Origin of the sequence: Micromonospora sp. NPDC007220 (genome assembly GCF_040634035.1) — a bacterium.
Classification (GTDB): Bacteria; Actinomycetota; Actinomycetes; order Mycobacteriales; family Micromonosporaceae; genus Micromonospora; species Micromonospora reichwaldensis.
The window spans coordinates 57672-115342 of record NZ_JBEYEU010000013.1 but is presented as its reverse complement, the minus strand read 5'-3'; the positions used below and the strand labels follow the sequence as shown (position 1 = coordinate 115342).

Annotated in this window: 49 protein-coding genes (2 of these 49 cut by a window edge); 35 read left to right on the top strand and 14 right to left on the bottom strand. The window is 73.2% G+C overall.

Going from position 1 to position 57671, the window contains the following annotated elements; all coding sequences use genetic code 11:
• The 12 genes from ABZ573_RS21890 to ABZ573_RS21835 form a co-directional block, all read left to right on the top strand.
• Positions 1–797, top strand: partial view of a transglutaminase domain-containing protein gene (locus tag ABZ573_RS21890; protein ID WP_358120455.1) — the 3' portion only. The gene continues 115 nt to the left of window position 1, outside the view; the window shows 797 of its 912 coding nt (coding positions 116–912); its start codon lies off the left edge, out of view; its stop codon occupies positions 795–797.
• A 1-nt stretch (position 798) separates the two neighbouring features.
• Complete coding sequence (locus ABZ573_RS21885) at positions 799–1041, top strand: phosphopantetheine-binding protein (protein WP_101409372.1); 243 nt, start codon at positions 799–801, stop codon at positions 1039–1041.
• Positions 1038–1949: a diiron oxygenase gene (locus ABZ573_RS21880; protein ID WP_327027956.1), complete on the top strand. Its 912-nt coding sequence runs from the start codon at positions 1038–1040 to the stop codon at positions 1947–1949. The genes ABZ573_RS21885 and ABZ573_RS21880 overlap by 4 nt, the downstream gene beginning before the upstream one ends.
• Positions 1946–3448: an AMP-binding protein gene (locus ABZ573_RS21875; protein WP_358120451.1), complete on the top strand. Its 1503-nt coding sequence runs from the start codon at positions 1946–1948 to the stop codon at positions 3446–3448. The genes ABZ573_RS21880 and ABZ573_RS21875 overlap by 4 nt, the downstream gene beginning before the upstream one ends.
• Entirely contained in the window at positions 3441–4349 is a 909-nt protein-coding gene (locus tag ABZ573_RS21870; protein ID WP_358120448.1) for a thiamine pyrophosphate-dependent dehydrogenase E1 component subunit alpha, read from the top strand. Before ABZ573_RS21875 ends, ABZ573_RS21870 begins: the two co-directional genes overlap by 8 nt.
• A complete protein-coding gene (locus ABZ573_RS21865) occupies positions 4342–5364 on the top strand; it encodes a transketolase C-terminal domain-containing protein (protein WP_327027960.1) in 1023 nt (340 codons plus the stop codon). The genes ABZ573_RS21870 and ABZ573_RS21865 overlap by 8 nt, the downstream gene beginning before the upstream one ends.
• Positions 5357–6430 carry a 2-oxo acid dehydrogenase subunit E2 gene (locus tag ABZ573_RS21860; RefSeq protein WP_358120444.1) on the top strand — a complete coding sequence of 358 codons (1074 nt, stop codon included), beginning with the start codon at positions 5357–5359 and terminating at the stop codon, positions 6428–6430. Before ABZ573_RS21865 ends, ABZ573_RS21860 begins: the two co-directional genes overlap by 8 nt.
• A 755-nt stretch (positions 6431–7185) precedes the next feature.
• Complete coding sequence (locus tag ABZ573_RS21855) at positions 7186–7842, top strand: CmcI family methyltransferase (RefSeq protein WP_358120441.1); 657 nt, start codon at positions 7186–7188, stop codon at positions 7840–7842.
• Between the two features lie 151 nt (positions 7843–7993).
• On the top strand, positions 7994–9115 hold the full coding sequence (locus tag ABZ573_RS21850) for a DUF6461 domain-containing protein (protein WP_358120438.1): 1122 nt from the start codon (positions 7994–7996) through the stop codon (positions 9113–9115).
• A 107-nt stretch (positions 9116–9222) separates the two neighbouring features.
• Positions 9223–11256 (top strand): hypothetical protein, encoded by a 2034-nt coding sequence (locus ABZ573_RS21845; protein ID WP_358120435.1) that lies wholly within the window; start codon positions 9223–9225, stop codon positions 11254–11256.
• A gap of 162 nt (positions 11257–11418) precedes the next feature.
• A complete protein-coding gene (locus ABZ573_RS21840; protein WP_358120432.1) occupies positions 11419–12456 on the top strand; it encodes a hypothetical protein in 1038 nt (345 codons plus the stop codon).
• Between the two features lie 170 nt (positions 12457–12626).
• Positions 12627–13535, top strand: a complete 909-nt coding sequence (locus ABZ573_RS21835; RefSeq protein WP_358120429.1) for a hypothetical protein — start codon at positions 12627–12629, stop codon at positions 13533–13535.
• A gap of 136 nt (positions 13536–13671) precedes the next feature.
• Here the strand turns inward: ABZ573_RS21835 and ABZ573_RS21830 are convergent, their stop codons facing one another.
• The gene (locus ABZ573_RS21830) at positions 13672–13869 is read right to left on the bottom strand and encodes a hypothetical protein (RefSeq protein WP_151452679.1); all 198 of its coding nucleotides are present in this window, start codon (positions 13867–13869) and stop codon (positions 13672–13674) included.
• Between the two features lie 143 nt (positions 13870–14012).
• Here ABZ573_RS21830 and ABZ573_RS21825 point away from each other — a divergent pair, with 143 nt between their 5' ends.
• Positions 14013–14333 (top strand): hypothetical protein, encoded by a 321-nt coding sequence (locus ABZ573_RS21825; protein WP_327027968.1) that lies wholly within the window; start codon positions 14013–14015, stop codon positions 14331–14333.
• A gap of 113 nt (positions 14334–14446) precedes the next feature.
• Here ABZ573_RS21825 and ABZ573_RS21820 read toward each other — a convergent pair whose 3' ends face one another.
• Positions 14447–14665 (bottom strand): hypothetical protein, encoded by a 219-nt coding sequence (locus tag ABZ573_RS21820; protein ID WP_358120425.1) that lies wholly within the window; start codon positions 14663–14665, stop codon positions 14447–14449.
• A 62-nt stretch (positions 14666–14727) separates the two neighbouring features.
• Positions 14728–16047 carry a M23 family metallopeptidase gene (locus ABZ573_RS21815; protein ID WP_327027970.1) on the bottom strand — a complete coding sequence of 440 codons (1320 nt, stop codon included), beginning with the start codon at positions 16045–16047 and terminating at the stop codon, positions 14728–14730.
• 202 nt (positions 16048–16249) lie between these two features.
• Here ABZ573_RS21815 and ABZ573_RS21810 point away from each other — a divergent pair, with 202 nt between their 5' ends.
• The gene (locus tag ABZ573_RS21810) at positions 16250–16555 is read left to right on the top strand and encodes a hypothetical protein (protein ID WP_358120421.1); all 306 of its coding nucleotides are present in this window, start codon (positions 16250–16252) and stop codon (positions 16553–16555) included.
• Between the two features lie 94 nt (positions 16556–16649).
• Positions 16650–17804 (top strand): hypothetical protein, encoded by a 1155-nt coding sequence (locus ABZ573_RS21805; protein WP_358120418.1) that lies wholly within the window; start codon positions 16650–16652, stop codon positions 17802–17804.
• Between the two features lie 90 nt (positions 17805–17894).
• Here the strand turns inward: ABZ573_RS21805 and ABZ573_RS21800 are convergent, their stop codons facing one another.
• The 7 genes from ABZ573_RS21800 to ABZ573_RS21770 all read right to left on the bottom strand — a co-directional run bounded on the left by ABZ573_RS21800 (position 17895) and on the right by ABZ573_RS21770 (position 24645).
• Positions 17895–19121 carry a MalY/PatB family protein gene (locus ABZ573_RS21800; protein ID WP_151452675.1) on the bottom strand — a complete coding sequence of 409 codons (1227 nt, stop codon included), beginning with the start codon at positions 19119–19121 and terminating at the stop codon, positions 17895–17897.
• 66 nt (positions 19122–19187) lie between these two features.
• Entirely contained in the window at positions 19188–20168 is a 981-nt protein-coding gene (locus tag ABZ573_RS21795) for a DUF2804 domain-containing protein (protein WP_358120414.1), read from the bottom strand.
• Positions 20169–20259: 91 nt separating this feature from the next.
• Positions 20260–21024 (bottom strand): HD domain-containing protein, encoded by a 765-nt coding sequence (locus tag ABZ573_RS21790; RefSeq protein ID WP_327027977.1) that lies wholly within the window; start codon positions 21022–21024, stop codon positions 20260–20262.
• Positions 21025–21031: 7 nt separating this feature from the next.
• The gene (locus tag ABZ573_RS21785; protein ID WP_358120410.1) at positions 21032–22000 is read right to left on the bottom strand and encodes a helix-turn-helix domain-containing protein; all 969 of its coding nucleotides are present in this window, start codon (positions 21998–22000) and stop codon (positions 21032–21034) included.
• Positions 22001–22160: 160 nt separating this feature from the next.
• The gene (locus ABZ573_RS21780) at positions 22161–23165 is read right to left on the bottom strand and encodes a MerR family transcriptional regulator (RefSeq protein WP_358120407.1); all 1005 of its coding nucleotides are present in this window, start codon (positions 23163–23165) and stop codon (positions 22161–22163) included.
• Positions 23166–23171: 6 nt separating this feature from the next.
• Positions 23172–23810, bottom strand: coding sequence for a HEAT repeat domain-containing protein (locus ABZ573_RS21775; protein ID WP_358120535.1), 639 nt, complete (start codon positions 23808–23810; stop codon positions 23172–23174).
• A gap of 238 nt (positions 23811–24048) precedes the next feature.
• The gene (locus ABZ573_RS21770; protein ID WP_358120404.1) at positions 24049–24645 is read right to left on the bottom strand and encodes a TetR family transcriptional regulator; all 597 of its coding nucleotides are present in this window, start codon (positions 24643–24645) and stop codon (positions 24049–24051) included.
• A gap of 109 nt (positions 24646–24754) precedes the next feature.
• Between ABZ573_RS21770 and ABZ573_RS21765 the strand changes: the two genes are divergently transcribed.
• The 12 genes from ABZ573_RS21765 to ABZ573_RS21710 all read left to right on the top strand — a co-directional run bounded on the left by ABZ573_RS21765 (position 24755) and on the right by ABZ573_RS21710 (position 42059).
• Positions 24755–25222: a MarR family transcriptional regulator gene (locus tag ABZ573_RS21765; protein ID WP_225851923.1), complete on the top strand. Its 468-nt coding sequence runs from the start codon at positions 24755–24757 to the stop codon at positions 25220–25222.
• On the top strand, positions 25219–26859 hold the full coding sequence (locus ABZ573_RS21760; protein ID WP_151452668.1) for an MDR family MFS transporter: 1641 nt from the start codon (positions 25219–25221) through the stop codon (positions 26857–26859). The genes ABZ573_RS21765 and ABZ573_RS21760 overlap by 4 nt, the downstream gene beginning before the upstream one ends.
• Before the next feature lie 63 nt (positions 26860–26922).
• Positions 26923–29874, top strand: coding sequence for a BTAD domain-containing putative transcriptional regulator (locus ABZ573_RS21755; protein ID WP_358120399.1), 2952 nt, complete (start codon positions 26923–26925; stop codon positions 29872–29874).
• Between the two features lie 413 nt (positions 29875–30287).
• A complete protein-coding gene (locus tag ABZ573_RS21750) occupies positions 30288–31283 on the top strand; it encodes a ParB/RepB/Spo0J family partition protein (protein ID WP_327027990.1) in 996 nt (331 codons plus the stop codon).
• Positions 31273–32196 carry a thiopeptide-type bacteriocin biosynthesis protein gene (locus ABZ573_RS21745; RefSeq protein WP_327027991.1) on the top strand — a complete coding sequence of 308 codons (924 nt, stop codon included), beginning with the start codon at positions 31273–31275 and terminating at the stop codon, positions 32194–32196. Before ABZ573_RS21750 ends, ABZ573_RS21745 begins: the two co-directional genes overlap by 11 nt.
• Positions 32193–33281 carry a thiopeptide maturation pyridine synthase gene (locus ABZ573_RS21740; protein WP_327027993.1) on the top strand — a complete coding sequence of 363 codons (1089 nt, stop codon included), beginning with the start codon at positions 32193–32195 and terminating at the stop codon, positions 33279–33281. Before ABZ573_RS21745 ends, ABZ573_RS21740 begins: the two co-directional genes overlap by 4 nt.
• Positions 33278–34615 (top strand): SagB family peptide dehydrogenase, encoded by a 1338-nt coding sequence (locus ABZ573_RS21735; RefSeq protein ID WP_358120394.1) that lies wholly within the window; start codon positions 33278–33280, stop codon positions 34613–34615. Before ABZ573_RS21740 ends, ABZ573_RS21735 begins: the two co-directional genes overlap by 4 nt.
• An 8-nt stretch (positions 34616–34623) precedes the next feature.
• Positions 34624–36549, top strand: a complete 1926-nt coding sequence (locus tag ABZ573_RS21730; protein ID WP_358120391.1) for a hypothetical protein — start codon at positions 34624–34626, stop codon at positions 36547–36549.
• A complete protein-coding gene (locus ABZ573_RS21725) occupies positions 36542–38479 on the top strand; it encodes a TOMM precursor leader peptide-binding protein (protein ID WP_358120388.1) in 1938 nt (645 codons plus the stop codon). Before ABZ573_RS21730 ends, ABZ573_RS21725 begins: the two co-directional genes overlap by 8 nt.
• Before the next feature lie 173 nt (positions 38480–38652).
• Entirely contained in the window at positions 38653–38865 is a 213-nt protein-coding gene (locus tag ABZ573_RS21720) for a thiomuracin/GE37468 family thiazolyl RiPP peptide (RefSeq protein ID WP_192581497.1), read from the top strand.
• Positions 38866–39079: 214 nt separating this feature from the next.
• Positions 39080–39274 carry a thiomuracin/GE37468 family thiazolyl RiPP peptide gene (locus ABZ573_RS21715; RefSeq protein ID WP_151456127.1) on the top strand — a complete coding sequence of 65 codons (195 nt, stop codon included), beginning with the start codon at positions 39080–39082 and terminating at the stop codon, positions 39272–39274.
• Positions 39275–39344: 70 nt separating this feature from the next.
• Positions 39345–42059 carry a hypothetical protein gene (locus ABZ573_RS21710; protein ID WP_358120383.1) on the top strand — a complete coding sequence of 905 codons (2715 nt, stop codon included), beginning with the start codon at positions 39345–39347 and terminating at the stop codon, positions 42057–42059.
• Positions 42060–42135: 76 nt separating this feature from the next.
• Here the strand turns inward: ABZ573_RS21710 and ABZ573_RS21705 are convergent, their stop codons facing one another.
• Both ABZ573_RS21705 and ABZ573_RS21700 read right to left on the bottom strand, forming a co-directional pair.
• Positions 42136–43002 (bottom strand): hypothetical protein, encoded by an 867-nt coding sequence (locus ABZ573_RS21705; RefSeq protein WP_151456125.1) that lies wholly within the window; start codon positions 43000–43002, stop codon positions 42136–42138.
• A 408-nt stretch (positions 43003–43410) separates the two neighbouring features.
• On the bottom strand, positions 43411–44487 hold the full coding sequence (locus ABZ573_RS21700) for a cellulose binding domain-containing protein (RefSeq protein ID WP_358120380.1): 1077 nt from the start codon (positions 44485–44487) through the stop codon (positions 43411–43413).
• A gap of 269 nt (positions 44488–44756) precedes the next feature.
• Here ABZ573_RS21700 and ABZ573_RS21695 point away from each other — a divergent pair, with 269 nt between their 5' ends.
• Together ABZ573_RS21695 and ABZ573_RS21690 are read left to right on the top strand one after the other, a co-directional pair.
• Positions 44757–45992, top strand: a complete 1236-nt coding sequence (locus ABZ573_RS21695) for a S8 family peptidase (protein ID WP_358120377.1) — start codon at positions 44757–44759, stop codon at positions 45990–45992.
• Between the two features lie 288 nt (positions 45993–46280).
• A complete protein-coding gene (locus ABZ573_RS21690; protein WP_358120374.1) occupies positions 46281–47723 on the top strand; it encodes a cellulase family glycosylhydrolase in 1443 nt (480 codons plus the stop codon).
• A gap of 361 nt (positions 47724–48084) precedes the next feature.
• On the opposite strand, the gene ABZ573_RS21685 is transcribed toward ABZ573_RS21690, so the two are convergent.
• Together ABZ573_RS21685 and ABZ573_RS21680 are read right to left on the bottom strand one after the other, a co-directional pair.
• Positions 48085–48645, bottom strand: a complete 561-nt coding sequence (locus tag ABZ573_RS21685; protein ID WP_358120371.1) for a GNAT family N-acetyltransferase — start codon at positions 48643–48645, stop codon at positions 48085–48087.
• On the bottom strand, positions 48642–50711 hold the full coding sequence (locus ABZ573_RS21680) for a penicillin acylase family protein (RefSeq protein WP_358120368.1): 2070 nt from the start codon (positions 50709–50711) through the stop codon (positions 48642–48644). The genes ABZ573_RS21685 and ABZ573_RS21680 overlap by 4 nt, the downstream gene beginning before the upstream one ends.
• Before the next feature lie 98 nt (positions 50712–50809).
• Between ABZ573_RS21680 and ABZ573_RS21675 the strand changes: the two genes are divergently transcribed.
• The 6 genes from ABZ573_RS21675 to ABZ573_RS21650 all read left to right on the top strand — a co-directional run.
• Entirely contained in the window at positions 50810–51520 is a 711-nt protein-coding gene (locus ABZ573_RS21675) for a siderophore-interacting protein (RefSeq protein WP_151455075.1), read from the top strand.
• Positions 51517–52758: an MFS transporter gene (locus ABZ573_RS21670; protein ID WP_358120365.1), complete on the top strand. Its 1242-nt coding sequence runs from the start codon at positions 51517–51519 to the stop codon at positions 52756–52758. Before ABZ573_RS21675 ends, ABZ573_RS21670 begins: the two co-directional genes overlap by 4 nt.
• Before the next feature lie 141 nt (positions 52759–52899).
• Positions 52900–54456, top strand: a complete 1557-nt coding sequence (locus tag ABZ573_RS21665) for an aspartate aminotransferase family protein (RefSeq protein WP_151455073.1) — start codon at positions 52900–52902, stop codon at positions 54454–54456.
• Positions 54457–54484: 28 nt separating this feature from the next.
• Positions 54485–55783 (top strand): SidA/IucD/PvdA family monooxygenase, encoded by a 1299-nt coding sequence (locus tag ABZ573_RS21660; protein ID WP_358120362.1) that lies wholly within the window; start codon positions 54485–54487, stop codon positions 55781–55783.
• Positions 55780–56355 (top strand): GNAT family N-acetyltransferase, encoded by a 576-nt coding sequence (locus tag ABZ573_RS21655; RefSeq protein WP_151455071.1) that lies wholly within the window; start codon positions 55780–55782, stop codon positions 56353–56355. Before ABZ573_RS21660 ends, ABZ573_RS21655 begins: the two co-directional genes overlap by 4 nt.
• Positions 56352–57671, top strand: partial view of an IucA/IucC family siderophore biosynthesis protein gene (locus tag ABZ573_RS21650; RefSeq protein WP_358120358.1) — the 5' portion only. 495 nt of this gene lie beyond the right edge of the window; 1320 of the gene's 1815 nt are visible here — the first part of the coding sequence; the start codon lies at positions 56352–56354; its stop codon lies beyond the right edge, outside the window. The genes ABZ573_RS21655 and ABZ573_RS21650 overlap by 4 nt, the downstream gene beginning before the upstream one ends.

The following is a 57671-nucleotide window of genomic DNA, read 5'->3' as shown; positions in this document are numbered from 1 at the left end:
AGTACCAGATCGACGGGCCGGGCCTCGACGTCCTCGTCGCCGCCGGTCTGCCCTCGGCGGCCGGCGCGGACGGCCTCCTGTTCGACGCCACCGACCTGCGCAACGTCTCGGTGCACCTGGACCCGCGCTCGCGCGGGCGCAAGGTCCTCTCCTGGTGGATCCGCGAGCTGGGGCGCCCCACCGCCCACGCCCGCTACCGGATGGACTACGTGGCGCAGTGCCCGGAGCCCGGGCACGACGAGCCGTGCCGGTGGCGCCTCGCGGTGCCGGACGACGCCTGGCACGGGACGACGTCGGCACAGGACCGGGGCGGCGTGCTGCACTCGGTGACGTTCGACCGGCCGCGGACCTGGCCGGAACTGCCGACCGCGGTGCTCGACCTGCTGGCGGAGACCCGGCACATCCGGTTCCTCTGGCTGCCGGAGACGTTGCGCGCCGACAGCGCCTTCGTCCGTGACACCGGGATCGGCGACTGCGTCGGCGTGGCCCACCTGCTGGTCGAGGAGGCCCGCAGGCGGGGACTGACCGCCCGGTTCTCCTTCGGCAGGTCGCTGACCCCACCGATCTCCGCATCGCACTCGTGGGCGGAGTTCCAGGTCGACGGGGTCTGGGTCCCGGTCGACCCGGTGCTCCTGGACGCCCTGGGGCAGTGGGGCATGGCCGGGCCAGAGTGGCAGCGCGACCGCTCGCTCGGTGCCATTCTCGGCCGCGTCGGACCCAGCTGGCGCGACCTGGTGACGCATGCCGGTCAGCCGGTTTTCGCGAGATTCCCAACCTACCGCGACACGGGAGGGTGACATGGTGGATTGGCCACCCGCCTTTGAACCACTCATTCGGGAGCGCAGTCGGCTGCTCAGTGCCGACTCGCCCCTGGAGCCTGACCAGAGCCTGACCGAGCTCGGTGTCGACTCGCTGGAAGTGGTCGAGTTGATCGTCAACCTGGAGACCGAGTTCGACATCGAGATCCCACCCGAGCTGTTGCAGCCGGAGGTCTTCGCGACTCCGGGCACCATCTGGAACGCGGTCAGGAGCCTGATGTGACCGGCCCCGTCGAGGAGAGACACGCGGACATGCACCAGTCGTGGGAGCGGCTCACCACGGTCGCCGCCAGGTTGAGTGACCAGGCGCGAGACCAGCGCTACCACGTCTTCGACATCTTCGACTGGCCGGCGGAACTGCCGACGGACCAGTTCTGGATGAGCCCGGAGTTGACGACGTGCTACGGCACCGCGGTGTGGGACCGCCTGTCGGATGCCGAACGGGTGCGCCTGACCCAGGCCGAGGCGGTGAACTTCTTCAGTCTCAACGTCCACCTCATCCGCGAGCTGATCGGCGAGGTGGCCGGGCGGATCTACGACACGCGGTACCCGGGCCTGTCGGAGTTCTTCCACGACTTCATCCACGAAGAGAACGAACACATGTGGTTCTTCGCCCAGTTCTGCCAGCGGTACGGGGGGAAGGTCTACAAGACCAAGCGCGTCGCCGGCACCGCGATCGAGGGTGGCCCCGCCATCCGTGACCTCGTCATCTTCGGTCGCATCCTCATCGCGGAGGAGCTGTGCGACTACTACAACGCGAAGATGGCGACCGACGGCCGGCTGCCGCACATCGCGCAGCAGATCAACGCCGTCCACCACCAGGACGAGTCGCGACACATCGCCTTCGGTCGGCAGATGATGCGGGCGCTGTACGAGGAGGCGAAGCAGAGCGCGACGCCGGAGGAGATGGCGGGAGCCGGGACGTACCTGTCCCGCTACGTCAGCTCGTGCCTGCGGGCGTTCTACCACCCCGAGGTGTACGCGGACGCCGCCCTTCCCGAGGCCAGGCGGATCCGCGCCGAGGTGCTCGGCGACCAGTACCGTCAGGAGTTCCATCGGACCGTGATGCACAAGACCACCCGCTTCTTCGACCGGTTGGGGCTCTTCACGGAAGACACGGTGGCCTGGTGACCGGTCAGCTGCCACGACGTCTGCTGCACGAGTGGTTCATCGCCGGCCTGGCGACGGCGCCGGACCGGGTCGCGCTGCGGATCGGTCGCCAGGAGTGGACGTACACGGAGCTGGACCAGGTGGCCCGGCGCTGGGCCGGCGGGCTGGTCGCGTGCGGGGCGCGGAGCGTCGGCATCCTCGCGGTGCGCAGCATCGAGTCGTACGCCGGGCTCCTCGCCACGCTCTACGCCGGCGCGACGGCGGTGCCGCTCAGCCCGGGCTTCCCCGCCGCGCGTACCTGCCGGATGGCGGCGCAGGCCGGCGTCGACACGCTGATCGTCGACCGGTTGGGGGCGGCGGCGCTTGCGCACCTCACGGCGGCCCTGCCCGGCCTCACCGTGGCGGCGCAGGCCGCGACGCCGCTGGACACCCTGCCCCGGGCCGGCTACGACGACGTGGCGTACGTGCTGTTCACCTCTGGCTCCACCGGCCGGCCCAAGGGCGCGGCGATCACGCACGCCAACATGGACAGCTTCCTGCGGTACAACCTCGACCGTTACGACCTCGGCCCGGGCGACGTGTGCTCGCAGACCTTCGACCAGACCTTCGACCTGGCGATGTTCGACCTCTTCGTGGCCTGGGGCGCGGGTGCCACCGTGGTGTCCACACCGCCGCAGGTGTTCACCGCGCTGCCGGAGTTCCTGGCCGCCGAGCGGGTGACGTTCTGGTTCTCCGTTCCCAGCGCCATCGCTCTGGTGCGGCGCCGGGGCGGGCTGACTCCCGGCTCGATGCCGACGCTGCGGTGGAGCCTCTTCTGCGGTGAGGCGCTGCGCATGACGGATGCCGAGGACTGGCAGCGGGCGGCGGCCGGATCGGTGGTGGAGAACCTGTACGGCCCGACCGAGCTGACCATCGCCTGCTCCGCGCACCGGTTGTCCGAGGACTCCGCCGACCTCGCCGTGCACGGCGTCGTCCCCATCGGCGCGCCGTACCCGCATCTCAGATACCGCATCGTCGAGGACGGCGTCGATGGCACCGAGGGCGAGCTGTGCGTGACCGGGCAGCAGATGTTCCCCGGGTATCTCGATCCGGCCGACGACGAGGGCCGCTTCCACGACGGCGACTCGGTGCGCTGGTACCGCACCGGCGACCGGGTCCGGGAGTGCGCCGGCGGTGAACTCGTCTATCTCGGTCGGGTCGACCGGCAGGTGAAGGTCCGCGGCTACCGGGTCGAGCTGGACGAGCTGGAGTGGCACGTCGGGCAGTTGCCGGGGGTGGAACGGGCCGTCGCGGTGGCGTTCGAGGCGTCCGGGCGGACGGAGCTGGCGGTGTTCTACGTCGGCACCCCGGGCGTGGACATCCGTCGCCCGATGTCCTCGATCCTGCCGGGATACATGGTTCCGCTGCTGTGCCGCGACATCGACGCGTTCCCGCACACGGCGAACGGCAAGATCGACCGTGGGGTGCTCGCCGCACGGGCCCGGGACCTCGTGGCCGGCGGACAGGTCACCCATGCGTGAGAGCCGGCTGCGCCCGCTGGCCGACTCCACCCTCGGGGCGATGCTGTCCATCCGACGCTTCGAGTACGCGGTCCTCGACCTGCTCGGCCGGGGACTGATCCCGGGCACCAGCCACACCTGCCTCGGCCAGGAGTACGTCCCGGTCGTGGTCGAGTCCCTGCTGCGCCCCGACGACGAGGTGTTCAGCAACCACCGGGGACACGGCCACTTCCTGGCGCGGTACGACGATCCGGCGGGGCTGCTCGCCGAGCTCGCCGGCCGTGAGGGCGCGTTGTGCGGCGGGATGGGCGGTTCGCAGCACATCCGCCGCCCGGGCTTCATGTCCACCGGCATCCAGGGGCAACTGGTGCCGGTCGCGGTGGGCACCGCCTTCGACATGCGGCGCACCGGAACGAACTCGATCTCCGTGGTGTACGTCGGTGACGGCACCTGGGGCGAGGGGGTGGTGTACGAGGCGCTCAACCTCGCCGCGCTCTGGCGGGTGCCGATGGTCGTCGTCGTCGAACACAACGGGATCGCCCAGTCCACCCCGACCTCGGCACAGATGGCCGGTAGCGTCGCCGACCGCTGTGCCGCCTTCGGCATCCGCCACGTCGAGGTGACCGGCATCGACGTCGACGCCATCCGGGCCAGCCTGGCGCCGCTCGTCGCCGCCGTACGTCACGACGGGTCTCCGTTGGTGGTCGAGTTCGACACGGTGCGGCTCGGCCCGCACAGCAAGGGCGACGACACCCGCACGCCGGCGGAGCTCGAGGCCCTCGCCGGGCGTGACTGGTACCCGCACTACCGTGCGGCATTCCCGGAGCAGGTCGACCGCCTGGACACGGCGGCGACCGGGAAGATCCGCGACGTGGTCGAGTCGGTACTCGCCCGACCGCTGATCGGCGCCGGTCATGGCTGAGCCGGGGACCGAGCGGGTCGGGGAGGGCCTCAACCGTGCCCTGGCGACCCTGCTCGCGGAGAGGCCGGATCTCCATCTGATCGGCGAGGACATGGCCGACCCGTACGGCGGCGCCTTCGGCGTCACCCGCGGACTGTCCACCGGGTATCCCGAACGGGTCCTCAGCACTCCGATCAGCGAGCAGGCGATCGTGGGCTTCGCGGTCGGCCTGGCCCTGCGGGGCCGGGAGGCGGTGGTCGAGGTGATGTTCTCCGACTTCGCCACCCTGTGCTTCGACCAGATCGTCAACCTGGCCAGCAAGGCCGTCACGATGTACGGCGAACCGGTGCGGATGCCGCTGGTGGTCCGGTGCCCGACGGGGGGCAACCGCGGATACGGGCCCACCCACAGCCAGAGCCTGCAGAAGCACTTCGTGGGCGTGCCCAACCTCGCCGTGCACGAGCTGAGCCCGGTGCACGACGCGCACGCCACACTGGCCCGCATCCTCGACTCGGGGGCTCCCGCGATGTACTTCGAGGACAAGGTGCTCTACGGCCGTCGACGGTTCGGCGCGGCGGCCGGAGACGAGCTGTTCCACTGCGAGCGGATCGGTGGCGCCTGCGACTTCGCCGTGTTGGGCGTGCGCGGGGTCGACCGGGCCGACGTCGTGGTCATCGCACCGGGCGGCCTCACCGACAGGGTGCTCGGCGGAATGCGGGGTGCATATCTGAGTGACGAGATCGCGGTGCGTGCGGTGGTGCCGTCGCGGCTCTATCCGTTCGACCCCGCGCCGCTGGCTGCTCTGGTCGCCGGGGCCGGACGGGTGGTGGTCGTCGAGGACGCGACGGCCGGCGGCACGTGGGGGGCCGAGGTGGCTCACACCATCCACCAGCAGATGTGGGACCTGCTGTCCCAGCCCGTCCGGCTGCTCCACGCGCCGCCGAGCACCATCCCCGCCGCACCCCACCTCGAGCGTGCGGTACTGGTCCAGGCGGACGACATCCGCGCCGTGGTGACGGCGGTCGCCGGTGGGTGACATCCGGCTGCCGCGGCTCAACGCGACCGACGAGGAGTACACGCTCATCGAGTGGCTGGTCGGCGACGGGGCGCCGGTCGAGGCGGGCACCGCGGTAGCTCTGGTGGAGACCTCCAAGGCGGCGCACGAACTCGTCGCGGACGACGCCGGCATCCTGTGGCAGCGGACGTCCGCACCGTCGACCTGCCGCCCCGGGGAGGTGGTGGCGACCGTCGGCGGGGACGACCGCCCGCCACCGGTGCGGCAGGCTTCCGATGCGGATCCGATCACCATCACCGAGCCGGCCCGGCGGCTGATGGCCGAACACGGTGTGGCGGAGGCGGACGTACGGTCGATCGGCAAGCCGGTCATCGCGCGGTCGGACATCGAACAGCTGGTTGCCGGGCAGGCGCCGCCGGCCACGGCCGAGCGGGTGACCGTGTCCGCGGCCCAACGACGGGTCGCCCGTACGGTGTCCACCTCGCACCGCGAGATCCCCGCCGCGTACACGGTCGTCAAGGTGGTCGCCGATCGACTGAAACAACGCCTACGTACCGAGGCGGCGACCATCGGCTTCGTCGGCATCCCGGAGCTGGTGGTCGAGGCGATCGCGGCGCGGCGGGCGGAGTTCCCGCTGTGCTTCGCGCGAGCGGAGGGCGATCAGGCGGCGACGGTTCGGCCGGGAGCGCACGTCGGTGTCACCATCGACGTCGGGAGGGGCCTCTACCTGCCGGTCGTCGCCGACGCCGACACCCGGCCGCTGCGGGACGTCGCCGCCGACCTGTTGCGGTTCCGTCGCGCCGCCGTGCGCGGGGAATTCGCCGAGGCTGATCTGGCCGGGTCGAACATCGCGCTCACGATACATACGGACGCGGACGTCGTGCATGCGCAGCCGCTCATCTTCCCGGAACACACATGCGCGGTCTCGCTCGCCTCGATGCAGCGCGAGTTGGTGCTTCAGAATGATGGTTCGGTCACCACCAGTGACTATTTCCATCTGGGTTTGGCATACGACCATCGTTTTGTCAACGGTCGGTCGGCGGTGGCGTTCCTGCGCGCGGTCAAGGCCGATCTGGAGGCGGGTTGATAGCCCTCTTGACAGTTGTCAGTTGAACGCGACCAACGCGACATCGCCTGTGGACATGACGGAGGTATCCTATGGCTCCCAGCCCGCTATGGAAGGGCTGTCGGTCCGTGTGGAACCTGTGGACTTGAGTCCGCCGCCACGGCTTCCGGATCGAACCTTCGGGTGGAGAAGGACTGATGAGCGGAAAGGGGTGAACCAGCATGACCGAGGTGACTTTCGAGGCTGTCGACATCCGTGAGATGGCCGACGAGGAGCTGGACGATGTGGTGGGCGCGGCCCGTTGCATGTGATTCGTCCGACCATCTGGTCGGGTGCAGTGACCGATGATGCGGGGAGGGGGTGAATCAACATGATCGAGGTGACTTTCGAGGCTGTCGACATCCGTGAGATGGCCGACGACGAGCTGGACGATGTCGTCGGCGGCCCGATGGCCTGCCAGTAAGGCGGCAGGAGGCGCTTGGGCACCTCGCTCAGGCGCCTCCGTCCGCCTTGCCGGTGACGTGGGCGGCGGATGCCGTGTCGCGCCTGCCGGCATTGGCGGGGATCAGACGGTCACGGTCCGGAACCGGCCGTGACCGATGGTTACGGTTATGGAACGAGCCGCAGTGCCCGACCCTTTCCCAGGCGTGCCTCCTGGGCGTTTTGTTCGAGAAAAGGGGTCACCCTGTACCGGCGATTTTTGGGTCAGAGGCATGATCACCGGCCAGCATTTGTCGTGATAGTTTCCCCCCATGGATGCTGATGTTTCCGGGGCCGTGGACACGTTCCAGCGGGCCTTTTACAAGAGCAAGGTGTGGCGCCGCCGGACATGGCTCGGCGTGGCGTGCCACCAGAATCCGATGGACATGTGGATGATCCAGGAGATCATTCACGAAACGCGACCTGATCTGATCATCGAGACCGGCACCCGACACGGTGGGTCCGCACTCTATTACGCGACAATGCTCGGACTCGTCGGTAACGGCCGGGTCGCGACGGTCGACGTCAAGCCCGAACACCTCGCCGGACCGAGCGGCTGGATCGACGGCGAAGGAATGGCGGTCGACTCGCCGTACTTCGACCGGGTCGACACCATGACCGGGTCGTCCGTCGACCCTGCCGTCGTCGCCCAGATGCGGGAAAAGGCGCAGGCCGTCGAGCGGGTCATGGTGATCCTCGACAGCGACCACAGCAAGCAGCACGTCCTCGCGGAACTCGCGGCGTACGCCGACCTGGTGACGCCGGGCTGCTACCTGATCGTGCAGGACACCAACCTCAGCGGGCACCCGGTCCAGGCGGGGCCGTGGGAACCGGGCGACGGGCCCTGGGAGGCGCTCGAGGAATTCCTGCCCGACCAGCGCTTCGAAGTCGACAGGTCGAAGGAGGAACTGATGTTCACCTGGTTCCCTGGCGGCTATCTGCGGCGAGTGTGAGGATGCCCGACGCGCAGTCGTCATCTCTCCAGCCACCAACTTGATTCCTGCCTCCCGGGGCCCCGCGGGGATCGCGACCGGGCACGGAAACAGCCCTTGGTCGATGATCTTCTTCTCCAGAGAAGGGCATCAGTAGCCAAGGGCTGTTCTGGTGGCCGCGCGAACGGCGGTGCCGACGACGATCGGCAATTCCTCGTCAGCAGGCCACCAGCATGGTGAGCGTGGCGGGACCGCGCTGCCGGCGGCCCGCCGGCTGCGAGTCGGTGCCGTTGCCGAGGCGACGGGCGACGGTGTCCAGGCTCCGCGTCGGGGCTGGCGGGGTGCGGCCGTCGGGGGAGGACGCGGTGCGGGAGACCGGGTACTACGCGGAGTTGCTCGCGCAGCGGGACGTGCCGGGGGAGGCCCTGTGCGTCACGGTGGTCGCGGGGCTGACCGTGGACGAGGCGCTCGTTCGCTTCGACGGCTTTCCGGCCCGGCGCACCGCCACGCTGCGGGACCTCGCGGAGGTGGCGCGCGCCGCCCCGTGTCGTACGCCGAGAACGGTCGGCTGGTCGCCTCGGTCGACTGGTCGTATCCCGGACATGGCGACGGCGACGACCCGGAGGAGTTGGAGCCGTACCTCGACGGGCTCGGTTTCGGCGAGGACGGGGATCCGCGGCCCAAGGCGTTGGCGTTCCTTCAGCGCTGCGGGGGCGTCCGGATCACCCGCGAGCACCTGGTCGACGCGCACCCGGCGTCCGTGCTCGTCCCGGCCGACCTGTTCGAGCCACGCGGCCGGCTCGGCAGTCTGCTCCCAGGCGGCGCTGACCTGGTCAAACTGGTCGGCCTGCCGCTGAGGTTCGAGTCGGTGCGATCGCCGCTGCTGCGGAAGGCGTGTCGTGGTGCGGTCGAGGTGGCGGTCGACGGCCTGTTGCCGGCGGAGGCGTTGACGGTCGACCCGTCGGCGCTCACCGACGCGGATCGTGAGCTGCGCCGTGCCGAAGCGCTGGAGTCGGCGCGCCGGGGGTACCGGCGCGGCGTGGAGGACGCCTGGGCGCGGTACGAGGTGGACGGCGCCGGGCCGGTGGGTGGCGCGGCCGGGAAATCCGGGTCAGCGCTCGTGCGCGCCACGTTCGCCCACGCGGTGGCGCGCGGCCGGCTGCACGCGGAACCCTCGACCGCGCTGACCCAGGTGCTGGTCAACGCCGCGAAGGTCGACCCCGACGGTACGGCCGCCCGGCGCGAGCGGGTGCACGCCCACCTGTCCGGCTTCGCCGCCAGGTCCGGCGAGTAGCGGCCCTCTTGCCGAGATCCATTCACGAGCGTAGGAAGTACACGACGCTCCACCCACCATCGTCGGCCCCCGCCTCGGACCACGGTCCGGTGTCGAAGGAGATGCGCGTGACCACACCCAGACGGCTCCGTCTCGCCGTGTCCGTGCTGGTGACCGCAGGCGCCGTCCTGCTCGGCGCGGCCGCCGCCGCGGCGCCGCCCGCGACTCCCGCGCCGGCCGGGCATCAGGGCTGCGACCCGATCGACCCGACGGCCTGCCTGCTGCCGTTCCCGAACGACTACTTCACGGTGCCGGACCGCAGCAGCCCGACCGGCAAGCGGGTACGGTTCCCGGCCTCCGCGATGCCCGCCAACGTGCAGGGAACCCCGATCGACCCGACGGAATGGAACCGGCAGGACGGGTTCAGTCCCGGCTCGCCGATCCTGGTGCGGGTGCCCGGCCTCGACGCGGCGGCGACCGGGATCGCGCCGGTCACCGACATCGGCCGCTCGTTGGCGCCGGACGCGCCGATCGTGCTGCTCGACGCCCGGACGGGTAGGCGCACGCCGTACTGGGCCGAGCTGGACGCGCACGCGGCCGGCCAGCCGGAGCGGCAGTTGCTGATCATCCGACCGGCGGTGGCGCTGTCCGAGGGCACCCGCTACGTCGTCGGCCTGCGCGGCCTGCGCGACGGCAACGGGGCGCTGATCCCGGCGCCGAAGGCGTTCACGGCGTACGTGACCGGCGCCGGCCTCGGCCACCGGGACCGTCGCGCCCCGCAGATGAAGCGGATCCTCGCCGACCTGACCAGGGCCGGCGTCAAGCGGCACAGCCTCCACCTGGCCTGGGACTTCACCGTCGCCAGCCGGCACGGTCTGACCGGGCGGATGCTGGCGATCCGCGACGGCGCGTTCGCCGCCCTCCGCCGGGCCGCACCGTCGTTCACCGTCACCCAGGTGACCGACTACCCGCCGGAGCAGGAGCCGCTGATCGCCCGGCAGGTGACCGGCACCATCGGCGTACCGTCGTATCTGACCGGCGACGGCGGGCCCGGCTCCCGGCTGCACTACGGGCCAGCCGGCGGCGGCGGAACGCCACCGACGCCGAACGCCCTGCCCACACCGTCCGGCGCGACGGTGGCGGCCGACTTCGTCTGCAACATCCCGCGCAGTGCCTCCGCCGCGAAACCGGCACACCTCTCGCTCTACGGCCACGGCCTGCTCGGCAAGCCGACCGAGATCAACGCCGGCAACGTCAAGACGATGTCGCACACGTACGACTTCACCTTCTGCGCGACCAGCTGGATCGGCATGGCCGCCGCCGACGTCCCCTACGTGGCCGGCGCCTTCACCGACCTCAGCGGCTTCCCCGCGGTGGCCGACCGGTTGCAGCAGAGCTACCTGAACTTCCTCTTCCTGGGCCGGGCGATGATCCACCCGGGCGGGTTCGCCGCCCACCCGGCGTTCCGGGACGCCACCGCACGGCCGCTGATCGACGTGGCCGGCGGGCTGCACTACGACGGCAACAGCCAGGGCGGCATCAACGGCGGCGCGCTTACCGCCATCGCCCAGGACTGGACCCGGTCGGTGCTCGGCGTGCCGGCGATGAACTACTCCACGCTGCTGCAACGCAGCGTGGCCTTCACCCCGTTCCAGACGATCATGGACGGCTACTACCCGGACAAGGTCGACCAGCAGCTGATCCTCGCGCTGCTGCAGATGTTGTGGGACCGCTCCGAGGCCAACGGGTACGCCCAGCACATGACCGACCGCCCGCTGCCGGGCACCCCGGCACACCAGGTGCTGATGCACGTGGCCTTCGGCGACCAGCAGGTTTCCCCGGCCGCGGCGGAGGTCCAGGCGCGCACCATCGGCGCCCGCCTGCACACCCCCGCGCTGGCCGACGGCTGGTCACCGGACGTGCGGCCGTACTGGGGCATCGCGCCGATCCGCAGGTACCCGTACACCGGCTCGGCGATGGTGGTCTGGAACAGCGGCGCGGCGTACGCGCCACCGCCGACGAACCTCGCCCCGGCCGGGCCGGAGTACGGCGAGGACTCGCACGAGTTCCCGCGCGCCCAGGCCGCGGCGCAGAGGCAGAAGGCGGTGTTCCTGCTCACCGGAAAGGTCATCGACGTCTGCGCGGGGACGCCGTGCCCGTGACGCGGTGACCGGTCACGCCGGGGTGCCCGTCCGGCCGCAAGCAGATACGCGTCTGTGGATCAATGCTGACAGACCGCTGCCCGGCGGCGGGCCAGCGCCCTAGCGTCACCTCTGCCGGACCCGTGGCGGATGGCCACCGGGCCGGCTCCTGAGGAGGCACGGGTGCGAAGGCGTTACGGCATCATCTCGGCGGCCACCGCCATGCTCTGCGGGCTCGCTCTGGCCGGCACGCCGGCACAGGCGAGCGCGACCACGCCGAACGGGATCCCCGCCGGGGCGGAGGCGACGTTCCACGGTCGGCCGATCCGGGACGCGGCGACCGCGCAGGCCCTGGCCGACGCGTACTGGACGCCGGAGCGGATGCGCGCCGCGACGCCGCTGGAACCGTTGGTGGGCGGGGAGGAGCTGGCCGGGGAGGCCGCGGACCGGCCGGGTCGGGTCGGCGAACCGCGCTCGGGCGCGGAGCCGATCGGTCCGCGCGGCACCGGCACGGCGGTCCCCGGTGCCTCGGTCTCGGCCCGCGACGCCTCCGCCGGAGCGGGAACCCAGTCCGTCAATCCCTCACCCGGTGTCGGCCGGGTCTTCTTCACCGCCAACAACGAGGACCACTACTGCTCCGCCAGTGCGATCAACACGGCCAAGGCGAACCTGGTCTCCACCGCCGGGCACTGCCTGCACCCCGGCGACGGCTCCGACAACTGGCACACCAACTGGGTCTTCGCCCCGAACTACGCCGACGGCCCGTCCGCCTGGGGGCTGTGGAGCGCCCGGAGCATGACCTCGACCAAGGGCTGGGTCGACCACGACATCCTGTGGTGGGACTACGGTTTCGTCACCGTGTGGCCGCGCAACGGCAAGCGGCTGGTGGACGTCACCGGCGGGGAGGGCATCAGCTTCAACTACCCCCGCAGCGTCGCCGCCACCCTGCTCGGCTATCCCGGCGCCGCGCCCTTCGACGGCAGGTGGCAGCACTACTGCCAGAGCACGACGCAGGCCGCGGGAACGCAGCGGGTCAAGCTCATGGACTGCCCGCTGAACGAGGGCACCAGCGGCGGGCCATTCCTGCGGGCCTGGAACAACTCGCAGGGCTTCGGGTACGTGAACTCGGTGGCCTCGTACAAGTTCTCCGGGAACATGTACGGCCCGTACTTCGACGAGGACGTCGCCGACCTCTTCGACTACGCGAAGGCCAAGAACTGACCGGCGTGGGCCGGGTCAGCCGCGCCGGGAGCTGAGGCGTCCGCCGTGGTACCGGCTGCCGCGGCGGCGCCATCGAGATCCGCGGCCGCCCAGGTGGTGGTGTCGATCACCCCTGGGCGGCCGGCCCGGCCCGGCCGGTGCACGGCGCGACCCGTGACATGATGGCGCCCATGGGGAAACAGCAGGACGTCGGCGGACCCGACCGTCACAGTGGGTCAGGTGCCGCCGCGGACGGCGCGACGGGTGGCAGCGTCGACGCGCGGCTCGCCGTCGCGCAGGACCCCACCACGCCACAGATGACCCTCATCGACCTGGCGTCCGACCCGTCGGCCGTGGTCCGTAAGGCCGTCGCGACCCGTACCGACGCGCCCGCGCAGGCACTGCGCCCGCTGACCCGGGACCGTGATCGCGACGTCCGGGAGGCCGTGGCGAGAAACCCCTCGACCTCGATCGGCAATCTTCTGGTGCTCGTCAAGGACGCCGACCGGTGGGTCCGCTGGGCGGTCGCCGGTAATCCGGCCTGCAACGAGTCGGTTCGCCGGGTGATGGCGGAGGCTCCCGACAAGGAGCTTCGCGGCCTACTCGCGGAGACGCGCGAACTGGAGCCCGAGCTGGCCGCGCGGCTGGTCGACGACGTCTCGCCCGAGGTGCGGGAACGGCTCGCCACCCACACCCACGACCCCGACGTGATCACCGCCCTGATGGCCGACCGCACCGCGCGCGTACGCAAGGGGCTCGCCCGCAACCCGCGGACCACCGCCGCCCAGCGCAGCGCGCTCGCCCAGGATCCCGTGGTGGACGTCCGCGTCGCGCTGGTGCTCGCGGTCGAGCTGGACGACGCGGATCTGCGCCGCCTGGTTGACGACCGGTCGGTGCAGGTGCGGATGGCGTTGGCGACGTCCGAGGTGGTGCCGCCGCACATCCGGCAGGCGCTCGGCGGCGATCCCGACGAGATGGTGGCCGCCGCGGCGCGGGACTTTCGCCCGGGGGCGGGCAACGCCGCGGTGGTGCGGGCTCCGCGCATCGGCCACCGGGCCTCCGGAACCGGCCGGGGTCGACCCGGCGGCGCCCGCCGCTGAGGCTGGCGGAGCCGCCGTCAACCGCCCCGCGCGCCTCGCGGCCGTCGCCCGTACCCGATTCCAGGACACCGTCGTGTTCGGGCGGCCACGTGGCAGCACGAGGAACACCGGCGCGAACACCGGATCGTCGAGGGCGTCATTCGCAGCGGTCCTCGCCGCCCCGCCCGTACGGCTCGCAGCAGTCCGGCCGGTGCCGGAACACGATCACGGTGTGACCGTGGCGCTCCTCGCGGTCGCCGGTCCGCTCGTACAGGCAGGCACCCCACACCACTGTCTCGCCTCGGCCGTCGACCACCTGCCCGTCGCCAGGGCCGTGCCGCAGCAACACCCTCACACCGGCGACGCTACCCGCGCTCGCCGGTGCGCCGTGAGGACTTCCGAACCGAGACCGGGCGTTCCGGGGTGGCTGCGTGGGCGAGGCAGCCCTGCGGATCCGCCCTCCCTGCCCTTGCCCTCGACCACGGTAGGAGCATCGAAATGGCAAGATCGGTGCCTTCGGGCGGGTTCTCGTCGCGTGGCGGTATCCGGGTCGTCCCCAAGGTCGGGGGCGGTGTCCGCGCCGACTCCGGCTGGCCGATGGCGAGGCTACGGGCGGATCAGCACGCCATCACGCTGCGGGAGATCTGGGCCGGTACCTTCGTGGTCACCGCCGACAATCTGATCGCGATCCGGCGATGGCGAAACACCGGGCTGGAGTTCGACGTCGATGATCGCGACGAGTTGTGGATGTTCCGGACACTCGATGTCGAACGACTGGTCAGCCGCCTGTCGACGCTCGGATGGATCGCCGAACGGTGACGCGTCAGATCGGGTGAGGTTCGTAGTGGCGGGGGCGTGCCGGGGCAGCGGTCACGGTGAACCCTCCTGGGTGTCGCAGACCGGCCCTGGTGATCCTTGCCCGCCCGGGTCCGTCAGTGTCTGCCGTCGTCGCCGGCCGAATGCGACGACCGGTTCGGTGGCTTCCGCAACCACAGCCACACCCCCGTCAGGAGGCACGCCGCGCCCAGGAACGCGATCGCCGACTCGGCCAGCTCGGGGAGGTCGTCAAGGAACGGGAACGTGCGCGAGGCGGCCAGCGCCACAAGCGCGATCAAGAACAGAAGGACGGCAAGGACCCGCTGTCGAACCATGGTTGATTGGATCACAGCGGCCGGCGCGGGGACCTCCCGCCCGGGAGGCCCCCGCCGGTGGCTCAGGCGGCGTAGATGTACTTGTTGTTCCCCACCGCCAGCACGGCCGCCGTGGAGCCGCGGACCCCGCTGTTCAGATTGCGCCAGCCGGTGTTGCTGGCCGTCTCGTGCACGTAGCCGCCGGTGACGCTGTAGACCAACTTTGCCCCGTTGAAGTGCAGCGCGGCCAGGGCCGTGCCCTGCGCGCCGGAGACGCCGGTCCACAGGTTGCGCCAGCCCGCGTTGCTGGCCGCCTCGAAGATCCGGCCGCCGTTGAGGGTGTAGACGATCTTCGTGGTGCCCGCCGCGATGGCCGCCACCGCCGAGCCCGGAATGCCGGTGCTGATGTTGCGCCAGCCGTTCGCGCTGCTCGCCTCGTGCACCAAGCCGCCGACGATGCTGTAGACGTACTTGATCCCGTCGATCTCGATCGCCGCGATCGAGGCGGAGCTCACCCCACTGATGCCCGTGCTGATGTTGCGCCAGCCGTTGCCGCTGCTCGCCTCGTGCACCGAGCCACCGACCACGCTGTAGACCAGCTTCACCCCCTTCCAGTTCAACGCGGCCAGCGCGGTGCCCTGTGCGCCGGAGACGCCGGTCCAGAGGTTGCGCCAGCCCGCGTTGCTGGCCGCCTCGAAGATCCGGCCGCCGTTGAGGGTGTAGACGATCTTCGTGGTACTCACCCCGATCGTGGCCACGGCCGAGCCGGTGACCGCGCCTGCGCTGCCGGAGATCGGTAGGGCCTGCCAGCCGTTGAAGCTGGGCGCCTCGAACACCTGACGCGACTGTTGGCCGGGATTCTGCGCGATGTAGACCAGCGGGCTGATCCTGGTGCCCGAGGGGTCGATCATGTGCCAGTGCAGGTGCGGGCCGGTCGAACTGCCGGAGCCGGGCGCGCCGGCGGCACCGCCGGAGCGGCCCACCACCGTGCCCGCGCCGACGCTGGCGCCGTCGGCGAGCGAGAACTGCGACAGGTGCATGTACTGGCTGCGGTAGCCGTCGCCGTGGTGGATCGTGACGGTGTGTCCACCCGTACCGTTGTAGGGGATGTTCTGGATGGTGCCGGCGCCGCAGGCGGGAAGTGCCGTGCCCACGCCCATGCCGTAGTCGATACCGCCGAGCGAGCCGCGGCGGAGGTGGCCCTCCCAGGTGTCGGTGACCGGGTACGCGCCGAACGGGTTGTAGATCGTCGGTGCGGCGTGCGCGGTTCCGGGAATCAGCACCCCGCCCACGGTCATGGCGCCCGCGCCCAACGCCGCGGCGCGCAACACGCCACGGCGGCTGATGCCGGGTACGCCCTCGTCGCCGCCCCCGCAGCAACCGGATCCGTCATGCTGGTTCATGGAACTCCTTCTGTGATCAGGGGTGCCCGCCTCCACGGCCGCGGCGGCCGACGGCGCGGGGTGACGGTGCTGGCCGGCCGGGTCGCTCCCCGCACCGGACGATCGGCAGGTCCCGGTCGAGCCGGGCAGATCCTCGTGGACCGCGCGACTCGGAGCCGTCGGCCGATCGATCATAGTCAGTGTCATCCCGCGGGTTGACAGCGTGGCGGTCACCGACCCGACAGCCCGGCCCACGAGTGGCCGGATCCGCACCGACGAGTTGGCGGCCTACAGCACGGTCGTCGCCTTCGACGCCCTCACCGGGGACGTCGTCGGCGCGGTCGACGTCGGCACGTCGTACGGACTTCCGATGCTCCCCGGGCAACTGGTCAAGCTGCGCTGCGACTGCTCTTTCGGGCCCGGCCGCTGGTACCCGGCCGGCGACAGGTTCACCGACGGCAACCTCGTGTGGGTGGGGCGGGCGCCGGTCGTCGCCGACTTCGACCTGACCGCCGGCACCGGCGGTTGACGCTCGGCACCGCCCGCCGGTCGACGGATCGAGGCCGTGCCCGCGTTTGGCGGAGGCGCCACCGGCACCCTGCCGTCCGGTGTTTGCTGTCCACATGAGCTTCCCGTCCCACCGGCAGCGCCACCGTCGCTCCTCCCGACGCCTGGTGGCGCGACTGGACGCGGAGCACTACATGCTGCTGATGCTGATCGGGTTCGGCGGCGCGGTCCTCGGCACCCGCGCATTCCTGGCGCTGACCGGCTATCCGCAGGTCGGCGGCGGTACGTTGCACATCTCGCACGCCCTGTGGGGTGGCCTGTCGTTGTTCGTCGCCGCGCTCGTCCCGCTGCTCGTCGTCAACCGGGCCGCGCTGCTCGGGGCGGCGCTGCTGGCCGGAATCGGCACCGGGCTCTTCATCGACGAGGTCGGCAAGTTCATCACCGCCGACAACGACTACTTCTTCCCGGCCGCCGCGCCCATCGCCTACGCGGCCTTCCTCATCGGCGTGTGGCTCTACGTGCGCGCCCGCAGCACACGGGTCGAGGGCACCCGGGCGCAACTGCACGCCGCGCTGGAACTGCTCGGCGAGGCCGTCGACGGGAGGCTCAGCGAACGGGACCGGGCCCAGCTGCGGCGGCGACTCGGCGCCGCCGCCGCGAGTCCGGACGACGACCGGTTGCAGCCGCTGGCCACGGCGCTGCTGGAGTTGGCGGAGCCCGGTGTGCTGCCGCCGTACGAGCACCGGTCAGGACGGATCGCCCGGATCGCGGTCGCCGTGCGGGCGTGGGTGGCGCGGTCGTTGACCCGGGGTCGGCTGCGCGTCGGGCTGGTCCTGGCGCTGGGGCTACTCGGCTTCGCCACGCTCAGCGACCTCATCACGATCGTTGCCGTCGCTCTCGACCTGCGTGACGGAACCACCGAGGGGGTGCTCACCACCGCCAACGAATTCGCCCGCGTCGACATCCAGGACCGCCGCGGGGTGCTGCTCCTGCTCGTCCGGGCGCTGCTGGACGCCGGCGTGGGCACCGCGCTCATCGTGGCCGCCGGGCTGCTGCTGCGCGGGGTGGCTCGCCGTGCCGTGGAGCTCGCCCGGGCCGGCCTGGTCACCTTACTGAGCGTGGTGAACCTGCTGGTGTTCTACCTCGACCAGTTCGCCGCCGCCGTCAGCGCGCTCGGTCAGTTGGCGGTCCTGCTCGCGGTGCAGCGCTACCAGCGGCTGTTCGACCAGCCGGCCGACGCCGAGCGCACCGGCGGCGCTGACGGTGACTGAACGCCTCGGGTTGCCGGGCCAGCCCACGACCGTGCGCGAACGCCGCGCCGGACGTGATGTCGCCCAGGCTGATGCCGACGGCGGGCGTCCTCAGCGGACCGCGTCGCCCATTCGGGTGACGGCCTCGGTGAGGATCGCCGGCGAGGTGGCGAAGTTGAGCCGTACGAAGCCCGCCCCGCCGGTGCCGAAGACGTGCCCGGAGCTGAGGGCGACCCGCGCGTGGTCGAGGAACATCTTCGCCGGCCCGGCGACGTCGCTGACCACGCCGGCGTCGTCGGCCGGCTGCTCCGTGTCGACGCCCAGCCCCGTGCAGTCCAGCCAGGCGAGGTAGGTGCCCTCGGGACGGTGGTACGGGACGGCCGGGAGGTGCTTCGCCAGCAGCGTCGCGAGCAGCGCGCGGTTGGCGTCGAGACCGTCGAGGAGGAGGTCGAGCCACGGCCCGCCCTCGCGGAAGGCGACGGTGTGCGCGATGACACCGAGGTGGCTGGGCCCGTGGCTGACCTCTTCCGGCATACGGCGGAGGTCGGCCACGGCCTGCGGTCCGGCGACCGCGAGCGCCGCCTTGAGACCGGCCAGGTTCCACGCCTTCGAGGCGGAGACCAGGGCGAACGCGTTCTCGGCGCCGGCCACCGTGAGGTACGGGGTGAAGTGCGCCCCCGGCAGCACCAGGGGAGCGTGGATCTCGTCGGAGACCACCCGTACGCCGTGCCGGTCGGCCAGCGCCGCGACGGTCTCGAGCTCGTCGCGCCGGTGGACGACGCCGGTCGGGTTGTGCGGATTGCACAGCAGGAACGCGGGCCGGCTGCCGTGGGCCCGCGCGCGTCGGAAGGCCTCGTCGAGGGCGGCGGGGTCCATGCGCCGGTCGGGCCCGAGCGGGGCCTCGACGACCCGCCGGTCGGCGTGGGTGACGAAGGCGTAGAAGGGCGGGTAGACGGGGGAGCAGACCACGACCGCGTCACCGGGGTCGGTGACGAGCCGGAGCACCTCGACGGCGCCCATCATCACGTCGGGCACGACCGAGGTGTGCGCGACGCGGAAGTCCCGCCAGCCCCAACGCCCAGCGGCGAAGTCGCCGATCGCCTCCGCGTACGCCGTCCCGTACGAGTAGCCGGTGTCGCCGAGGTCGACCGCGCGGCGGAGCGCGTCGGCCACGGGGGGAGCGAGGGGCACGTCCATCTCCGCGACCCAGAGCGGGAGCACGTCGGGCGCGAACATGCGCCACTTCACGCTGGTGCGCTGCCGGAGTTCGTCAAGCGTGAGCAGGGTGAGCGGATTCCGGGCCGCCGAGCCGTCGGCGGAGGGGCCAGGGCTTGCCATACCGCCCACCCTAGGGCCAGGTGCCGCCCCCGTCCTGCCCGGCGCCCTCGTCCGGCCCCGGCACCGCTACCAGCGGTTGCGTGCCTCCTCGGCCCAGCCGACCAGCCCGGCCAGGTCGACGCGCTCGCCGTCGTCGGCCGCCGCCCAGCCGGTGAAGTGCCCGAAGCACTGGTGCGTCTCGTTGGCGAGCACACCGAAGTTCGTCCTGGCGATCTTCTCGTGGAAGGGGTGGAACTCCACGGCCACCCGCGCACCGCTGATCCGCCACGGGCGCGACCAGTCGGCGCGGTCGTACTCCCAGCGCAGCTCGTCGCCGATCTTGTGCAGCCGGCCGTCGAGGAAGAGGCCGTTCTCGGTCGAGCCGGTGCCGTCGGTCCACCGACCGCCGAGCTGGATCGCCCGACCCGGGCCGCTGCCGGCGGCCCAGTTCCAGCGGATCGCGTACGGCCACCTGCCGCGACCGTGGTCGAGAACGGCGAAGGAGTCCGCCTCGGCGACCGGATGGGCCACCCCGTCGACCCGCAGGGTGCCGCGCACCGGGCGGCCGAGGTCCTTGACGGTGTACTGGAACCGGCGGGTGCTCCAGGGCACCACCACGCCGAGCGACTCGTGACCCGCCGGCAGCGACACCACGAGGTCGATCTCCAGACCGGGGGCGGCGGCGCGGATGGTGGTGCCCGACGGCGCCTGGTCGATGTCGATCGAGAGTCCGCCGCCACGCGCCCGAACGGCGCCCGCCCCGCTGACGGGTGGGAAGAGGGCGCCCCGGGCGAAGGGGACCACCACGTTCCTGTCGATCTCGGCCTTCGTCGCGCGGTCGAGCACGTAGAGGCTGTGCACCCCCGCGTAGTCCAGCGACGAGGCGACCAGGCCGACGATGTGGGTCGGCGTGACGATCCCCCAGTACTCCCAGCGCTTGTTGCGGCCCCAGCCGCGCAGGTTCGCCCGGTGCAGCGGGCGGCGGCTCCAGCCCACGGCGGCGGGATTGAGCCGCCCACCCGCGAGGCACAGGTCGACCGGCTCGGTGATCTCGTTCTCGTGGGTCACGAGGGGGAGGGTAACCGGCCCGCCGCCTCTGCTGCCGGGATCGGCACGGCGGAGGTCATGTCGCGGAGGAAGGGCCTGGTGCTGGGCCGGTTCAGTCGCCCCAGGCGTTGGAGTCCAGGAGCATGTCCCAGGTCAGGTAGGGCAGTTCGGGGTGGCGCTGGTGCAGGATCTCGCCGGGAAGGGTCGCGGCCGGGGCCTTGCGGGGATTGGCGAGTGCCTGCGCCACGATCGCGTCGGTGACGGCCCGGGCGCCGCCGAGGCGGGGATGACGTCGGTGGACGCGGTCGGCGTACTCGGGTGGCACCGGGCTGTTGACGCCCATGAGGTCGATGCTGATTCCCGTCTGGGCGATGCCGATCTCCGGCGGTCGGCGACGCTGGAAGACGGGTGAGTCGCGGAAGCTGCGCGTGGTGTGCATGGCGATCGCGTCCCACACGGTGTCGACCCGGCGGTCGGTGACACCCCGCTCCTCGAGGAACCGGGCGGCGAAGTCGGCGCCGTCCATCTCGAACCGCTGGTCGGAGTTGGCGCGTGCGGTCAGGCCCATGTCGTGCAGGGCGCAGATCAGGAACACGACCTCCTCGTCGTAGTCGTGGCCGGGCCGCCGACCGGCCCGCGCGGCGGCCTCGCGGGCGAACAGGAAACTACGCAGGCTGTGGTTGCGCAGGTAGGCCTCCTGCGCCTCGTCGATCAGTCGGGCCGCCTCACGGGCCAGCCGGGTCGACGGGAAGGACAGGTCGGCGTCCGGCGCGGCGTGGGAGGCGGCCGGGGCGGCGGGCACCAGCCCGGTGAGCATGCCGGCGCCGGCGGCCAGGCCGGTGCCGAGGGCGGTGCGCCGCGAGAAGGAAGGCGTCACGGGTACCTCATCTTTCGGGTGTCGGGTGCGTGGACCGGAAGCGTTGGCGGTACTCGGCCGGGGTGGTGCCGATGCCGCGCAGGAACGCGCGGCGCATGCTGTCGTCCGAGCCGAAGCCGCAGGCACGGGCGATGCGAGCCACCCCGTCGTGGGTGGCTTCGAGCAGGGTCTTCGCGGCCTCGACCCGGACCTGCTCGACGTACCGGATGGGGGTCGTCCCGACCGTCCGGCGGAACAGGCGGGTGAGGTGCCGTTCGCTGACCGACGCGTGCGCGGCCATCGTGGCGAGCGTGTGCGGGGCGGCCGGGTCGGTGGCGACGGCGTCCAGGACCCGGCGCAGCGCGCTGCCGGGGGCGGCCGTGGTGTTGCCGCGGACGGTGAACTGGGACTGACCGCCGGGGCGGTGCAGGAAGACCACGAGGTACTTGGCGGTGGTGCGGGCGCGCTCCGGCCCGTGGTCGTCCTCGACCAGCGTCAACGTCAGGTCGATGCCCGCGGTCACGCCGGCCGAGGTGAACAGCGGCCCGTCCCGCACGTAGAGGGCGTCGGGCCGGACGCGGACCGCGGGGAACCGCGACGCGAGGTCGGCGCAGGCCGCCCAGTGGGTGGTGGCCCGGCGGCCGTCGAGCAGGCGCGCCGCCGCGAGCAGGAACGCGCCGGTGCAGATGGCCGCCGTACGGCGGGCGAGCCCGCTGACGCGGGGGAGTTCGGCGACGAGCGCCGGCGGAGGCTGCGCCGTGGCGAGGGAGAGGCCGGGCACCAGCAGCGTGTCGAACCGGTGCCGCACCTGGTGCAGGGCCAACTCGACGTCGAGGGGTACGCCGACGTCCGTGCGTACCGGGCGGCCGTCCACCGAGGCCAGCCGGACCCGGTAGCCGCCGCTGCCGTGCAACACCTGGACGGGCCCCGCCACGTCGAGCAGCACGACGCCGTCGTGCACCACCACGACCACCTCGCGGATCCGGGCGATCTCCACACGAGCAGTCTGGTCATCCTCTGCGGAGGGCCACAAGGACGGCCGGGCCGCACATCCGGACATGGCGGAGCCGTCCCCCGCCTGGGGCTATCCGCGGCTCGCGACGCGGCCGCACCCGAGCGCGCGAAACGCGGCGGGCCTTCCGGTCAGGGGGTAACCGTCACCGCGCGTCGCGCAGCCCGAGGACGTACGCCGCAGTGAGCGCGACGGCGCGGTCCTCGTCCTGTGCCAGCTCCGCGAGGGCACGTGACGTCCTGATCCCCGGGACGTCCGCGAGCGCCTGGGTCAGTCGCCGACGTGCCGACGATCCGACCGCTGCCTGGGCGAGGCGGTCGACGAGCCCGGTGGCGATCTGGTCGGCCGACGCGGGATCGGTCGCCAGCGCGCCCAGCGCGTCGGCGGCATCGGCGTCGTTGGTCTCCTCGACGATCATGTCGATGAGCGTCGGGACCGCGTCGGCTGCCCCACGCGCTCCGAGCGCCAGAGCGGCACACCTGCGGACCACGAGGTCCGAGTGCGTGAGGGCGTTCCGCAGCAGCGCCGTCGCCGCACCGCTCGGGATCTCGGCGACGGACCGGACGGCACGTTCGCGCACCTCGGCCACCGGTGAGCCGAGGCCCTCCGCGAGCAGTGCCAGGCCCCCGTCGCCCGACCGCGCCAGCGCCCACCGGAGGGCACCGGCGACGTTCGGGTCCGTCTCGCTCAACGCTGCCTCGACCAGCGCTCCCACCGGCACCGGAACCTCTTCGGTCGAGGACAGGGCCGCGCGTTGGCGCTTGCCGGCGCTCTCCGATCCCAGTGCCTGCAGGAGCGCGACGATCCGGAGGACGCCGTCCCAGCCGGCGGGTTCCGTGGCGTCGATCTGACGGAGTCGGGTGAGCAGCTCCGTCTCCGCCGCGATGCGTTCCCGCGTCCGGCGGATGAGGTCGTCGACGAGCCCCGAGGGCGTGAAGCCGGGATCGTCCAGCGCGCGCCCGACCTCGCGCAGCGACAGCCCCAACGACCGCAGGCTCTCGATGTGGAGGATCCGCCGGATGTCCTCGCCCGAGTACTCCCGATAGCCGGCCCGGGTACGACCCGTCGGCCGCACCAGGCCGAGCGAGTCGTAGTGCCTGAGCATGCGGGCGCTGACGCCGGAGCGCCGTGCCACCTCACCGATCAACAACGCCTGTCAACCCTCCTGGCCGGTCATGCCGAGGGCCACGATGCGCGTCGCCTCGTCGACCGCGAACTCGAGCCCGGCGTCCGGGTCGCGCGACAGCCGTTCCGTGGCGCTGGCGTGCTGACGTACGCAAGGGTCGGGGTCCGTCATCGCGGCGCGCAGGATCGGCGTGACCACCTCGCCGAGCGCGATCAGCGCCCGGCTCAGGCTCAACCGCGTCGCGCGCCCGCCGCGCCCGAACTGCGTCGCCAACACCGCGGCCAACGCGGGTTCCTCACCTTCGGGCACGAGTACGACCGCTGCCCGCCAGGCGCTCCGCGCCACCTCGTCGTCGGCGTCGGTCAGCAGCGCCCGGGTGATCGCGGGCCACGCCTGCCGGTCCCCGATCTTGGACAGCGTGTGCAACGCCTGGCTTCGGGCCTGCGCGCGCTCCGAGCGGAGTTCGTCGACCAGCTTCGGGAGCGTCGTCGGTGCCGGGTGGCGGATGAGCGCCCAGGTCAACATCTCGCGTACGTGGAAGTCGGACTCGATCGCGCACCGCTCGACGAGCCTGTCGACGAACCGCGGGTCCGGGGTCGTGCCGAGCGCCAGCGCTGCCTGCAACCGCACCGACGGGTTGCTGTCCTCCAGCCGCCGGAGCGCTCGCATCGTGTGCGTGTCGTCCTTCGGCACGGTCATCGCGACCACCTCCCCGACCACAGTGAAGACCTTGTCACCGTGTGAAGGTCAAGCGGAGCCAACGTCGCGACCGGCCAGGCGGACGACCTCCTTCACGCTGCCGCAGGTTCGGACGGGGCCGGCCCGAGGCGCACCTCCTACTGCCGGGCGTCAGCCGGCCGGCGGCGGGGCGGACGTGACGGGCGGGGGTGGAGGTGACCGGCGGGGCCTACGTGACGGCCGGGGTGGTGGCGGTCTCGGCGAGCGCGGTGCGCAGGACGTCGTGCAGCGGCCCGTCGGGGTGGTCGATCCAGTGCTGGATGGCGACGCGCAGCGAGGCCAGGAAGGTCGCCGCCACGACCCGGGACCGCAGCGCCCGGTCGGGGCCGGTCAACCGTTGGGCGACGTCGTCGGCGAGATCGCGCTCGATGGCGGTGTAGGCCGCGATCTGGTGCGCGACGAGGCCCGGGTGCCCGCGTAGCTGACGGCGGTGCAGCAGCCAGGAGGGCGGGGCGTTGCCGTACGCCTCGACGGCGAGGCGCTCGGCGGCCGCGCTCAGCACGGCCCACGGCGGCGCGTCGGCCGGCTGTCGGCGGACCAGTTCCAGCAGCCGGCGCAGCCGTACGGCGTCACCGTGGAAGACCGCCTCCTCCTTGCTGGAGAAGTAGTTGGAGAACGTCCGGCGGGAGACGTTCGCCGCGTCGGCGATGGCCTCCACGGTGACCCGGTCGAGCCCGTGTTCCGTGGCGAGGCGCAGGGCGGCCTCGTGCAGGGCGAGGCGGGTGGCCGCCTTCTTGCGCTCCCGCAGCCCGGTGGTCTCCGCCATGGGCGACAGCCTACGGGGCGGTGACTCAGTTCTCATCGCGCAAACTTGCACTGTGAGCAAGATCGGCAGATGCTTGTGTGCGGCAACCATCTGCGACAAGGGAGGCGGCGTGGAAACTGCCGGCCGCGAGCTCGGTGCGAGGCTGTCCGAGCTGATCCGGAGCGTACGGCTGATCAAACGGCACCGGGCCGACGTCCGGCCGGCCGTGCCGGTCGGCCTCGCCGGCCTCCTCATGCAGATCGAGAAGCTGCCTGCCGACTGCCACGCCCGGGAGCTGGCGGCCCGTAGCGGGCTCGACCCGTCGACCGTCAGCCGCGCCGTCGCCTCGCTCGTCAGCCACGGCCTGGTCGAGCGGCGCGCCGACCCCGCCGACAAGCGGGCCAGCCTGCTGACCGTCACCCCGGCCGGGCGGGCCGCCCTGACCGACACCTACGACTGGTACGGCCGGATCCTCGACACCGCGCTCGCCGACTGGACCCCCGCGGAGGTGGCGGCGTTCGCCACCGCGCTCGGCCGGTTCACCCGCGACATCGAGACCGTCCTCGGACACCACGACAACCTGGAGGCCGCGCGATGAGCGCACCCACCACCACGGCCGGCGACGCGCCGATGACACACCGGCAGACGCTGGAGGCCCTCAGCGGCCTGCTGCTGGTGCTGTTCGTCGCGATGCTCAGCGGCACCGTCGTCTCGACGGCGCTGCCGAACATCATCGGCGCGTTGAACGGGTCGCAGACCCAGTACACCTGGGTGGTCACCGCCACCCTGCTCACCGCGACCGCGACCACCCCGATCTGGGGCAAGCTCGCCGACCTGTTCAACAAGAAGCTCCTGGTCCAGATCGCCATCGTCGTCTTCCTGGTCGGCTCGGTGATCGCCGGCTTCGCCCAGACGGCCGGCCAGCTCATCGCCGCCCGCGCGTTCCAGGGCATCGGCGTCGGCGGCCTCCAGGCACTCGTCCAGGTCGCCATCGCCGCGATGATCCCGCCCCGGGAGCGCGGCCGGTACAACGGCTACCTCGGTGGCGTCATGGCGGTGGCGACGGTCGGTGGCCCGCTGCTGGGCGGGCTCATCGTCGACACGTCCTGGCTCGGCTGGCGCTGGTGCTTCTTCGTCGGGGTCCCCGTCGCCGCCATCGCGCTGGTCCTCCTCCAGTTCACCCTGCGCCTGCCGACGGTCCGCCGCGAGAACGTCAAGATCGACTACCTGGGCGCGGCCCTGATCGCCGCCGGCGTCAGCGTGCTGCTCATCTGGATCTCCTTCGTCGACGACTCGTTCGCCTGGGCCTCCTGGCAGACCGCCGCCATGGTGGGCGGTGCGGTCGCGCTGCTCGCCCTGGCCGTCTGGGTGGAGTCGCGGGCCGACGAGCCGGTCGTCCCGCTCGATCTCGTCCGCCAGCGGACCACCGCCCTGGCCATCCTGGGCAGCCTGGCGGTCGGCATGGCGATGTTCGGCGGCGCCGTCTTCCTCGGCCAGTACTTCCAGATCGGCCGCGGCTACAGCCCGACCGAGGCCGGGCTGCTCACCATCCCGATGATGGCCGGCGTCCTCGGATCGTCGATCATCGCGGGCCGGCTGATCACGAAGACCGGGAAGATCAAGCCGTACATCGTGTTCGGCGCGATCGTGCTCGTCATCGGGTTCGCCCTGCTCGGCACCATCGACCACGAGACCTCGCTGGTGCTGGTCGGCGCGGCCATGTTCATCGTCGGCGTCGGGGTCGGCATGACGATGCAGAACCTCGTCCTCGCCGTGCAGAACACCGTCTCGCTCCGGGACATCGGCGCGGCCAGCTCGACCGTCGCGTTCTTCCGCTCGCTCGGCGGCACGATCGGAGTGTCGGTGCTCGGCGCGGTCCTCGCCCGACGGGTGACCGACCAGATCACCGCCGACCTCTCCGCCGCCGGCATCCCCGCCTCCGGCAGCGCGGGAGCCGGCAGCCTGAACCTCGACGCCATGCCCGGCGCGGTCCAGCAGATCGTCCGCGCGGCGTACGGGGACGCCACCGGCCACATCTTCCTCATCTCCGCCGCGATCGCCGTCGTCGGCATCATCGCCGCGGTCCTGTTGAAGCCGGTCGGCCTGCGCAGCAGCCTGGACCTGCCCGATCCCGCCAGGTCGACGGCCGTGGCCGCCGACGCCGTCGACGGTGCTCCGGCCTTCGACCAGGTCACGGTGGACGCCGACGGTCGGGAGGCGCCGGCGCGCCGCTGACGCGTGACCCACGACGGCGGGCGACGATCGGAAGCCGGCGTGTCCCTGTGGTAGAAATGCCGGATGTCCGGCATGCGATTCCAGCTTCTGGGACCGCTCGAGGTGCAGGTCGACGACCGGCCCGTGCCGCTCGGCACGGTGAAGCAACGGCTACTCTGCGCCACCCTGCTGCTGGACCCGAACGAGGTGCTGCACACCGAACACCTCGCCGAGACGCTGTGGGACGAGCCGCGGCCCGCCTCCGCGGCGGCCAACCTGAGGACGTACGCCCACGGGCTGCGCCAGGCGCTGCGCGACCAGCCGGACGGCGCGAGCCGGCTGCACACCGGCACCGGCGGCTACCTGCTCGCGGTGCGCCCGGGTGAGCGCGACCTCGACGAGTTCGAGGAGTCGGCGCAACAGGGCCGCGACGCCCGTGCCCGGGGCGACCTGCGGCAGGCCGAGGCGAGTCTGGCCCACGCGCTCACCCTCTGGCGCGACTCGCCGCTCGCCGGGCTGCCGCTGCCCCGCGCGATGGCGGCACGCCTGACGCGCCTGCACGAGCAGCGCCTCATGGTCGAGGAGGAACACGTCCAGGCCAAACTCGACCTGGGCGCCTCCGCCGAACTGGTCGGTCGGCTGCGCGAGCACGTCGAGACCCACCCGCTGCGGCAACGCGGCTGGGGTCAGCTGATGACGGCGCTCTACCGTACGGGCGACGTGGCCGGTGCCGTCGACGCGTACCTGCGGGCCCGGCGGATGCTGGCCGACCAGCTCGGCATCGATCCCAGCCCCTCGCTGGAGGCGCTCTACCGCGACATCCTCGACCACCGCCCGCACCTGGTCGGCGAGCCGCAGCGCCCGCCGCCCGCGCGGATCGTGGTCCGCGGACTGCCTCCCGCCGTCGACACCTTCGTCGGCCGGCGGGCCGAGATCGACGCCGTGTGCGGCTGGCTCGGCGGATCCGCGACGAGCGCGGTCGTCGCCCTGCACGGCCCGGGAGGGGCCGGCAAGTCGGCGCTGGCCGTCCGGATCGCGCACCAGCTCGCCGACCGGTACCCGGGCGGCACGCTCTACGTGGACCTGCAGGGTGCGGACGCCGACCTGCCGCCCCTGAGGCCGGTCGACGTCCTCGGCCGGTTCCTCCGCGCGCTCGGCATGCCGGGCGGTGCGGTGCCGTCCGACGTCGGCGAGGCCACCGTCGCCTACCGGTCCGAGATCGCGGGCCGCGGCGTGCTCGTCGTCCTCGACAACGCCCGGGACGCCGCCCAGGTCAGGGCACTTCTGCCGGCGGACGGTTCCTGCGGTGTCGTGGTGACGAGCCGGCGGATGCTCGCGACGCTGCCCAACGGCCGACACCTGGCCGTGGGGCTGCTGTCCCGCACGGAGGCGGTCGGGCTGCTCGCGGGCGAGTGCGGCGCCGACCGGGTGGCGGCCGAGCCGGACGCGGCCGCCCGCCTGGTGGAACTCTGCGGCATGCTGCCGCTGGCGATCCGGATCGTCGGCGCCCGCCTGGCCAGCCGGCCGGAGTGGCCGATCGCCCGTCTGGTGGAGCGCCTCGCCGATCCCGGGCTGCGCCTCAGCGAGCTGGAGTTCGACGACCTCAGTGTCCGGCCGTCCATCGCGCTCACCTACGCCGCCCTGTCCGACGGCGGCGCCCGGGGGCAGCTCTGCGCCCGGGCCTTCCGGCTGGTCGGCAGCACCCGCCTGCCGACCGTCACCGCCCGCGCCGTCGCCGCCCTCCTCGGCGAGCCGCCCGCGCTCGCCGAGAGTCTCCTGGAACGGCTCGCCGACGAGCGCCTGGTGGAGCCCCGGGAACCGGGCGTCTACGGCATCCACGACCTGGTCCGGCTGTACGCCGTCGAACGGGCCGAGGACGAGCCGGCGGACGACCGGGAGGCCGGGCTGCGGCGGCTGCTGGAGACGTACGTGCAGGGCGCCCGGGAACTCGAGCGGATGACCAACGCCGGACACTGTTTCGGACCGGCGGGGACACCGGCGTGCGGGTGGGCCCCGACCGGCGTCGGCGACCAGGACCGACCCGCCTGGCAGGACCTGCCGGAGAGCCCCGCGCAGGCGGCGCGGTGGCTGGCCGAGGAACACCTCAACGTCCTGGCCGCCTTCCGGCAGGCGTCCACCTCCACCACCGGCACCGCGACGCTCGCCGCCGCGCTGGCCTGGGCGAGCGTCGCCGCGTTGCGGCGGTACGGCTACCGCCAGGAGGCGCTCACCCTGGTCGACGGCGCGGTCGCCACCACCGGGCGGCTCGGCCTCACGCTCGAACACTGCGCCGCGCTGTTCTACCGGGCGACGTTGCACACGGGCAGCGCCGAACCGTCGGTGGTCGAAGCGGATCTGCTGCGCTGCCTCGAGCTGCTCCGGCCGCTCGGGGACCGGGAGCAGATCTCCATCTGCCTGGAGGCGCTCGGCAACCTGCGCCACCGGATGGGCGACGTGCCGCTTGCGCTCCGCCACCACGACGAGGCGCTCGCGCTGCGCCGGGAGTCGGGCCAACTGCTCATGATCGGCGCGGCCCTGAGCAGTTCCGCCCCGGTTCGCCTGTCGGCGGGAGCCGAGAAGGAGGCGCTCGCGGACGTCGAGGAGGCGCTGCGCATCGCCCGCGACGTCGACGCCGTCGGCCTGCGGGGCGCCGCCCTCGGCGCACGGGGCCAACTGCTGTGCCGTACCGGGCAGTGGTCGGAGGCCCGCGAGTGCCTCGACGAGGCGATGGCCATCGCCGAGTGGTCCGAGGACCTGCCGTCGCGCTGCGAGGCGTTGCTGTCCCGCGCGGCGGCCCACCTCGGGCTCGCCGACCACGCCGCCGCCGCCCGCGACGCCGACGAGGCGGGGACGGTGGCCGTCCGGATCGGCGACCGCTACCTGCGGGCCGTCGCGCGGCAGGCACAGGGCCGGATCGCCCGCGCGGCCGGGGACCGCAGCGCCGCGTCCATCCTGGAGACCGAGGCGCGGGACCTGCTCGGTCCGCTGTCCGGCTACCGGGATCCGCAGTACGCCGACCACTTCGGCCGACTCTGAGCCTGCGGGAGCCGACCGCTCCGCGGGTGGCGGGTGCCGGCCTCCCGCGCTCCGCTGCGCCAGGCGGTCGCCGTGCGGGCGCGTGAGCCGATCGGCTGAACGGCGGGCCCGCGCAGGGCACGGGTGGCGCGGAGATCGGTGGGACGACCGGGCCGCCGGGCCCGACCGGGCCGGGCGCGCGGATACAAGGCGGGTACATGCCGGTCCCGGGCAGTCGCGGCGGGGACGTCGCCGGTCACCGGGGCGAGGACGTCGGCCGGGCGGGGGCGGGCGGGCCGCGCCGGCCGACAACGCGACGCCGCTCCGGACCCGTCCGGCCGGCGGCTGTACCTCGCGTGTACGGAGCCTGTACGTCGCCCGCCGTATCGTTCCGCCGTCCAGCCGCCGAGGACGAGGAAATCGGAGCGACGTCGATGTCGGGACAGCCAGAACGCGGGCACGACGGGGGAGCGGGCCGTTCGGCGGACCTCTTCGCCGTCAGGTCGGGAGAGGTCGAGCAGGCGGAGGTCGAGTCGCTGCGCGACGGGCTGTCGCCCCGCCTCACCGGGGTCAGCCCGGCGCACGTCCAGCGGCTCGCCGGTCTCACCGACGACCTTCCGCCGATCGTGGTGCACCGGTCGTCGCGACGGGTGATCGACGGTTCGCACCGGCTCGCGGCCGTCCGCGCCCGAGGCGAACGGACCGTGCCTGTCGTGTACTTCGACGGCTCGGACGCGGACGCCTTCGTGGCGGCGGTGCGGCTCAACGCCGCACACGGCATGCCGCTGCCGGCGCAGGACCGCGCCGCGGCGGCGCGGCGCATCCTCGCCACCCATCCACACTGGTCGGACCGGTGGATCGCCTCGGTGTGCCGGGTGGCCCCGCGGACCGTCGCCGCCCTGCGGCGGGGTTCAACCGACGACGATGGTCGGCTGAACGCCCGGCTGGGGCGCGACGGCCGCTCCCACCCGGTCTCCGCGGCGGCCGGCCGGCGGCTGGCCGCGGAGATCATGCGGCGGCATCCCGACGTCAGCCTGCGCGAGGTGGCGCGGCGCACCGGCATCTCCGTGGGGACGGCGTTCGACGTGCGCCGCAAGCTCGCCGCGGGCGACGCCGCCGACGCGCATCCGGCGCCGACCGCCGCACCGGTGGGACCCGCGCGCCCGGGAACCGAGCCGGCCTCCGCCGTCCGGGAACGGCTGGCGGTGCTCGCGCGGGACCCGTCGCTGCGCTACACGGACCAGGGCCGGGCGCTGCTCCGGCTGGCGTCCGCGACGCTCGCCTTCGCCCCCCGGGCGGAACTCATCGCCGAGGCGGTGCCGGGCCACTGCCGCGGCTCCCTGCACGCCGTCGCGGTGGCCTGCGCCGGAAGCTGGCGGGCGTTCGCCGAGCACCTCGCCGATCAGGAGCGTACGGCGCATGCGGGATGACCGGGCGGCGCCGGCGCCCCGGCAGTGGACGAGCCTGCACGTGTTCCACGACGGCGACCTCGACGTCGTCGTCACCGACCTGGTCGCGGCGCTGCGGACCCGGCTCGACGCGGAACATGCCTCGGTCGGGACGTTCTTCCTGCGGTACTGGGAGGGCGGGCCGCACCTGCGGATCCGGATCCTCCCCAGGTCCGGGCGGGAGGACGACGTGCGCGCCATCGTCGAGCACCAGGCCGCGGCCTTCCTCGTCCGCCGTCCGGCCCCGGCGCTGCTCACCCAGGAGGAGTACGCCCGGTACGCGCCGGGTCTGGCGGTGGCGGAGGGCATGGCCGACTACGAGCGGATCCGTCGGCCGAACAACTCCTTCGCGCACGTGCCGTACCGGCCCGAGACGCACCGGTACGGCACGGGTGCCTCGTTGCACGCCGCCGAGGACCACTTCGTCACGTGCAGCGACACCGTCCTGCGGCTGCTGGCCGCCGGCGCGACCGCGAACCAGCGCACCACGGCGGCGTTCGCGGTGCTGGCGCTGAGCAGGTGGCTCTGCCCCACGGTCGCTCCGCTGCCGGCGGACGGCGTCGCCTTGACGGCCGTCAGCGGCGGCACCCCGTCGAGCGCCGTGGCGGAGCGCTACCACCGGCAGCGGCACGTGCTGGGTGAACTGGTCGACCGGATGCGGCTGTTCGCCCAGGCGCCGCCCGACAGGCCGACCGGCACCCTCGGCACGTGGGCCGGGGCGATCGCCACCCTGGCCGCGCGGATCGGGGACCCGGCCCTCCGGTGGCGCGTCGTCGACACCTGCGCCCACCTGACCTGCAACCGCCTCGGCGTGGCCGTGGCCGGGGAGCGGGAGTTGCGGCATCTCGTCGACCGCGCGTTCGCCGACCGCACGACCCAGGGGAGACCGGCGTGACCGCGACGTCGTGGCAGAGCATCCACGTGCACCACCACGGGACGGCGACCGACCGGCTGATCGTCGAGGCCGTCCGGCCCCTGTCCCGCGAGCTCGCCGTCCACGGCCACCGCAGCTGGTTCACCCGGCACTGGCGCCAGGGGCCGCACGTCCGGCTGCACGTCGACGCCGACGACCGGGCCCTGCGCGAGGTCGTCGTCCCGCTCACCGCGTCGGTGCTCGAGCCGTACCTGCCGGGGCTGCCGACGGGCGAGGTCGACGTCGAGGCGGTGCTGCCCCTGCACCGCCGGCTGGCCCGGCTCGAACTGGAGGACGGTCCACTGACGCCGTGGCGTCCCGACAACTCGTGGCACGTCGACCGCTACGACGACCGGGTGGCGGTGCACGGCACCGCCGAGGCGTCGGCGTTGACGGCGGACTTCCTGACCGACACGAACGACCACGCCTTCGCGGTGCTCGCCGACGTGGTGGCCGGCGGGAACCTGCACGCGGCGGTCTTCGACACCATGGTCGCGCTGATCAGGCCCGGGATCGACGGCCCCGGAGCGGGACACCTCAGCTACCGTTCCCACGCCGAGGCGCACCTGGCCCAGGCCCCCGACGGCGAGCGACGGCGCCGGGCGTGGGACGGGCACCACCGGGCGAACGCGGCGGCGCTGGAGGCCCGCCTCGCCGCCGTCCTGGCCGGGGGCGACGCGTCGGCCCCGTACGGCCCGGCGTCGTTCGTCGCGGTGCTGGAGCGCTACCAGGCGCGGGGCCGCAGGCTGCACGAGCGGGGCCTGCTGCCGCTCGGCGTAGGCGTGGACGGCAGTGCAACGACCGACGAGGTGCGGACCCGGTTCCGTGAGCTCAGCCCGTTCCACCGCGCCCTCGCCGAGAACGAGCACTGGCTCACCGTGGTGCGGCCGTCCGTGGAGTTCGCGCTCTTCCGGCTCTCGCTGAACCTGATGTACCTGCAGTTCACCAGGATGGGACTGAGTCCCGAGAACCGCTACTTCCTCTGCCACCTGGTCGCCGGCGCGGCGGAGGCCCGGGCCGGCCGCACCGCCGTGGACGTGGTCCGGGCGTTGGGCGCGCCGGCGTGAGCCAGGACCGGTGGGAGACGCTGCGGCTGCGCGCCGGGGTGTCCGTGGTGCATACCGCCGCGGGCACGCACCTGGTCGGGCTGCCCGACCACGAGCCGGTGACCGCGCAGGAGGTCGTTGTGGTGCGTGCGCTGGCGGCGGCGGAGCAGCGGGCCGACGCGCTCGCCCCGTCCACCGCCCCGCTGCTCGCCCGGCTGCGCCGCGAGGGCTGGCTGCGGGTGACGGCCCACGGCCCCGGCGGCCCCGTGCACACCCTGGACCCGCGGCAGCGCCCCGACCGGCCGGAGCCGCACGGCGTGCCACCGGGGCTGCGGCTGTCCCGGTTCACCTCGATCGTCGCCGCGCCCGACGGCGGGCTGCGGGTCACCTCGCCCCGCGCGTGGGCCGAGGTGCTCGTGCGCGAGCCGGCGACGGCCGCCGTGCTGGCCGACCCCGCGACGGAGCGGCCCGCACCCGGCGTGGACGCCGCCGCGTGGCAGCGGTTGCGGCGCGACCTGTGCTGGGCCGGCCTCGCGGTGACCGGGGACGAGGACCTCGACTTCCACGTCCGGCAGTGGTCGCCGGTGGACCTGGAGTTCCACCGGCGCAGCCGGGGCATCGGCGTCGGGCAGCGCTACGGGGCCACCTACTGGGGCCGGGCGTACGCGCCGCCGCCGGCTGGCCGGCCCCCCGCGCGCCGGCCCGTCGTCGCGCTGCCCCGCCCCGACCTGGACCGGCTGCGGCGCGACGACCCGACCCTGACGGCCGTCCTGGAGGCGCGCCGCTCCGCGCGGGAACACCACGACGGGCAGGCGATCACCCTCGACCAGCTCGGCGAGTTCCTGTTCCGCTGCGCGCGGACCGTCCTCGTGGGTGACCTGGACGGCGTGGAGCTGCGCGCCCGCCCGTACCCCAGCGGTGGTGGCCTGCACGAGCTGGAGGTGTACGTGGTCGCCGACCGGGTGGCGGGGTTGGCGGCGGGCACCTACCACTACGACGGGCACGACCACGCGCTCGGCCTGGTCCGGCCGCCCGACGGCGCCTCCCGCCGGCTGCTGCACGCGGCGCGGGACAGCGCCGGGGCCGAGCGCACCCCGCAGGCACTGCTTGTCGTCACCGCCCGGTTCGGCCGGCTGATGTGGAAGTACGAGGGCCTGGCGTACGCGCTCGCGCTCAAGAACCTCGGCGTGCTCGTCCAGACGATGTACCTCGCGGCGACCGCCATGGGGCTCGGCGGCTGCGCCCTCGGCGCCGGTGCGCCGCACGCCTTCACCCACCTCACCGGCGTCGACCCGCTCGTCGAGGACGTCGTCGGCGAATTCACCCTGGGCACCGTCGCCCAGTCACCTCGATAGGAGCCCGTGTGCGGAAACTACGGCTACGCGACCACGTCTACGTGGCACCGACCCCCTCCGGGGCGCACATCCTGACGCTGGACGGACCGGTCTCGCTGACCGGCCCGTCCGTCGCCCGCTGGATCGAGGCGCTGGCGCCCCGGCTGGACGGGCGGTTCTCCGTCGAGGAGATCACCTCGGGGCTGCCCGAGGCGCACGCCGCGATGGCGACGTCGCTGATCACCCGCCTGCGCGAGGCCGGCGTGGTCCGGGAGGTGCCGGACGGCGACGCCCGGGCGATCGCGGACCCGCCGAGCGCCGACGTCGCCGAGCTGTCCTACCTGGATGCCCACGGCGTACCCGCCGAGGCCGCGCTCACCCGGTTCCGTCGGCTCGCCGTCGTGGTGGTCGCCGACGACGACTGGTCGACGGCGGTCGCGGACGCGCTGCGCCGCTGCGGCGCCGCCGACGTGCGCACGCACCCCGCCGCCGACCCGCCCGCCGACGACCTTCCGGTCGACCTGCTGCTGCACGTGACCGGCGCCGCCGACGGGGAGAGCCACCGGCGGATCGAGCGGCTGGCCCGGCGGCGGGGCGCGGCCGCCGCGTACGCCCTGCTCGACGGGGCGGACGTGTGGCTGACGCCGGTGCTGCCGCCCGGCTCCGGCGGGGACGCCGCCCCGGCGCCGTCCTCGCTGCTGGCCCGGCTGCCCGAGGCCCCGCAGACGGCGGCCCCGATCGCCGAGGTGCACCGGACGGTGGCGGTCGCCCAACTCGTCCGCGCCGCGTTCGGTTGGGCCACCGGCACCGGCGCACCGGGCCGGGCCGGGAAGGTCACCCGGCTCGGCCCCGACCTGGTCACCCACCGGCTGCACTGTCTGCCGCACCCGTTCTGCGCCCCCGTCGCCGCGCCCGACCCCGACGGCTTCCTCGCCCGGGTCGCCGCGCTGCGCGGGTCGCCGGCCGTCGCCGACCGTGACTTCTCCACGTCCGCCGTGCGCGCGGCCGACGACACCCTCGGCCCCTTCCGGTACCTGTCCGACGACGCCGTCGCGCAGAGCCCGCTCACGGTCGCGCGGGCGCAGGCCCGCGACCCGCTGGCCCGGGGGCTGGGGTGCGACGCCGCCGGCGCGGCGGTCCGCGCCGTGGCCTTCGACTATCCGACCGCCCGCGTCGAGGCGGCCCGGCGCGCCCTGACCCGGTACGCCGGCCTGGTGGTCGACCCGCGCCGGCTGGTCGACGGGGCCGGCCGCCCGCTCGCGCCCGGCGACGCCGAGGCGGACGACCTGCACCGGCTGCTCCGCGCGGGGCTGCCGGACGGCCACGTGTACGGGCTCGACCTTGTTAGCGGGGCCGTGTTGCCGGTGCCCGTCGCCACGGTCTTCACCCGGCTGGCGGACGCCGTGGCGGCGCCGGTCGGGCTCGGCGAGGGCTTCGGGCCCTCGTGGGACGCGGCGGTCGCCCGCGGCCTGGCCAGCCACTGGTCGTACGACCCCGCGCTGATCGCCGACGCGGCGGGGCGTCCCGTCCGGGTCGAGGCGACGGACCTCGACGACGTCGGCCGACGGTGCCTCACGCTCCTGGCGGAGTTCGGTGAGGTGCCGCAGGTGCACGACCACGGCGGTCGGCACGGCGTCAGCGTCCTCTCCTTCCGGCGCGACGGCGTCACGGTGGCCCGCACCAGCGGCGCCGGGGTGGACGCCTGGCGGCGAGGGCTGCTGGAGGTGACGTTCGTGGTGCAGCGACTGGTCCACGGTGGCGGCTACCGGCCACCGGCCGCCGCCGCGACCCGCGCGGGGACGCCGGCGCCGGTGGACGCCGGGTTCGACGTCGCCGCCGCCGTGGCCGGCCTCGCCGCGACCGGACGACGCGCGGTCGTCGTGCCGCTCGACCACGACCCGGCGGTCGCCGCGATCGCCGCCAACCCGTTGAAGGTGGTGATCGTCAATGGCTGACCGGACGACGGTGTCGGTGCTCGGTGCCGGGCTGATCGCGGAGGCGGTCGCCGCCGGCGCCGGGGTGACGCCCCGGGTGGCCGGACCGGACGAGAGGCTGCCGGCCGGGCCGGTCGTCGTCACCGCGGACGGCTGGGTGCCCCTGGTCACCGACGAGCTGCGGCGGCGGGCGTCCGGACCGGTCCTGCCGGTCCGGGCCGAGCTGGACCGGCTCGTCATCGGGCCGTGGGAGGTCGCCGGGGAACGGGGCTGCGCCCGCTGCGCCGAGCGGCGTCGAGGGCTGGCCAACCCCACGCAGCGCGGCGAGAGCGAGGTCCGGAACCGGCACGCCGCGCGGCTGGCCGAGCCGTCCCCGCTGCTCACCCGCGAGGCCGCCACCGTGGCGGCGGCGCTGGTCGCCGACGACCTGCGCGCCCACGCCGAGGGGCGGGTGCCGCGCAGCCGCGCCGCGATCGTGAAGGTCGACCTGCGCGAGCTGACGGTCACGGTGCACCGGATGCTGCCGTACCCCCGGTGCGAGGTGTGCGGGCCGGAGTGGGTCGACGAGCCGGACCACGCGCTCGCCGACCGGCGGGTGATCCCGACCCACCGGCCGGGCAGCCCCCGGGGTCGCGACCTCGTCGCCGAGCTGGACGCCCTGGTGGACACCTACGTCGACCCGCGTACCGGGATCGTGCGCAAGCTCGCCGACCACACCCTCGGCGGGCAGATCGTCACCGTGGCGGAGCTGGCGGGCAGCGTCGGCGAACGTAACGGCTACGGACGGGCGCCGCAACGCCGGGCGAGCCGGACCACCGCCCTGCTGGAGGCCCTGGAACGCTTCTCGGCCGTGCCGGGGGACCGCCGGTCGGTCACGGTGGGCTCGTACCACGACCTCGCGGACCGGGCGCTGGACCCGCGCACCCTCGGGTTGCACCCGGCCGAGGCGTACGCCGAACCCGACGTCGTGTTCGAGCCCTTCGACCCGGATCGCGCCTACCGCTGGACCTGGGGCTGGTCGTTCCTGCGGCAGAGTCCCCTGCTCGTCCCCGAGACGCTCGCCTACTACGGCAACTACCCGCACGGGCCGGACGGCCACGGCTTCGTCTACGAGATCTCCAACGGCTGCGCCCTGGGCAGCAGCCTGGAGGAGGCCGTCCTCTACGGGACGCTGGAGGTCGCCGAGCGCGACGCCTTCCTGCTGGCCTGGTACGCGCGGCTGCCCCTGCCGGAGATGGACCTCGGCACGCTGGACGTCGAGGCGGCGTTGCAGGTGGCGTCGCTGCGGGCGGAGACCGGCTACCGGATCCGGCTGTTCGACATGACGGCCGAGCAGGGCATCCCGGCGGTGTGGGCGCTGGCCACCGCCCCGGCCGGGTCCGCCGGCGCGGCGCTGGTCTGCACGGCGGGCGCCCACGTGAGCGGCGAACGGGCGACCCGGGCCGCGCTGGCGGAGCTCGGCGGCACCCTGATCGGGGCCGTGCGGCAGTCCGCCGACCCGGACGTCCTGGCGCGGGCGGCCCGCATGGTCGACGACCCCTCGGCGGTGCGGGAGATGGAGGACCACCAGGTGCTCTACTACGACCCGCGGGCCGCGTCGCGGCTGTCGTTCCTCACCGGACGTACGCCCACCCGGGGCCTCGGCGCGGTCGGCGTCGACACCGGCGACTTCGACCACGACGACATCGGGGCGTTGACGCGCGCCGTCGTCGACCGGTACGTCCGGCTCGGGATGGACGTGGTCGTCTTCGACCAGACGCCGGAGGAGTTGCGGCACACGGGCCTGCACGCGGCGAAGGTCCTCGTCCCGGGCACGCTGTCGATGACCTTCGGCCACCGCTACCGCCGAACGGACCTGCCGCGCCTGCGGGAGGCCCGCCGCCGGTGGGGGCTCACGGACAAGCTCCTCGCCGACGCCGACATCAACCCGCATCCGCACCCCTTTCCCTGACGGCCGGAATCACCCTGGAAGGGCTCCCATTCGATATCGGGGGCCCTTTCTTCGGCGTACCCGGCGGTTTCCTTTCGGCGTTCAACGCGCGCATGGACGACCGTGAGATCGGCTGCCAGGATGTGCGCACCGGAATCCGCTACGGATTCCCGGAAGTGGGAAAGGAGAATGAAATGGCGATGAACGAGCACTCGCCGGAGTTCGCGATCAGCGACCTGCCGGTGGACGTCTTCGAACTGTCGACCGCCGGGCTGGAGGTCGAGTCGCTGACCGCCGGTCACGGCATGGTGGAGCACGGCGGATCGAACGCGTGCAACTCCATGGTGCTGGCGTGCAGCTGCGGACAGTGCGCGTGCAGCTCGGGCTCGTGTCACGAGGTCTGGTGACGGCATCGCGTCGACGCGTCGCCGGCGGTACACCGACAGACCGCCGGTGACGCGCTGAGGCGGGTCCGGTCGGGCGGGAGTTTCGCTCGGCCGGACCCGTTCCGCCGGTGCCCGCCGGGGGTGTTCAACACCGTTGCTGGACGCCCCGGAGGGTTCGTGTCACCCTCGCCGGGCCGGGGCCCGTCGTGGCCGGAAAAAAATAGGTGGAGGCAAGATGAAGAAAGAGATGAGCGGCCCGAATTTCGCGATCAGCGACCTGCCGGTCGACGTCTTCGAACTGTCGATCGAGGGGCTGGAGGTGGAATCCCTGACCGCCGGGCACGGTATGCCCGAGCACGGCGCCTCCGGGCACCTTTCCCCGGTCGTCTCGGGATGCAGTTGCGGTTCCGCGTGCTACTTCCACTACTGATGACGGCACGTATCGCGGCGGCCCCTCGCCGGCCCGGAGCCATTCCCGGCACCGTTCGGCGGGAGTCGCGGTGAGCCGGCGCGCGGCGTCGGTGCCGGCGCGGACGCCCGCGGTCCTGCGCCGCGCCGCGCTGCCGGTCGCCGTCCTCGACGCGTTGCGGTTCCCCCGCACGGCGCGGGGGGTCGACGAGGCCGTACGACTGCGGGCCGACATCGTCCGGCGGGGCCGGGACCTCGCCGACGCGCTGCACGCGATGGTCGGTCAGCTTCCGGCCGGGTCCCCCCTGCGACCGCGGATCGTCGGCCTGCGCCGCGCCCTGCACGCTGGCCGGCGCCCGGCCGGCCGGGAGTGGGCGCCCGAGGTCGCCGGCCACCTGCCGGCGGCACTCGCGGAGGCGGTCTCGCGCTGGTCGGTCGACCTCGTGGCGGTCGGGGCCGCCGAGGAGGCCGTCGACGGGCTCCTCGCCGCCGAGCACGAGCAGCGGCGGGCCGCCCTGGTGAAGGCCGCCACCGACCCGAGCTTCCGGGTCGCGCTCGGGGGCACGAGCCCGACCCTCGCCGCCGAGCTGGAGAAGTGGATCGGTCAGCCGCACCGGATCCCCCGGGCCAGGACCACGCTGAGCGTCGCCCGCTACCTGGCCCGCGCGTCGGCGAAGACCAGCCCGCTCAGTGCCTTCCTGACCAGCGGGCCGGTCGAGTGGGTCCCGTACGGTCCCGCACTGGCCGTCCGGCCGGGAGCCGGTCGCGGCGCGTTCGAGTTGTCCTACGCCCACCTGCGCGAGGAGATCGCCCACCTCGTCGTCGGGCACCCCGCCGTGCGGGACGAGGCGCCACTGACGCTCAACCCGACCGCCCACGTCGCCGACGAGCACGTCCTCTACCTCCCCTCCGCAGGCTCGGAGGCACTCTGCGCCGTGCCCGCCCGCCCGTCGGTGCGGAGACTGTTATCGTTGCTCGGCCCCGAACCGCACGGGCTGCCCCGCAGGGAGCTGCGGAACCGCCTCGCCGGTGGCGACGCCCGCCTGCACGAGCAGGTCGACACCTTCCTCGACCACCTGTTCCGCAACGGCCTCGTCGTGCGGGCCCTGCCGGTCGCGCGCATCGAGGACGTGCCCGCCGCGCCGGCCGACTGGCTCGCCGACCGCCTCGCCGGCCGCGCCGCCGGCGAGCATGCCGGCGCCACGGACGAGCATGCCGGCGCCGCCCTGGCCGCCGACCTGACCGCCCTCACCGAGGCCTTGTCGGTACGGCCGTCCGCCGACGACCCGGTGGCCTACGGTGACCACCGCGCTGGGCTGGTCGCCCGGGTGCACGGGCTCACGGCGCACGTTGGCGCGGACGACCGGCGCCGGGCGGTGTTCACCAGTGTCGCCGGCCTCCACGTGCGCGACACGGTCGTCTCGGCGGAGCCGCTGGGGACCTGTTCCGTCGCCGCCTGGCAACCCGTCCTCGACGACCTCGACGCGCTGCGGCGGTGGCTCGCCCCCTGGTCGCCCCTGCTCCCGGTCAGGCTGGCGCTCACCGAGATCCTCGGTGACCGCGTCGCCGCCCGGGGAGCCGTGCCGGTGCTCGAGGTCTACCGCGAATTCCAGGCGGCCCTCGGCGCCGACGGTGAGGCCGGCGGGGAGCTGCGTCGCTGGCTCGCCCCGACGATGCCCTCCTGGCGGGGGGAGAGCCCGTTCGCGTCGGTGCGACGCCTGGGTGGCGTGCTGCGCTCCGCCGCCGGTGCCCTCGCCCCCTTCCCGCTGGCGTCCGGTGAGCCGGGCGTGGCCCGGACGCAGGTGGACGTCGAGCCGCGGGTGCTGCGGGAGGCCGCTGCGGCCTACCCCGCCTGGGTTCCGCCACTGCGCTCGATCGGCGTGCTGCTCCAGCCCACAGGCGAGGACGCCGGCGGACCCAGGGCGGTGGTCAACTCGGTCCGGACGGGCTTCGGTTCGCTGCGGGCCCGCATCGATCACCTCGCCGGTGTGCCCGGGGCGGGGCTGATCGCCGACGAGGTCAGCGGCCCGATCTACGCCGGCCTGCGCAACCGGTTCGGGATGTCGATCAACGACCACCGTCCCCGGCTGCCGTACGAGATCGTCGACGTCCCGTACCTGCCGCCCGGGCCGGGCGCGCCCCGACGGCTGGCGGTCGGTGACCTGGTCGTGCGGCACGAGGAGGAGACCGGGCTGCTCGCGCTCTGGTCGGTGGCGCACCGGCGCTTCGTGCGCGTCGTGCACACCGGCATGGGGGCCTCGGCCTACCTGCCGATGTTCGCCCAACTGCTGACGACGCTCTCCGGCGAGCTTCCGTCGCATCTGCCCGTGCCGCCGGTCGCCGGGGTGCGGACCGTGGGCACCGGGGACGGGCGGCGGGACTGGCCCCGGCTCGTCGCGGGCCGGCTCACCCTCCGCCGCTCCCGGATCCATCTGGCCGCCGCCCGCGTACCCGTGCCGCAGGCCCACGAGAGCGACGGCCGCTTCCTGCTGCGGCTGGCGGAGTGGCGGCGGGCGGAGCAGCTGCCCCGGCGGGTCTTCTTCCGGGTCTCCCGCGACGACTCCGGCGTCGAGCCCCTCCCGCCGGTCGGACCGGCCGGGGCCTACTGGGCGGGAAACAAGTGGCACAAGCCGATCTATCTCGACTTCGACAGCTGGTTCCTGGTCCAGGGTCTCGTCGCCGCGGTCCGTCGGCCCGGTACCACCGGGATCTCCTTCGACGAGGCGCTGCCCGACCCGCTGGCGCCGGGCACCGGCCCGGAGCATCACGTCAGCGAGTTGGTCCTCGACGTCGCCGGCGCGGACTGACGAGGGCTCGTCCCGGCGCGGAGACGACGGTGGGGAGGGACGGTGATCCGTCCCTCCCCACCGTCGACCGTGCCGCTCAGGACAGGAACTTGTCCAGGGCGGCCTCGATGCTGCCGGAGTCCGGCGCCGCGTGCGACTTCATAGTGGTCTTGTTGTACGAGATGAAGCTCGGGCAGCGCGCCGCGGGGGCGCTGACGGTGCCGCCGTCGCCGATCTTCTCGCCGGTCTTCGCGGCGTAGAAGGTCAGGGTGTAGCGCGACGAGATGTAGTCGATGGTGACCTGCTTGCCGGCGCTGTCCTTGTACTGGCACTTCTTCGGCGCGCCCTCGCTGCCCTCGACGAACTTGAGGCAGCCGACCACGGACACCGTCTGGAAGTCGGCGCTCTTGGCGTAGTACGGCTTGTTCGAGGCGACCGACTTCGACGACCAGAAGTTCGGCCGGTCGGGGTTGTTCGAGAACGTGTACGCCTTGGCGCCGGACGGGCCGTTGTAGGTGGCCGCGTTCAGGATCTGGCCGCCGTCGCAGACGTTGGACAGGTCGCTGGAGTAGCGGGCGGTGACCGCGTTGTTGTTCGGCTCCTGCGTCTCCTGCTGCCCGGGGGTGGGGGAGGCGTCCGTGCCCGGCGTGCTGCTGGTGCCGGCGTCGGGGCTGGGGCCGCCGGTCGCGACGATGGTGGGCTCGTCGTCGTCACCGTTGACGAGGACGAGGCCGATGCCGGCGCCGCAGATGGCGAGCACGAGGACCACCGCGCCGGCGACCAGTCCGATGACCAGGCCCTTGTTCGACTTCTTCGGCGGCGGGAAGGGAGCGCCGAACTGCGGCGCCTGCGCTGGCTGCCCGTAACCCGGGTACCCGCCCTGCTGCGGCGCCGGCGGCCCGCTCCAGGGGGTGACGTTCGGGTCCGGCTGCTGCCCTCCGTACGGAGGGTAACTGTCGCTCATGTGAAGCCCTTATCGCTGTCGACGTGTGCCCAGGCACGGGATCAGGGATCAGGGTAGTGAGCGCCGCAAACCGTGACGATGGGCGGCTGAATTCGATAGAGGCACAGTTCGGTACCGACGGCGTCACGCGTGACTCTACGTACGAGTTACGGGCCAGTACGTGGCGAGATGCCCACAGATCCGGGGGTCGCGGACCGTCTGGATCCGGGCCGCCGGAAGGGAATTCCGTTGTGCGGCCCCGTGTGCGGACCGATGGGCGGGTCCAAGCCGGTGGTGTGACCAACATCACTCATTCGTGAACCGAGATGTAGCTGACATTCCGCTAGGAAGACCGCGACCGCCGGCCCGGACGCCTGCTCTGGGCGTCCGGGCCGACCGCGCCGGTGCCGTGCTGGTGAGGGGCGGATGTCAGGCGGGCGCGCAGGTCACCGTCGTCGTGGCGGCGCCCCCGGTGGTGCTGCCGAGGAAGCCGAAGGTGGCCTGCGCGCCGGGGGCGAGGGCGCCGTTCCAGTCCACGTGGCGGGCGGTGACCTCGGCCCCGTCCTGCGTCAGCCGGGTGTTCCAGGACTGGCTGATCCGCTGGCCGTCGGTGAACGCGAAACGGCCGGTCCATCCGGAGATCGGCGCGGCGCCGGAGTTGCGTACCGTCACCTCGCCCTGGAAGCCGCCCTGCCACTGGCCCGCCACCCGATAGCTCGCGGCGCAGCCGTCAGCCGGGCCGGTGGGCGTCGGCGTGGGGCTGGCGGTGGGCGTCGGCGTGACGCCGCCCAGCGCCGCGGCCAGGGCCGGGTACCAGCGGTCGGCCATCTTCTGGTCGCCGGCCGCGTTCGGGTGCACGCCGTCGTAGGTGTCGGTGGCCGTGCTGAACCCGGTCCACTGGTCGACCACCACCACCGGCGAGGCGGGGGTGCCGGTCGCCGCCGCCCAGCCGTCGATCGCGCCGTTGAGGGCCGTCACCCGCTGGCCGCACTCCGGGCACGTGGGCGGCGCCATGGGGATGATCTTCGCGACGAGGACCCGCATCGCCGGGTTGCTGGCCCGCATCTGGTCCACCAGCCTGCCGTACGCGGCGAGGATCGTGGCGGGCGGGATGTTGCTCCACACGTCGTTGGTGCCGAAGTGCATCAGGACGATGTCGGGCCGGGTGGCGGCGAGCCAGCCCGGCAGCAGGTTCTGGTTGGCCACGTTGGTCACCAGGTAGCCGCCGTGCCCCTCGTTGTCGCCGTCGTGGGGCTGGCCGCAGCCCTGCGGGCCGAGCGTCCCGACGAAGTCGACGTCGGTGTGGCCGGTGGCCTGGAGGCGGTTCCAGAGCACGGAGCGCCAGCAGCCGGGGGACCCGGTGATCGAGTCGCCCAGCGGCATCACCCGTACGGGCGCGGCGACCGCCGGCAGCGCGGGGGAGGGGGCGGTGAGCCCGGCGGCGAGGGTGAGGGGGATCGCCGCCAGCGCGGCGAGCAGGGCGTGGAGCAGGGGCCTTCGGAGCATGGTGGAGGAACTCCTGTCACAGGTCGAGGTGCGGTGTGTGACGGCCCGGTGCTCCCCCGACAGTCAACCAGCAAAGTCGACGCATCTCAATGGAATCCCGTTTCACGCAAGGCATTCACGGCCAATGCTTTTCAACATCTTCCTCATATCGTGAACATCAACAAAATTTACGATCATGAATGTGGCGGCTAAGGTTTGCTCATCGTCCAGACCGCCTGTCGGGTGTGCCACGAGCCACCCGGGGGCCACCACAGTAGGAGGACCGGGAGATGTCACTCCCTCGCACTCATCGGCGGACCCTCGCCGCTGCGGCCAGCGTGTTCGCCAGCGCCGCCATGGTCACCACCATGATCGGCGCACCGGCGGCGGCCTCGGCCACCGGCGAGATCCTCAGCGCCGGTGGCGCGACCGCCGTGGCCGACAGCTACATCGTGGTACTCAAGGACACCAGCGTCGGCGGTCGCGCCGGCACCCGGCAGGGCGAGGTGAAGAGCACGGCGGGCTCCCTCGCCGCCCGCTTCGGCGGCAGCGTCGGGCACGTCTACGGTGACGCGCTCAACGGCTTCGAGGTGAAGCTCTCCGAGCGGGCCGCCAAGCGCCTCGCCGCGCACCCCGACGTCGCCTACATCGAGCAGAACCACACCGTGACGACGACGGCCACCCAGAACAACCCGCCGTGGGGCCTGGACCGCATCGACCAGCGGAACCTCCCGCTGAGCCGCACCTACACCTGGAACAGCAGCGGCACCGGCGTGACGGCGTACATCATCGACACCGGCATCCGGACCACCCACGTCGACTTCGCCGGTCAGGCCGTCGACGGCTACGACGCGATCGACAACGCGCTGCCGGCCGCCGACTGCAACGGCCACGGCACCCACGTCGCGGGCACCGTCGGCGGCAACACCTACGGCGTGGCGAAGGACGTCCGGCTGGTGGCCGTCCGCGTGCTGAACTGCCAGGGCAGCGGCACCTGGGCGCAGGTCATCGCCGGCATCAACTGGGTGACCTCGAACCACCAGGCGGGCCAGCCGGCGGTGGCGAACATGAGCCTCGGCGGTTCGACCAACGCCGCCCTGAACACCGCCGTGGCGAACTCGATCGCCGACGGCATCACCTACGCCGTGGCCTCCGGCAACTCGAACGCCAACGCCTGCAACTTCTCGCCGGCCTCCGTGCCGACGGCGCTGACCGTCAACGCCTCGCAGAGCAACGACGCCCGCGCGTCGTTCTCCAACTACGGCACCTGCACCGACCTGTTCGCCCCCGGCGTGGGCGTGCTGTCGGCCTGGTCCACCAGCGACACCGCCACCTCGTCCATCAGCGGCACCTCGATGGCCTCGCCGCACGTCGCCGGCGCGGCTGCCCGGGTGCTCAGCGTCAACCCGAGCTGGACGCCCGCCCAGGTCCACTCGTACATCGTCAGCCAGGCCACCCCGAACGTGATCACCAACCCGGGCACCGGTTCGCCGAACCGCCTGCTCTACCTGGCTCCCACCTTCTGACCGACACCGTCGGCACACCGGCCCCGGGGCGTCCGCGCCCCGGGGCCGGCGCGCGTGCGGAAGACGTCGACGGGTGTCCATGTTGCGGGGAGCCCGGGGCGCGCCTAAGCTGCCGTCAGTGGGAGCGCTCCCGGGCCCGTGGGCGGGGATCTGTCGCGAGGCTCCCGGCCCGACGACCCGCCTGCGGGCCGTCGGCGTACGAACTGCCGTACCCGTCGGGCGGACGTGGCGTCCCGCTGCCCTGCGCTGCCGGCACCCCCACCACCGATCGGAAGCGAAGGCACCCGCATGAAGCTCCTACCGCGCCCGTCCCGGCGCACCCTGGTCATGGCCGGCGCGGTCGGCGCGCTGACCGTCGCGGCGTCGGCCGCGGTCCCGGTCGCCAGCGCCCAGGCCGCCACCGGCTGCGCCGTCACCTACACCACCAGCAGCTGGTCCGGCGGCTTCACCGCCAACATCACGATCAAGAACCTGGGCGACGCGGTCGACGGCTGGACGCTCGGCTTCGCCTTCTCCGACGCCGGCCAACGGGTCGGCCAGGGCTGGTCGGCGACCTGGAGCCAGGCCGGCGCCGCCGTCACCGCGCGCAACGTGAGCTGGAACGGCGCGCTGGCGACCGGTGCGTCGACCAGCATCGGGTTCAACGGCACGTGGAGCGCCGCCAACCCCGCGCCGACGGCGTTCACCCTCAACGGCACCGCCTGCACGGGCGCGACCACGCCGACCACCCCGCCGGCCCCCACCACGCCGCCGCCCACGACCCCGCCGCCGACGACCCCGCCGCCGGGCGGTCAGACGCCGGTCGCGATCAACGGCCAGCTGCGGGTGTGCGGGGCCAACCTGTGCAACCAGTACGGCAAGCCGATCCAGTTGCGCGGCATGAGCACCCACGGCATCCAGTGGTTCGCCAACTGCCTCAACGACGCCTCGCTCGACGCGCTCGCCGACGACTGGCGGGCCGACCTGCTGCGGATCGCCATGTACGTCCAGGAGGACGGCTACGAGACCGACCCGGCCGGCTTCACCAACCGGGTCAACACCCTGGTCGACGAGGCCGAGCAGCGCGGCATGTACGCGCTGATCGACTTCCACACCCTGACGCCGGGCGACCCGATGCACAACCTCGCCCGGGCCAAGACCTTCTTCGCCGCCGTCTCCGCCCGCAACGCCGCCAAGAAGAACGTCATCTACGAGATCGCCAACGAGCCCAACGGCGTCAGCTGGGCGACCATCAAGAGCTACGCCGAGCAGGTCATTCCGGTGATCCGCGCCAACGACCCGGACGCGGTGGTCGTGGTCGGCACCCGCGGCTGGTCCTCGCTGGGCGTCTCCGACGGCTCCAACGCCAACGAGGTCATCAACAACCCGGTGAACGCGACCAACGTGATGTACACGTTCCACTTCTACGCCGCGTCCCACCGGGACAACTACCGGGCCGAGGTGGAGCGGGCCGCCGCCCGGTTGCCGCTGTTCGTCACCGAGTTCGGCACGGTGGACTACACCGGTGACGGTGGGGTCGACGCCGCCAGCAGCAACGCCTGGCTCGACCTGTTGGACCGCCTGAAGATCAGCTACGCGAACTGGACCTACTCGGACAAGGCCGAGGGCAGCGCCGCGCTGCGGCCGGGCACCTGTGCCGGGGGCACCTACACCGGCCCGGGCGTGCTCACCGAGTCGGGCGCCCTGATCCGGGACCGCATCCGTACGCCGGACAACTTCCCCACCGCCTGATCCCGTTCCCACGTGAGGCCCCGCCACACCCGGCGGGGCCTCGCCGTGCTCCCTTGAACGAACGGGGCGCCGGCCGGCGGAGGACCCGCCCGCGGGGCCCTGTCGAGCTGATGTCCTGGACGATTCACCGCCGCCCGCCGCCCGCCGCCCGCCGCCCGCCGCCCGCCGCCCGCCGCCCGCCGCCCGCCGCCCGCCGCCCGGAAACCGCCTGATGTCACAGACGACTCAGCTCGACAGCGTCGCGCGACCCTTCCGCCGCGGACCGGCTCGGCGGCCACACCGCAGCGCGGAGCGCGGAACCGCCCGTCACCGGGCCGGGCGCTCGCGTGACCGACCGCAGCCGGCCGGTCGCACCGCGCCCTCAGGCCGGCACGGCGTGGTCCGCCTCGAACCGCTCCCGGGTGAGGAACGCCAGCTGGGCCCGCTTGTCGGGCATGTCGATCTCGTCGGCGAAGGTGAAGCCCTCCCGCCGCAGCCGGTCGAGCGCGCGCTCGTTGCGGACGTCGGGCTCGACGACGATCCGGAGCCGGGTGGGGTCGGCGAACAGGTAGCGGGCGAGGGCGGGGCCGATGGCGGTGGTGAGGCCCTTCGGCGGGCGCCTCCCGGGGGCGAGCAGCAGGTGCATGCCGACGTCGCCGGGCCGCACGGTGTAGCGCTCGCCGACCGGGTCCGCCTCCGGCTGGTAGGTCTGGAACAGGCCGACCGGCGCGTCGTCGAGCATGACCAGGTACGCGTGGTGGGTGTCGAGGCCGTCGACGAACTCGTAGATCTCCCGCACCTCGTCGACCGAGTGCGAACCCATGCCCCAGAACGCCGCCCGGGGCTCGGTCACCCAGCCGTGCACCAGCTCCGCGTGGGCCTTCGGGTCCAGCGCGACGAGCGACAGCTCGCCGAAGCCGGGGATGTTCTCCTGATATGTCACGGTGTCGCGTCTCCTGGTTCTGGGGTGAGTTCTCGCCAGTCGGTGACCACCGGAACCAGCTCGCCGCCGGCCCACAGTGGCAGTTGGTCGTCGAAGTGCGGGTCGCCGGGGCGCCCGGACGCGCCGAAGGGGACGATCCAGCGGCTCTCGGCGGGGTCGGTCAGGTCCCACACGTAGCGGGCCACCGGGCCCCGCCAGCACGCGTCGGACACGCCGGGCACGCTCGACGTGGCCAGCACGCAGTCGGCGTCGCCGGCCAGCTCGACCCGCTCCCGCATGCCCCGTACCGCCTCGTCGGTGGCCGCCGCCACGCCGAGGTGGACGGGGTGCAGCACGTGCCGCCGGCCCCACGGCCCCGGCGGGTCGCCCGCCGCGACGTCCTCGAGCGCCCCGGCCGCCACGGGACCGATCTCGCCGCCGAGGCGGTGCAGCCCGGTGGCCACCCCCTCCAGGGCGTGGCCGATGCGGGACAGCGGGTCGGTCCACGGCGCGAACAGGCCGTCGAACGCGCTCGGGGCGTCGCGCAGCGGACGCAGGCACGGGTGGTCGTACAACCTGCGGGCCAGGGCCGCGCGCCAGGCGGCCCAGGCGCCGGCGTCGGCGCTGTCGGCCCGCATGTCCCCGTCCCACGTGGCCAGCCGGTCCCGCAGCCGCCGGGCCGGCCCGCTGAGCCCGCCGGGGTCGACCCGGTCGAGCAGGCCGCGCAGCGCCCCGGCCGCCAGCCGGGTGTCCATGTGTACGGCCTCCGCCCGGGCGCCGTCGGCGAGCAGGGCGCGGATGCGGCGGGCCCGGTGCGGCGGGGCGAAGCCGGTGCCGAGGTCCGCCACGTCGGGGCGGCGGTCGTTGGCGCAGACCGCGAACCCGTCGACGGCGGTGCGGCGCGGCTCGGCGTAGCCGCCCTGCCACCGGTACCGGGGATCGTCGCCGGGCACCGGCTCCCGGCGGCACCGGTCGTCGCGGAGCGGGACGAGGCCGGCGACCAACTGGTGGACCGTTCCGCGCCGGTCGGCGACCAGGACGCTGTTGACCGGCTCGACCCAGTCGCGCAGCGCGTCGGCGACGTCGTCGGCGCTGCGGGCGCGCAGCAGCGGCAGCAGCGCGTCGAAGCCCAGGCGCTGCGCGACCCGGCTGGGGGTACGCAGGCTGATCGCCTCGCCGGTGTCCCGGTCGTGGTCGACGACCGGTCCGCGTGGCGTCTCGATCACCTCGACGGACTCCGGTTCGCCGCCGCGGACCTCGATCCGCTCGACGTGCCGGTGTGCCGGCGCCCAGCCGTCGGCCTCGCGGACCAGCACCCGGTCGCCGTCGCGGCGCAGTTGTTCGCGGTAGAGGTCCTGGTAGTCGGCCATCGCGTTGGTGACGGCCCAGGCGACCTCGCCGGCGTGTCCGAAGTGGGGGAGGCCGGGCACGCCGGGGAACGCGAAGCCGAACACGTCGAACTCGGGGCAGGCGAGGCGCACCTGCTGGTAGATGCCGGGCAGTTCGAGGATGCGGTGCGGGTCGCCGGCGATGACGGGCGCCCGTCCGGTGCCGGGGTCGCCGGGCACGGCCCAGGCGTTGCTGCCCGACCCGTCGGGGCCCTCGACGGCGAACAGGTCCGTCGCGGACGGGCCGAGGGTGGCGGCGACGTGGGCGTGCCACAGCTTGTTGGGGAAGGTGGAGAAGAGCACGTGCTGGACGAGGAAGACCCCCAGCGGCGACCACGGCCGCCACCGGCCCGGGGCGCAGCCGACCGCCGCGAACTCGGGTGCCGCGGCGGCGCCCTCGGCGAGTCCCTCGTTGACCCCGTCGACGTAGGCGCCGACCCACTGCCGGGTGGCGGGGGCGAGCCGCTCGTAGCAGCGCCGGGCGGTGTCGTCGAGGCGGGCCCGGCGGGCGAAGCGGTCCCAGGCCAGCTCGGCGGGGCCGACCCGCTCGGCGAGCCGGCCCTCGGAGCGCCACCGTTCCACTTCGATCTGCCAGGCCCGGTCGACGGCGGCGACCCGGCCCTGCAACCGGGCGAGGCCGTCGACGCTGTCGGCGCTCAGGTGCGGCACACCCCACCGGTCGCGATGGACGCCGGTCATCGTCGCGCCGGGCGGATGGGCGGTTGTCCCGCCTGCCACAGGAATGTCAACTTAGGCTACCCTCCCCTAACTGAGGCAGACCTTACCTGGAGGGGTGCGTGAAGCGAAACTGGGAAGCCCTGGTGCTCAAGGCGATGGGCGGCCGCGAATTCCGGCTGACCGTGCTCGGCACCGAGGCCGTCGGCGAGCGCTACCGTCGACTGCGCATGGACGGCGGCGGGCTGCTGGAGGCGTGCGGCGTGCACCCCACCATGTGGGTGCGGCTGTGGTTCGACAACGACGGCAAGCCGCACCAGCGCGCGTACACCCTCGTCGATCCCGACCCGGAGACCGGCCGCTTCGACCTGGAGTTCGCCATCCACGACGGATGCGCCGCCCGGTGGGCCGCCGCCGCCCAGGTCGGCGACACCATCGAGGCCACCGTGCAGGGCACCGCCTTCAACCTGCCGGACCCCGCCCCGCAGCACCTGTACCTGGTGGGTGACGCCGCCTCGCTCCCGGCGGTGAACAGCCTGCTCGCCGCGTCCCCCGACACCCCGGCGACGGTCTGGCTGGAGTACGCCCACGAGGGTGAGAAGGAGCTGGCGCCGCGCGCCCACGCCAGGCACCAGGTCACCTGGGTGCCGCGCCGCGACGAGGGCCAGCACCTGGTCGAGACGGTCTGCGCGGCGCTGCCCGCCGCCGAGGACGCCCACTACTGGGTGGCCTGCGAGGCGGCCAGCACGCGCGGCATCACCAAGCACGTGCGGCGGAACCTGGGCGTCGGCAAGCACCAGCTCACCTCGCTGGCCTACTGGAGCGCCCGGTGAGAGGTCGGCTCGGCACGCTGACCGCGCTCTACGTCACGCAGTACCTCGGCATCGGCTTCATCACCGTCGGGCTGACCGCCATCCTGCGCGACGGCGGCACCTCCCTCGACACGCTGGCGCTGTTGCAGTTCGTCGGACTGGTCTGGCCGATCAAGTTCCTCTGGGCGCCCGTCCTCGACCGGTACGGCTCCCGCCACCGTGGTCACTACCGGTCCTGGCTGCTGGTGCTCCAGGGCGGCCTGGTGCTGGCCCTGCTGGCGCTGCTGCCGTTCGACCGCCCGGCCGCGCAGCTCGGGCCGGTCGTCGCGATCTGCGTCGCGTACGTGTTCCTCTCCGCGACGCAGGACATCGCCGTCGACGCCGTCGCCGTCCGGCTGCTCTCCGAGCGCTCGAGGGGCACCGGCAACGGCATCCAGGTCGCCGCGAGCTACGTCGGCAACCTGCTCGGCGGCGGCGCCTGCGTGGTCGTCTACGACCGCTTCGGGTGGGCGCCCGCGATCCTGCTGCTCGCCGCCCTGACCGCCGTCGGCCTGCTGGTGGTGTGGCGGTTCCGCGAGCCGGACCGCACCGACCGCGTCGAAAGCGCCGGTGCGGCGTACCGGGCGCTGCTGTCGGTGCTGAGCCAGCCCGGCTGCCGCCGGTGGACCTTCGGCGTGGTGCCGCTGGTCTACATCGGCGCGGGCGCGACGTACGCCCTGGTGACGCCGGCCCTGGTGGACGCGGACTGGTCCCTGGCGCGCATCGGTGTGGTGACCGGCGTGGTGATCAGCCTGCCGGCCATCGTGGCCGGTCTGGTCTCCGGGGCCGCGATCGGCCGGTTCGGGCGGGGCCGCGTGCTCGTCGCCGGGGGAGTGGCGCTCGCGCTGTCCACGGCGATGCTGCTGCCGTTGCTGAACGGCCGGGCCCCGCTCGCCGGGACGGTCGCCGCGCTCTGCTGCTTCATGGCCGCCTACACGATCGCCAACGTCGTGCTCTACACGGTCAACATGGACTACTCCCGGCCCGGCACGGGCGGTACGGACTTCACGGTGCTGTCGTCGTTCGGGCTGGTCTGCTCGTTCGTGGCGGCCTCCGTCGCGCTGGCCGCGGCCGAGGTGTTCGGCTATCCCGCGGTCGCGGTCGCCTCCGTCGTCCTGGTGGCGCTGGGCGTCGCGCTGGGCCTCGGGCACCAGCGGCGGTTCCCGCCCCGATCCGTTGTGGCGCCGGGGGAGCGCGAGTTGTCGAAGGTGTCCGGCTGAGTGATATCGCTCAATGTGGGCAACGATGTTGACACATCCTTAGGTTAGGGTAACCTAAGCTCGCTCGATCACCGACTGCGGGCGGATGGTGACGTCCCGCCATCCCGCCGTACCGTCCATTCCCGACCGTTGAGGACCCGCATGAGCCTGCCCGGATCCACCGTCCAGGTGCCTTCGACCGGGGTGACCCCCGCCTCCGACGGCGCCCGCGCCCACCTCTTCACCGCCGGCACGGTGGAGGACTACCGGCGCGTGCTGGCCGAGGGGATCGGCCGGGTCGCGACCCGGATGGCCGAGGTGGACCGGCCGTTCACCGGCGTGACACCGGACGAGCTGGTGCCGCGGATCGCCGGCATCGACCTGGACCGGCCGCTGGGCGACAGCGGCGCCGCGCTCGACGAGCTGCACGACGTCTACCTGCGCGACGCCGTCTACTTCCACCACCCCCGCTACCTCGCGCACCTCAACTGCCCGGTGGTGATCCCCGCGCTGCTCGGCGAGGCGGTGCTCAGCGCCGTCAACTCCTCGCTGGACACCTGGGACCAGAGCGCCGGCGGCACCCTGATCGAGCGTCGGCTCATCGACTGGACGGCCGACCGGATCGGGCTGGGGCCGGCCGCCGACGGCATCTTCACCAGCGGCGGCACCCAGTCCAACCTCCAGGCGATGCTGCTGGCCCGCGAGGAGACCTGCGCGAACCTGGTCGGCAGGGCGACCGAGCGGCAGTCCCGCCCGGAGCTGCTGTCGCGACTGCGCATCCTCACCTCGGCGGCCGGTCACTTCAGCGTGCAGAAGGCGGCCAAGCTGCTCGGCCTCGGCGCCGACGCGGTGGTCACCGTGCCCACCGACGCCGACCGGCGGATGCGCACCGCCGACCTGGCCCGGGAGATCGCCCGGTGCCGGGAGGAGGGGCTGGTGGTGATGGCCGTCGTCGCCACCGGTGGCACCACCGACTTCGGCACCATCGACCCGCTGCCGCAGATCGCCGACATCTGCGCCGCCGCCGGCGTGTGGCTGCACGTCGACGCCGCGTACGGCTGCGGGCTGCTGGTGTCGCCGACCCGGCGGCACCTGCTCGACGGCATCGAGCGGGCCGACTCGGTCACCGTCGACTACCACAAGTCGTTCTTCCAGCCGGTCAGCTCCAGCGCGCTGCTGGTGCGCGACCGGCGCGTGCTGCGGCACGCCACCTGGCACGCCGACTACCTCAACCCGGCGCGGATGGTCGAGCAGCGCATCCCCAACCAGGTCGACAAGAGCATCCAGACCACCCGCCGATTCGACGCCCTCAAGCTCTGGCTGACCCTGCGGATCATGGGGCCGGACGCGATCGGCGAGCTCTTCGACGAGGTGGTCGACCGGGCCGCCGCCGCGTGGCAGCTGCTCAGCGGGGACCCCCGCTTCGAGGTGGTGACCCGCTCGCAGCTGAGCACCGTGGTCTTCCGCTACCTGCCGGCCGCCGCCGGCCGGGAGGTCGTCGACGACGCCAACCTGTACGCCCGCGAGGCGCTGGCCGCCTCCGGCGCCGGGCTCGTCGCCGGTACCAAGGTCGACGGCGCGCACTACCTCAAGCTCACCCTGCTCAACCCCGAGACCACGATGGACGACATCGCCCACGTCCTCGACCTCCTCGCCGAACACGCCGGCTGGTACGCCCAGACCAGGACCACCGCCGAGCTGTCCTGCCCCGTCGGCTGACGATCCGCCCCCCGCTCTGGAGAACCGCATGTCGACGCACGACTTCATCGCCGTCGGGCTGGGCCCGTACAACCTGGGCCTGGCCTGCCTGACCGAGCCGATCGACGAGCTCGACGGAATCTTCCTGGAGGCACGGGACGCCTTCAGCTGGCATCCCGGGATGCTGCTGGAGTCGACCCGGCTCCAGACGCCGTTCATCGCCGACCTGGTCACGCTCGCCGACCCGACGTCGCCGTACTCCTTCCTGAGCTACCTGAAGGAGTCCGGGCGGCTGTACCCGTTCTACATCCGGGAGAGCTTCTTCCCGCTGCGCAGCGAGTACGACGACTACTGCCGCTGGGCCGCCGGCAAGCTGGGCGGCGTCCGGTTCGGGCAGCAGGTCACGGCGGTCGAATTCGACCCGGCCGACGAGCACTACACCGTCACGGCCACGGTGGCGGCCACGGGCGGGTCGGTCACCTACCGGGCCCGGCACCTGGTGCTCGGCACCGGCACCCCGCCGTACGTGCCGGAGGCCTGCGCGGGCCTCGGCGGCGACGCGATCCACAACTCGCAGTACCTGGAGCACCGGGCGGCGCTGCGCGCCAAGCGGAGCATCACCGTCGTCGGCAGCGGGCAGAGCGCGGCCGAGATCTACCACGACCTGCTCGGCGACATCGACACGTGCGGCTACCAGCTCAACTGGGTGACCCGTTCGCCCCGGTTCTTCCCCCTCGAATACACCAAGCTCACCCTCGAGATGACCTCGCCGGACTACGTGGACTACTTCCACGCCCTGCCGGAGTCCACCCGCTACCGGCTGGAGTCCGAGCAGAAGGGGCTGTTCAAGGGCATCAACGCCGACCTGATCAACGAGATCTACGACCTGCTCTACGCCAAGAGCATCCCCGGCCCGGTCCGCACCCGGCTGCTGACCAACACCGCGCTGACCACCGCCACCCACGACGAGTCGAGCGGGACGTACACGCTGGGGCTGCGCAACGTCGAGCAGGAGCGCGACTTCACGCTGGACACCGAGGGGCTGGTGCTGGCGACCGGCTACCACTACCGGGTACCGGAGTTCCTGGAGCCGGTGCGCGACCGGATCCGCTGGGACGCGCACGGGCGCTTCGACGTGGCCCGCAACTACAGCATCGACCACACCGGCCGGGGCATCTTCCTCCAGAACGCCGGCACCCACACGCACAGCGTCACCTCGCCCGACCTGGGCATGGGCCCGTACCGCAACTCGTGGATCATCCGCGAGCTGCTGGGCCGCGAGCACTACCCGATCGAGAAGGGCATCGCCTTCCAGGAGTTCGGCGTGCCGGCCGGGGCCGCGTCGTGACCGAGGTCGTCCACCGTCGCGCCGACGGCCGGCTCGGCGAGTTCGCCCTGCGTACGCTCGACCCGGACGCCGACGCGCCGCTGCTGCACCGCTGGGTGACCCACCCGAAGGCGGCGTTCTGGCTCATGCAGGACGCCGACGTGGCCCGGGTCGCCGAGGAGTACCGGCGGATCGCCGCGCACCCACACCACGACGCGTTCCTCGGCCTGCACGAGGGTCGACCGGCCTTCCTCGCCGAGCGGTACGACCCCGCCCACGTCGAGCTCGTCGGCCTGTACGACGCGGCCGACGGCGACGTCGGCATGCACTTCCTCTGCGCCCCCGCCGACGCCCCGGTGCACGGCTTCACCCGGGCGGTGATCACGACGGTGATGGCGTGGCTCTTCGCCGACCCGGCCACCCGGCGGGTCGTCGTGGAGCCCGACGTGCGCAACACGGCGGTGCACGCGCTCAACGCGGCCGTCGGCTTCACCGTGGTGGGCCCGATCCGCAAGCCCGAGAAGGACGCGTTGCTCAGCGTCTGCACCCGTGACCAGTTCCACGCCGCAACCCGAGGAGACGTGCCCGCGTGAACCCGCTCGCATCCGTGGCCCACCTGACGCCCGCCAACTGGGCGCACGCCAACCGGCTGCTGGTCCGCAAGGCGCTGGCCGAGTTCGCCCACGAGCGCCTGCTCGCGCCCGAGCCGCTCGACGCGGACCAGGCGGCATCCGTGACGGGGGAGCGGCGCTACCAGGTGCGCGGCGACGACGGCGAGGTCGTCTACCGGTTCACCGCGAGCCTGCTGGCCCTGGACCACTGGCGCATCGACGCCGACAGCATCACCCGCCACCGCGGCGACGCCGAGCTGCCGCTGGACGCCCTGGAGTTCTGCCTCGACCTGCGCGGGGCGCTCGGGCTGAGCGACCAGATCCTCCCCGTCTACCTGGAGGAGATCAGCTCCACGCTGGCCAGCACCGCGTACAAGCTCGACAAGCCGGCGGTCAGCGCCGCCGAGCTCGCCGACGCGGACTTCCAGGCCATCGAGACCCAGATGACCGAGGGCCACCCGGGCTTCGTCGCCAACAACGGCCGCATCGGCTTCGGCGTCGACGAATACCGGGCGTACGCCCCGGAGGCCGGCCGCCCGCTGCGGCTGCTCTGGGTGGCCGGGCACCGCGACCGGACGAGCTTCAGCTGTGCCGCCGACCTCGACTACGACACCCTGATCCGCGCCGAGCTCGACGAGGAGACCCGCGCCGGGTTCGCCGACACCCTGACCGGGCTCGGCCTCGACCCGGCCGACTACCTGCTCATCCCGGTGCATCCGTGGCAGTGGTGGAACCGGATCTCCGTCACGTTCGCCGCCGAGGTGGCGCAGCGCCGGCTCGTGTGCCTCGGCCCCGGCCCCGACGAATACCTCGCCCAGCAGTCCATCCGCACCTTCTTCAACGTCACCGACCCGTCCCGGCACTACGTCAAGACCGCGCTGTCCGTGCTGAACATGGGCTTCATGCGGGGGCTGTCGGCCGCGTACATGGCAGCCACCCCGGCCATCAACGACTGGCTCGCCGAGCTGATCGACGGCGACGAGGTCCTCAAGCGCACCGGGCTGACGATCATCCGCGAGCGGGCCGCCGTCGGGTACCGGCACCTGGAGTACGAGGCGGCGACCGACCGGTACTCCCCGTACCGCAAGATGCTGGCGGCCCTGTGGCGGGAGAGCCCGGTGCCCGCGCTGGAGCCGGGCCGGCGACTGGCCACCATGGCGTCCCTGCTGCACACCGACCGCGAGGGCCGCTCGTTTGCCGCCGCGCTCATCGCCCGGTCGGGGCTGGCGCCGCAGGTGTGGCTGCGCCGCTACCTCGACGCCTACCTCACCCCGCTGCTGCACAGCTTCTACGCCCAC

Bases quoted from the DNA above. Each gene is read 5' to 3' on its own strand.
- ABZ573_RS21660 (WP_358120362.1), top strand. From the start codon at position 54,485: ATGTCGACGCACGACTTCATCGCCGTCGGGCTGGGCCCGTACAACCTG.
- ABZ573_RS21665 (WP_151455073.1), top strand. From the start codon at position 52,900: ATGAGCCTGCCCGGATCCACCGTCCAGGTGCCTTCGACCGGGGTGACC.
- ABZ573_RS21700 (WP_358120380.1), bottom strand. From the start codon at position 44,487: ATGCTCCGAAGGCCCCTGCTCCACGCCCTGCTCGCCGCGCTGGCGGCG.
- ABZ573_RS21820 (WP_358120425.1), bottom strand. From the start codon at position 14,665: ATGGTTCGACAGCGGGTCCTTGCCGTCCTTCTGTTCTTGATCGCGCTT.
- ABZ573_RS21695 (WP_358120377.1), top strand. From the start codon at position 44,757: ATGTCACTCCCTCGCACTCATCGGCGGACCCTCGCCGCTGCGGCCAGC.
- ABZ573_RS21750 (WP_327027990.1), top strand. From the start codon at position 30,288: ATGTCGGGACAGCCAGAACGCGGGCACGACGGGGGAGCGGGCCGTTCG.
- ABZ573_RS21705 (WP_151456125.1), bottom strand. From the start codon at position 43,002: ATGAGCGACAGTTACCCTCCGTACGGAGGGCAGCAGCCGGACCCGAAC.
- ABZ573_RS21755 (WP_358120399.1), top strand. From the start codon at position 26,923: ATGTCCGGCATGCGATTCCAGCTTCTGGGACCGCTCGAGGTGCAGGTC.
- ABZ573_RS21775 (WP_358120535.1), bottom strand. From the start codon at position 23,810: ATGCGAGCGCTCCGGCGGCTGGAGGACAGCAACCCGTCGGTGCGGTTG.
- ABZ573_RS21720 (WP_192581497.1), top strand. From the start codon at position 38,653: ATGGCGATGAACGAGCACTCGCCGGAGTTCGCGATCAGCGACCTGCCG.
- ABZ573_RS21885 (WP_101409372.1), top strand. From the start codon at position 799: ATGGTGGATTGGCCACCCGCCTTTGAACCACTCATTCGGGAGCGCAGT.
- ABZ573_RS21825 (WP_327027968.1), top strand. From the start codon at position 14,013: ATGGCAAGATCGGTGCCTTCGGGCGGGTTCTCGTCGCGTGGCGGTATC.
- ABZ573_RS21805 (WP_358120418.1), top strand. From the start codon at position 16,650: ATGAGCTTCCCGTCCCACCGGCAGCGCCACCGTCGCTCCTCCCGACGC.
- ABZ573_RS21770 (WP_358120404.1), bottom strand. From the start codon at position 24,645: ATGGCGGAGACCACCGGGCTGCGGGAGCGCAAGAAGGCGGCCACCCGC.
- ABZ573_RS21745 (WP_327027991.1), top strand. From the start codon at position 31,273: ATGCGGGATGACCGGGCGGCGCCGGCGCCCCGGCAGTGGACGAGCCTG.
- ABZ573_RS21690 (WP_358120374.1), top strand. From the start codon at position 46,281: ATGAAGCTCCTACCGCGCCCGTCCCGGCGCACCCTGGTCATGGCCGGC.
- ABZ573_RS21800 (WP_151452675.1), bottom strand. From the start codon at position 19,121: ATGGCAAGCCCTGGCCCCTCCGCCGACGGCTCGGCGGCCCGGAATCCG.
- ABZ573_RS21680 (WP_358120368.1), bottom strand. From the start codon at position 50,711: ATGACCGGCGTCCATCGCGACCGGTGGGGTGTGCCGCACCTGAGCGCC.
- ABZ573_RS21715 (WP_151456127.1), top strand. From the start codon at position 39,080: ATGAAGAAAGAGATGAGCGGCCCGAATTTCGCGATCAGCGACCTGCCG.
- ABZ573_RS21760 (WP_151452668.1), top strand. From the start codon at position 25,219: ATGAGCGCACCCACCACCACGGCCGGCGACGCGCCGATGACACACCGG.
- ABZ573_RS21835 (WP_358120429.1), top strand. From the start codon at position 12,627: ATGGGGAAACAGCAGGACGTCGGCGGACCCGACCGTCACAGTGGGTCA.
- ABZ573_RS21865 (WP_327027960.1), top strand. From the start codon at position 4,342: ATGGCTGAGCCGGGGACCGAGCGGGTCGGGGAGGGCCTCAACCGTGCC.
- ABZ573_RS21725 (WP_358120388.1), top strand. From the start codon at position 36,542: ATGGCTGACCGGACGACGGTGTCGGTGCTCGGTGCCGGGCTGATCGCG.
- ABZ573_RS21815 (WP_327027970.1), bottom strand. From the start codon at position 16,047: ATGAACCAGCATGACGGATCCGGTTGCTGCGGGGGCGGCGACGAGGGC.
- ABZ573_RS21870 (WP_358120448.1), top strand. From the start codon at position 3,441: ATGCGTGAGAGCCGGCTGCGCCCGCTGGCCGACTCCACCCTCGGGGCG.